Annotated in this window: 51 protein-coding genes (1 of these 51 running past the window's edge); 22 read left to right on the top strand and 29 right to left on the bottom strand. The window is 67.6% G+C overall.

Annotation, left to right across the window (positions count from 1 at the left end; translation table 11 throughout):
• The 3 genes from AVE30378_RS21320 to AVE30378_RS21310 form a co-directional block, all read right to left on the bottom strand.
• A protein-coding gene (locus AVE30378_RS21320) for a TonB-dependent siderophore receptor (protein ID WP_129243071.1) crosses the window boundary here: on the bottom strand, positions 1-1468 show its 5' portion. It extends 899 nt beyond the left edge of the window; the window shows 1468 of its 2367 coding nt (coding positions 1-1468); the start codon lies at positions 1466-1468; the stop codon falls past the left edge of the window.
• Between the two features lie 200 nt (positions 1469-1668).
• Positions 1669-2667, bottom strand: coding sequence for a FecR family protein (locus AVE30378_RS21315; protein ID WP_244235114.1), 999 nt, complete (start codon positions 2665-2667; stop codon positions 1669-1671).
• Positions 2654-3160, bottom strand: coding sequence for an RNA polymerase sigma factor (locus AVE30378_RS21310; RefSeq protein WP_129243066.1), 507 nt, complete (start codon positions 3158-3160; stop codon positions 2654-2656). Before AVE30378_RS21310 ends, AVE30378_RS21315 begins: the two co-directional genes overlap by 14 nt.
• A gap of 170 nt (positions 3161-3330) precedes the next feature.
• Here AVE30378_RS21310 and AVE30378_RS21305 point away from each other — a divergent pair, with 170 nt between their 5' ends.
• Both AVE30378_RS21305 and AVE30378_RS21300 read left to right on the top strand, forming a co-directional pair.
• Positions 3331-3915: a YdcF family protein gene (locus tag AVE30378_RS21305; protein WP_129243064.1), complete on the top strand. Its 585-nt coding sequence runs from the start codon at positions 3331-3333 to the stop codon at positions 3913-3915.
• 43 nt (positions 3916-3958) lie between these two features.
• The gene (locus AVE30378_RS21300) at positions 3959-5002 is read left to right on the top strand and encodes a histone deacetylase family protein (RefSeq protein WP_129243062.1); all 1044 of its coding nucleotides are present in this window, start codon (positions 3959-3961) and stop codon (positions 5000-5002) included.
• Here AVE30378_RS21300 and AVE30378_RS21295 read toward each other — a convergent pair.
• Positions 4990-5889, bottom strand: coding sequence for a LysR family transcriptional regulator (locus AVE30378_RS21295; RefSeq protein WP_129243060.1), 900 nt, complete (start codon positions 5887-5889; stop codon positions 4990-4992). The two genes, AVE30378_RS21300 and AVE30378_RS21295, sit on opposite strands and share 13 nt — an antisense overlap.
• 142 nt (positions 5890-6031) lie before the next feature.
• Here AVE30378_RS21295 and AVE30378_RS21290 point away from each other — a divergent pair, with 142 nt between their 5' ends.
• A complete protein-coding gene (locus AVE30378_RS21290; protein WP_129243058.1) occupies positions 6032-7360 on the top strand; it encodes an aspartate aminotransferase family protein in 1329 nt (442 codons plus the stop codon).
• Between the two features lie 53 nt (positions 7361-7413).
• Positions 7414-8430: an amino acid ABC transporter substrate-binding protein gene (locus tag AVE30378_RS21285; protein WP_129243056.1), complete on the top strand. Its 1017-nt coding sequence runs from the start codon at positions 7414-7416 to the stop codon at positions 8428-8430.
• 69 nt (positions 8431-8499) lie between these two features.
• Here the strand turns inward: AVE30378_RS21285 and AVE30378_RS21280 are convergent, their stop codons facing one another.
• Positions 8500-9834 carry an MFS transporter gene (locus AVE30378_RS21280; RefSeq protein ID WP_129243054.1) on the bottom strand — a complete coding sequence of 445 codons (1335 nt, stop codon included), beginning with the start codon at positions 9832-9834 and terminating at the stop codon, positions 8500-8502.
• 223 nt (positions 9835-10057) lie between these two features.
• Here AVE30378_RS21280 and cyoA point away from each other — a divergent pair, with 223 nt between their 5' ends.
• The 6 genes from cyoA to AVE30378_RS21250 all read left to right on the top strand — a co-directional run bounded on the left by cyoA (position 10058) and on the right by AVE30378_RS21250 (position 16210).
• Positions 10058-11101 (top strand): ubiquinol oxidase subunit II, encoded by a 1044-nt coding sequence (cyoA, locus tag AVE30378_RS21275; protein ID WP_129243052.1) that lies wholly within the window; start codon positions 10058-10060, stop codon positions 11099-11101.
• 71 nt (positions 11102-11172) lie between these two features.
• On the top strand, positions 11173-13179 hold the full coding sequence (gene cyoB, locus AVE30378_RS21270; protein WP_129243049.1) for a cytochrome o ubiquinol oxidase subunit I: 2007 nt from the start codon (positions 11173-11175) through the stop codon (positions 13177-13179).
• Positions 13172-13813 (top strand): cytochrome o ubiquinol oxidase subunit III, encoded by a 642-nt coding sequence (gene cyoC / locus AVE30378_RS21265; protein WP_129243047.1) that lies wholly within the window; start codon positions 13172-13174, stop codon positions 13811-13813. Before cyoB ends, cyoC begins: the two co-directional genes overlap by 8 nt.
• On the top strand, positions 13810-14211 hold the full coding sequence (gene cyoD / locus AVE30378_RS21260; RefSeq protein WP_129243045.1) for a cytochrome o ubiquinol oxidase subunit IV: 402 nt from the start codon (positions 13810-13812) through the stop codon (positions 14209-14211). Before cyoC ends, cyoD begins: the two co-directional genes overlap by 4 nt.
• The gene (locus AVE30378_RS21255) at positions 14211-14990 is read left to right on the top strand and encodes an SURF1 family protein (protein ID WP_129243043.1); all 780 of its coding nucleotides are present in this window, start codon (positions 14211-14213) and stop codon (positions 14988-14990) included. The genes cyoD and AVE30378_RS21255 overlap by 1 nt, the downstream gene beginning before the upstream one ends.
• A 113-nt stretch (positions 14991-15103) precedes the next feature.
• Positions 15104-16210: a porin gene (locus AVE30378_RS21250; protein WP_129243041.1), complete on the top strand. Its 1107-nt coding sequence runs from the start codon at positions 15104-15106 to the stop codon at positions 16208-16210.
• Here the strand turns inward: AVE30378_RS21250 and AVE30378_RS21245 are convergent.
• On the bottom strand, positions 16207-17022 hold the full coding sequence (locus AVE30378_RS21245) for an AraC family transcriptional regulator (RefSeq protein WP_129243039.1): 816 nt from the start codon (positions 17020-17022) through the stop codon (positions 16207-16209). The genes AVE30378_RS21250 and AVE30378_RS21245 overlap by 4 nt on opposite strands.
• 83 nt (positions 17023-17105) lie before the next feature.
• Between AVE30378_RS21245 and AVE30378_RS21240 the strand changes: the two genes are divergently transcribed.
• The 3 genes from AVE30378_RS21240 (at position 17106) to gvpU (ending at position 20247) form a co-directional block, all read left to right on the top strand.
• Positions 17106-18284, top strand: coding sequence for a multidrug effflux MFS transporter (locus tag AVE30378_RS21240; protein WP_129243037.1), 1179 nt, complete (start codon positions 17106-17108; stop codon positions 18282-18284).
• A gap of 83 nt (positions 18285-18367) precedes the next feature.
• Entirely contained in the window at positions 18368-19663 is a 1296-nt protein-coding gene (locus AVE30378_RS21235) for a ParB/Srx family N-terminal domain-containing protein (protein ID WP_129243035.1), read from the top strand.
• A 137-nt stretch (positions 19664-19800) separates the two neighbouring features.
• Complete coding sequence (gene gvpU, locus AVE30378_RS32770; RefSeq protein ID WP_208742418.1) at positions 19801-20247, top strand: gas vesicle accessory protein GvpU; 447 nt, start codon at positions 19801-19803, stop codon at positions 20245-20247.
• Between the two features lie 19 nt (positions 20248-20266).
• Here the strand turns inward: gvpU and AVE30378_RS21225 are convergent, their stop codons facing one another.
• The 3 genes from AVE30378_RS21225 to AVE30378_RS21215 all read right to left on the bottom strand — a co-directional run bounded on the left by AVE30378_RS21225 (position 20267) and on the right by AVE30378_RS21215 (position 22407).
• On the bottom strand, positions 20267-21256 hold the full coding sequence (locus tag AVE30378_RS21225) for a bifunctional helix-turn-helix transcriptional regulator/GNAT family N-acetyltransferase (RefSeq protein ID WP_129243033.1): 990 nt from the start codon (positions 21254-21256) through the stop codon (positions 20267-20269).
• A gap of 84 nt (positions 21257-21340) precedes the next feature.
• Positions 21341-21970, bottom strand: a complete 630-nt coding sequence (locus AVE30378_RS21220; RefSeq protein WP_129243031.1) for a DNA-3-methyladenine glycosylase I — start codon at positions 21968-21970, stop codon at positions 21341-21343.
• A gap of 23 nt (positions 21971-21993) precedes the next feature.
• Positions 21994-22407 carry a lysozyme inhibitor LprI family protein gene (locus AVE30378_RS21215; RefSeq protein ID WP_129243029.1) on the bottom strand — a complete coding sequence of 138 codons (414 nt, stop codon included), beginning with the start codon at positions 22405-22407 and terminating at the stop codon, positions 21994-21996.
• A 134-nt stretch (positions 22408-22541) separates the two neighbouring features.
• Between AVE30378_RS21215 and AVE30378_RS21210 the strand changes: the two genes are divergently transcribed.
• The gene (locus AVE30378_RS21210) at positions 22542-23360 is read left to right on the top strand and encodes a metallophosphoesterase (RefSeq protein ID WP_129243027.1); all 819 of its coding nucleotides are present in this window, start codon (positions 22542-22544) and stop codon (positions 23358-23360) included.
• A 49-nt stretch (positions 23361-23409) separates the two neighbouring features.
• Here AVE30378_RS21210 and AVE30378_RS21205 read toward each other — a convergent pair whose 3' ends face one another.
• The 5 genes from AVE30378_RS21205 to AVE30378_RS21185 all read right to left on the bottom strand — a co-directional run bounded on the left by AVE30378_RS21205 (position 23410) and on the right by AVE30378_RS21185 (position 29441).
• The gene (locus AVE30378_RS21205; protein WP_129243025.1) at positions 23410-23841 is read right to left on the bottom strand and encodes a YciI family protein; all 432 of its coding nucleotides are present in this window, start codon (positions 23839-23841) and stop codon (positions 23410-23412) included.
• A gap of 275 nt (positions 23842-24116) precedes the next feature.
• Positions 24117-25166 carry an NADP(H)-dependent aldo-keto reductase gene (locus tag AVE30378_RS21200; RefSeq protein ID WP_129243023.1) on the bottom strand — a complete coding sequence of 350 codons (1050 nt, stop codon included), beginning with the start codon at positions 25164-25166 and terminating at the stop codon, positions 24117-24119.
• A gap of 122 nt (positions 25167-25288) precedes the next feature.
• Positions 25289-27781, bottom strand: a complete 2493-nt coding sequence (locus tag AVE30378_RS21195) for a TonB-dependent siderophore receptor (protein WP_244235113.1) — start codon at positions 27779-27781, stop codon at positions 25289-25291.
• 177 nt (positions 27782-27958) lie between these two features.
• A complete protein-coding gene (locus tag AVE30378_RS21190; protein WP_129243021.1) occupies positions 27959-28945 on the bottom strand; it encodes a FecR family protein in 987 nt (328 codons plus the stop codon).
• Positions 28932-29441: an RNA polymerase sigma factor gene (locus AVE30378_RS21185; protein WP_129243019.1), complete on the bottom strand. Its 510-nt coding sequence runs from the start codon at positions 29439-29441 to the stop codon at positions 28932-28934. The genes AVE30378_RS21190 and AVE30378_RS21185 overlap by 14 nt, the downstream gene beginning before the upstream one ends.
• Positions 29442-29609: 168 nt before the next feature.
• Between AVE30378_RS21185 and AVE30378_RS21180 the strand changes: the two genes are divergently transcribed.
• The gene (locus AVE30378_RS21180) at positions 29610-30386 is read left to right on the top strand and encodes a bestrophin-like domain (RefSeq protein WP_129243018.1); all 777 of its coding nucleotides are present in this window, start codon (positions 29610-29612) and stop codon (positions 30384-30386) included.
• A 30-nt stretch (positions 30387-30416) separates the two neighbouring features.
• Here the strand turns inward: AVE30378_RS21180 and fhuE are convergent, their stop codons facing one another.
• The 3 genes from fhuE to AVE30378_RS21165 all read right to left on the bottom strand — a co-directional run bounded on the left by fhuE (position 30417) and on the right by AVE30378_RS21165 (position 34424).
• Positions 30417-32612 (bottom strand): ferric-rhodotorulic acid/ferric-coprogen receptor FhuE, encoded by a 2196-nt coding sequence (fhuE, locus tag AVE30378_RS21175; protein ID WP_129243016.1) that lies wholly within the window; start codon positions 32610-32612, stop codon positions 30417-30419.
• Between the two features lie 190 nt (positions 32613-32802).
• Positions 32803-33429, bottom strand: a complete 627-nt coding sequence (locus AVE30378_RS21170) for a response regulator (protein ID WP_129243014.1) — start codon at positions 33427-33429, stop codon at positions 32803-32805.
• Positions 33430-33446: 17 nt separating this feature from the next.
• Positions 33447-34424: a Bug family tripartite tricarboxylate transporter substrate binding protein gene (locus AVE30378_RS21165; RefSeq protein WP_129243012.1), complete on the bottom strand. Its 978-nt coding sequence runs from the start codon at positions 34422-34424 to the stop codon at positions 33447-33449.
• Positions 34425-34577: 153 nt separating this feature from the next.
• Here AVE30378_RS21165 and AVE30378_RS21160 point away from each other — a divergent pair, with 153 nt between their 5' ends.
• Positions 34578-35711: a PAS domain-containing sensor histidine kinase gene (locus AVE30378_RS21160; protein ID WP_129243010.1), complete on the top strand. Its 1134-nt coding sequence runs from the start codon at positions 34578-34580 to the stop codon at positions 35709-35711.
• Here AVE30378_RS21160 and AVE30378_RS21155 read toward each other — a convergent pair.
• From AVE30378_RS21155 to AVE30378_RS21115, 9 genes are all read right to left on the bottom strand, one after another.
• Positions 35708-36496, bottom strand: a complete 789-nt coding sequence (locus AVE30378_RS21155) for a crotonase/enoyl-CoA hydratase family protein (RefSeq protein WP_129243008.1) — start codon at positions 36494-36496, stop codon at positions 35708-35710. The two genes, AVE30378_RS21160 and AVE30378_RS21155, sit on opposite strands and share 4 nt — an antisense overlap.
• A 27-nt stretch (positions 36497-36523) precedes the next feature.
• Positions 36524-37321, bottom strand: coding sequence for an enoyl-CoA hydratase (locus tag AVE30378_RS21150; RefSeq protein ID WP_129243006.1), 798 nt, complete (start codon positions 37319-37321; stop codon positions 36524-36526).
• Between the two features lie 9 nt (positions 37322-37330).
• On the bottom strand, positions 37331-39208 hold the full coding sequence (locus AVE30378_RS21145; RefSeq protein ID WP_129243004.1) for an acyl-CoA synthetase: 1878 nt from the start codon (positions 39206-39208) through the stop codon (positions 37331-37333).
• 29 nt (positions 39209-39237) lie between these two features.
• Positions 39238-41025, bottom strand: coding sequence for an acyl-CoA dehydrogenase family protein (locus AVE30378_RS21140; protein WP_129243002.1), 1788 nt, complete (start codon positions 41023-41025; stop codon positions 39238-39240).
• A 118-nt stretch (positions 41026-41143) separates the two neighbouring features.
• The gene (locus tag AVE30378_RS21135) at positions 41144-42142 is read right to left on the bottom strand and encodes a Dyp-type peroxidase (RefSeq protein ID WP_129243000.1); all 999 of its coding nucleotides are present in this window, start codon (positions 42140-42142) and stop codon (positions 41144-41146) included.
• A gap of 111 nt (positions 42143-42253) precedes the next feature.
• A complete protein-coding gene (locus AVE30378_RS21130; RefSeq protein ID WP_129242999.1) occupies positions 42254-43042 on the bottom strand; it encodes an alpha/beta fold hydrolase in 789 nt (262 codons plus the stop codon).
• A gap of 98 nt (positions 43043-43140) precedes the next feature.
• Positions 43141-43455: a DUF1634 domain-containing protein gene (locus AVE30378_RS21125; protein ID WP_129242997.1), complete on the bottom strand. Its 315-nt coding sequence runs from the start codon at positions 43453-43455 to the stop codon at positions 43141-43143.
• A complete protein-coding gene (locus tag AVE30378_RS21120) occupies positions 43452-44309 on the bottom strand; it encodes a sulfite exporter TauE/SafE family protein (protein ID WP_129243152.1) in 858 nt (285 codons plus the stop codon). The genes AVE30378_RS21125 and AVE30378_RS21120 overlap by 4 nt, the downstream gene beginning before the upstream one ends.
• Positions 44309-45049 carry a GntR family transcriptional regulator gene (locus AVE30378_RS21115; RefSeq protein WP_129242995.1) on the bottom strand — a complete coding sequence of 247 codons (741 nt, stop codon included), beginning with the start codon at positions 45047-45049 and terminating at the stop codon, positions 44309-44311. The genes AVE30378_RS21120 and AVE30378_RS21115 overlap by 1 nt, the downstream gene beginning before the upstream one ends.
• A 119-nt stretch (positions 45050-45168) precedes the next feature.
• On the opposite strand from AVE30378_RS21115, the gene AVE30378_RS21110 reads away from it, so the two are divergent.
• Positions 45169-46599 (top strand): aminotransferase-like domain-containing protein, encoded by a 1431-nt coding sequence (locus AVE30378_RS21110; protein ID WP_129242993.1) that lies wholly within the window; start codon positions 45169-45171, stop codon positions 46597-46599.
• On the opposite strand, the gene AVE30378_RS21105 is transcribed toward AVE30378_RS21110, so the two are convergent.
• The 3 genes from AVE30378_RS21105 to AVE30378_RS21095 all read right to left on the bottom strand — a co-directional run bounded on the left by AVE30378_RS21105 (position 46596) and on the right by AVE30378_RS21095 (position 50719).
• Entirely contained in the window at positions 46596-47507 is a 912-nt protein-coding gene (locus AVE30378_RS21105) for a bestrophin family protein (protein WP_129242991.1), read from the bottom strand. The genes AVE30378_RS21110 and AVE30378_RS21105 overlap by 4 nt on opposite strands.
• The gene (locus tag AVE30378_RS21100) at positions 47504-49801 is read right to left on the bottom strand and encodes an FdhF/YdeP family oxidoreductase (protein WP_129242989.1); all 2298 of its coding nucleotides are present in this window, start codon (positions 49799-49801) and stop codon (positions 47504-47506) included. The genes AVE30378_RS21105 and AVE30378_RS21100 overlap by 4 nt, the downstream gene beginning before the upstream one ends.
• 153 nt (positions 49802-49954) lie before the next feature.
• Positions 49955-50719, bottom strand: a complete 765-nt coding sequence (locus AVE30378_RS21095; RefSeq protein ID WP_129242987.1) for a class II aldolase/adducin family protein — start codon at positions 50717-50719, stop codon at positions 49955-49957.
• A 255-nt stretch (positions 50720-50974) separates the two neighbouring features.
• Here AVE30378_RS21095 and AVE30378_RS21090 point away from each other — a divergent pair, with 255 nt between their 5' ends.
• The 5 genes from AVE30378_RS21090 to AVE30378_RS21070 form a co-directional block, all read left to right on the top strand.
• On the top strand, positions 50975-52498 hold the full coding sequence (locus AVE30378_RS21090; protein WP_129242986.1) for a class I adenylate-forming enzyme family protein: 1524 nt from the start codon (positions 50975-50977) through the stop codon (positions 52496-52498).
• A 42-nt stretch (positions 52499-52540) separates the two neighbouring features.
• Positions 52541-53527, top strand: a complete 987-nt coding sequence (locus tag AVE30378_RS21085; RefSeq protein WP_129242984.1) for a Bug family tripartite tricarboxylate transporter substrate binding protein — start codon at positions 52541-52543, stop codon at positions 53525-53527.
• Between the two features lie 13 nt (positions 53528-53540).
• Positions 53541-54404, top strand: coding sequence for an IclR family transcriptional regulator (locus AVE30378_RS21080; protein WP_129242982.1), 864 nt, complete (start codon positions 53541-53543; stop codon positions 54402-54404).
• Between the two features lie 25 nt (positions 54405-54429).
• The gene (locus AVE30378_RS21075; protein WP_129242980.1) at positions 54430-55614 is read left to right on the top strand and encodes an acyl-CoA dehydrogenase family protein; all 1185 of its coding nucleotides are present in this window, start codon (positions 54430-54432) and stop codon (positions 55612-55614) included.
• Positions 55615-55627: 13 nt separating this feature from the next.
• Positions 55628-55955: acyl-CoA dehydrogenase family protein (locus AVE30378_RS21070; protein ID WP_208742417.1), on the top strand; the 328-nt coding region annotated here is incomplete at its 3' end.

Genomic DNA, 55955 nt, shown 5'->3' with positions numbered 1-55955 from the left:
TGGGCACGTCCCAGCCAAACCCCAGCGCGTCGTTCTCCTGGTACCGCAAGAAATCCACGCCGACCGCGAACGTGTGCTGCAAGCCGCCCCACACGAAGTCCCTGGACGCGCGGCTATCCACCGCCAGCGTCTGGCCGTGCGTGCGCTGCGCCAGGCTGCCGCGCGTTACCGTGCGCTTGTCGGCCAGTAGGTCCATGGCGTAGATGTGGCGGTAATCGATGTCGATTTCCGAATAGCGCAGATTCTGGCGCAGGCGCCAGCCATTGTCCGTGTCGTGTTCAAAGGCATAACCGATGGACTTGGTATCGCGATCGAAACGATCGAAATCGGGATCGCCCGCCCCGCGGTGCAGCGGCAGGTCCGCGATCTCGGGATAGGTGTAGAGATTCGGCCACCAGCTCTTGGGCGTGCCGCGTTCCTTCGAATACGTGCCCAGCACGGTCAGGCGCGTCTGGTTCGTGAGGTTCCACAGCACGGTCGGCGCTACCGAAATCCGGTCGTCCCGGGATCCGTCGGTGCGTCCGTCGCTCTTGCGGCCCGTGACGTTCAAGCGATACAGGACCTTGTCGTCCTCGTCGAACGCGCCGCCCAGATCCGCCGTGACCTGGCGGCGGTTGTAGGTGCCGTAGCTCAAGCCCACGCTGTTGACGTGGTCCGGCGCGGGGCGCTTGGACACCATGTTGATCACGCCGCCGGGACGGCCCTGGCCGTACAGCACCGATGCCGGGCCCTTCAGCACCTCGATGCTGTCGAGATCATCCAGGCTGTCGTTCCACGACCCGTAGGTGCCGGCGGACAACTGCTTCAAGCCGTCCTTGTAATAGGCGCTGCCATCGCTGAATCCACGGATCACCGCCCCGACCATCCGTACGTCGCTCGACCCCGATACTTCCGTCTGCACGCCCGGCGTATAGGCCAGCGCGGCTTCCACGCTGCGGGGCGCCTGCATCTTGATCTGCTCCTGCGTCACGATCGATACTGACCGCGGCGTCTCGATCAGCGGCACGTCCAGCTTGCCGCTGGCGCTGCGCAGCGCGACGTAGCTGTCCGCCGTGCCCGCAGCAACGCCATGCACCGTCACCGGTTCCAGTTGCGTCGCGCCGGAAGACGGCAAACTCAACGAAACGTTGCGTCCCTCGCGTTTGAAGGCGATGCCTGTGCCCGCCAGCAGGTCGCGCAATGCGTCGTCCGGAGTCAGACGGCCCATCACCGCCGGCGCATTCCGGCCGCGCACGGTTTCAGGCAGATAGAAGATCACCAGCGAGGCCTGCTCGCCCAACTGGATCAGTGCATCGCCCAAAGGCTGGGCGGTAATGCTGATCTGCACCGGCGCCGTCTGCGCCAGCGCGGCCGCGGGAACCCCGCAAGCCAGCGCCACGGCAATGGCCAGGGCATGGCATCCGGCACGCGGGCCAGTCCATGCAGTCTTGCGCGCAGCCGTCGCGCGCCGAATCACTTGCTTGTCCATATTGAGAAAAAATTCCAGTAACTGCCCGCGCGATTTGCGCCCGGCACCCTTGGCCAAAGGTTGCTAGCAGGGCCAGGATCGACTTGCGTGGATCCGCCCCGTCTAGGGATAGACGCCACGCCGGGGAAAATTCCGGAATGATTCTCGCTATATTATTTGAAACAAAATGATTCATAGACGCGCGCCAGGAACCTGCCCGCCTAACGCGGCGCCAGCACCCTGCTCCCATCGGCCGGATACAAGACGATCACGGGCGCGATCCGGGGCAATACCGCCAGCACCGACTCGGGCTCGTCGATCGGCAGTGTGCCCGCCACGCGCAACTGCGCCAGCGTCCTGTCGTCGATCCGCAGCGGCTCGCGCAGATAGCGGTTCAGCTCGGCCACCACCTGCGACAAGGGGGTGTCGCGAAACACCAGCCGGCCGCGCTGCCAGGCGGTAATCGCCGCCACGTTTTCCTGATGGGGCGCGGCCAGCGGCTCGCCCTGCGCATGGCGCAGCACATAGCCCGCCGTCAGGGCACGGGTCGTACGGTTCCACCAGGAACCGGCCGAGAACGCCACGCTGCCCTCTTCCACCGCAAGGGCTACCGTGGCGCCCTCGCGCCGGACATTGAAGCGCGTGCCCGTTACCCGCACCTGCGACTCGCCCGCCTCGACGATGAAGGGCCGCGCGGCATCGGGGCTGACGGTGAACAGGATCTCGCCCGCCGTCAGCTCCACCTCGCGGCGGTCGGCATAGAGCGCGACCCGGGCGCGCGTGTCGGTATTCAATTCCAGCAGCGAGCCGTCGGGCAGGACGAAGCGATTGCGTTCGCCCTTGGCCGTGGCCAGCAATTGGCTGAACTCCGCTTCGGGGGCCCACAGTCTGGGGCCGAGCACGCCGACGGCCAGGGTCAAGGCACAGGCAGCCGCCAATCCCGCGGCGAACCGGCGGCGGCGCGTAGCGGGCGCCTCTTCGGTCCGTTCCAGAATGGCCCGCGACTCCTCGCGGGGCAGGCTGTCGGCCACCCGCCACAAAGCCTCTATCGAACGGTACTGGCGTTCGTGCTCCGGATCCGCCGCCAGCCAGGCGTCGCGCGCCTGGCGCTCCTGCTCATCGAGCACGCCCAGGCGCTCGCGCGAGAACCAGTGCACGGCCTGGTCGCGCACGGCCTGCGGCGTCCGGGCCGCGCCGGGGCTGGGGTCAGTGCGGCGCATGATCTTGCAACCGGTCATGGATGTGCGACAGCGCGCGTTTCATATGCTTTTCCACCGTGCTTTGCGTCAACCCGAGTTTCCGCGCGATCTCGGCCTGCGTATAGCCTTCCAGCTTGTTCCACAGGAAAACCTGCTGGACCTTCAACGGCAGCTCGGCAAGCGCCGCCTTCAAGGCATCGGCCAATTGCGCGGCGCGGATCGCGGATTCGGGATCGGCCTGCGCCGGATGCTCGGCGTCCGGCAGTTCGTCCAGGCTGACCTGTTCGCGCCGCGACTGCCGCCGGATCTCGCCGTTCAGGCGGTTCTGGCTCGCGCCGTACAAATAGGCCTTGGGGTCCAGGACCGCGGCGTCGCCGTTGCGCAGCATGTTCGCCACCACGTCATGCGCGGCGTCCTCGGCGTCATGCCGGCTGCCGCTGCGGCGCGTCCACGTCCCGATCAGCTCGCGATAATGGGCGAGCCAGCCTTTTTCGGACGAAGGGCGGCGGGACATGGAAAGGCGGCGGGCCGGACAAGAGGGGAAGGCCGGCATTATCAATCATGATTCTCATTACGGAAACCTCACGGCAACTGCGCCGGGATCGCGGCCCGCTGCGCTCCACGCCAGCAGGCGTCTTCCTTCTGCTGCACAATGCCGGTCCAGACCCATCTTCCCGCGCCCCCATGCCCCGCCCACGACGAATCCGACACCGCCTGGCGCGATGCGCCGCCGTCCTGGCCGCGGCGGTACTATTGGCGGCCGCCGCGCTGGCCACCGCCGGCCTGCTTGCCGGCGCGCGCAGCGCCGACGTGGCCGTCGTGCTGGGCAATACCGTGCAAGCCGACGGACGGCCCTCGCCCCGGCTCGCGGCCCGGCTGGACCGCGCCCATGCCTGCTATGCGGCCGGGCAATGCCGCGTCGTGTTCGTCAGCGGCGGCGTGGACCCGCAAGGCGCCGACGAAGCGGCCGCGATGCGCGACTATCTGCTGGCGCGCGGCGTGCCCGCCGAACGCATCGCGACCGACAGCGCGGGCGTGGACACCTGGGCCACTGCGCGGCACGCGGCCGCCTACATGCGGGCGCACGGCTACACCAGCGCCATGGCCGTCACGCAGTACTTCCACGTTCCGCGCACCGTGCTGGCGCTGAGGCGCCACGGCATCGTGGACGTCAGCGGGGGCTACCCGTCCTTTTTCGAAGGGCGCGACCTCTATTCGATCTTCCGCGAACTGCCCGCCATGGCCTGGTACGCATTCCGGCCGCTATAGTTGCGCTCTCGCCCCCAACCGCCATCCCCAAGGACCGTCCGCCGTGCTGATTTTCCACAACCCCGTCCACGAGAAACATGCCGGCCGGCAGGAAATGTTCCGCGGCAAGCTGGTGCCCTGCCACGAAACGCCGGCGCGCCTGGAATACGTGCTGGAGGCGCTGCGCCAGCGCGGCATCGGGGAACTCCGCGCCCCGGCCGCGGCCGACATGGCCTTGCTCAAGCGCGTGCACACACCGCGCTACGTCGACTTCCTCGCCGGCGCCTGGCAGGAATGGATCGCGCTGGATCCGGCCAACGCCGAGCTGGACGTGCTGCCTTCGATCTGGCCGGTGCGCGGCTTTCGCCACGACATCGAACCCACCAATTTCGCGGCGCGCGTCGGGCTGTTCTCGTTCGATAGCGGCTGCCCGCTGACCGCCGGCACCTGGGAAGCCGCGCTCGCCGGCGCCGCCTGCGCCATCGACGCCGCGCTTGCGGTCTCCGCCCCGGGCGGCCCACGAGCCGCCATGGCGCTGACGCGTCCGCCCGGCCACCACGCCGGCCCCGACTTTTTCGGCGGCTACTGTTTCCTGAACAATGCCGCGCTGGCCGCCCAGGCCCTGCGCGAGGCCGGCGCCGCCCGCGTCGCCGTGGTGGACGTCGACTATCACCACGGCAACGGCACGCAGAGCATCTTCTACGAACGCGGCGACGTGCTGACCGTATCGGTGCATGGCGATCCCACCACCGAGTATCCGTTCTACCTGGGCTACGCCGACGAGCGCGGCCAGGGCGCGGGGGAGGACCGCAACCTGAACCTGCCGCTGCCAGCAGGCACCGGCTTCGAGGACTGGACGCGGGCGCTGGAACAGGGCCTGGCCGCCGTCCGCGCCTTCAAGGCCGACGCGGTCGTGATCGCATTGGGCGTGGACACCTACGAAGGCGACCCCATCTCCCGGTTCAAGCTCAAGAGCGCCGATTACCTGCGCGTCGGCCGCCTGCTGGCCGGCCTGGGCCTGCCGGCCGTGTTCACCATGGAAGGCGGCTACGCCGTGGCCGACGTGGGCATCAACGTGGCGAACGTGCTGGAAGGCTACGCCGGCTGAGCGGCCGCCTTCATCCGCTCCCACAGCGCCTCCACCGAGGCGCGCGGGTCGGCCCGGTCCTTGAAGGCCAGGATCGACACCTCGATGTCCCAGCCGCGGTTGGGCAGGGGCGCCAGGTCCACCGCCGCCAGGCGCTGCAGCGCGCTGTCCGCCAGCCAGGCGACGCCCAGTTCCTGCGCGGCCATGTCGCCCAGCACGTCCGACATCTCGGCTTCGAACACCCGCACGCCGTGCAGCGGCTCCGCCGCCGCTTCTATCGCGGCCTCGATCAGGCGGGCGAAATACACATTGGCCGAATACATCAGCAGCGGCACGGGCCTGGCCGCCGTGCCGGGCAGGTCCAGCCCCGTCCGCTCGATCAGGGCGCGCGCCGCGTACGGCCGTATCAGCTCCGTCCCCAGCGTCAGGCAGTCGTAGCGGGCGAGGTCCAGCGGCAGGGGCTGGGCGACCTGGTGGAAGCAGATCAAGAAATCCGCCGCGCCCGAGGTGAAGGCCGATACGGTGTCGTGCACATTGCCCGTCTGCAGGCTGCAACTGAGCAGCTTGCCCTCGGTCCATGCGCGCCACCACTTCGGCAGGTGCGTGGTCGCCAGCGCATAGGAAGTCGCCAGCCGCAACTGGTTCTGGGCCGGCACGCCCGCGATGCCGGCGCGCGCCTCGGCAAGCTGGTTGACCAGCTCTATCGCCGCATCGCGGAAACGCTCGCCCGCCTCCGTGAGCTGGGTGGGGAACGCCGAGCGGTCGATCAGGCGCGCGCCCACCCAGTTCTCCAGGCTCTGGATGCGGCGGCTGAACGCAGCCTGCGACAAGTTGCGCGCCTCCGCGGCGCGCGTGAAATTGCGTACTTCCGAAAGCGTGATGAAGTCCTGCAGCCATCGGGTATCCATGAAGCTCCTTGCGTATTGCGCATCGGCCATGCGCGCGGCGCATCGCCGCGCATGCTTACTTCGCATTGGACGGCGCCGGCGCCCTGCCGGACACTGCCTGCGTCGGTTCCGCATTGGAGCCCACCTGCCACGGAGTGTAAACATGGAAAAAACCCTGCGCGACGCCGCCCGCGAATACCTGGTCCGTTACGGCGGCGACACTTTCCCCAACCTGTTCACGTCCGCCAAGGGCGCGATCGTGCGCGACGACACGGGGCGCGAGATCCTGGACTTCACCTCGGGGCAGATGTGCGCCACCATCGGCCACAACCACCCCGCCATCGTCGCGGCCGTGCACCGCGCGGGCGAAACCGCCTTCCACTTTTTCAGCGGCATGATCCCGGAAACGGTGGCCCAGTTGGCGGCCACGGTGGCGCGCGACTGGATGCCCGCCGGCCTCACCAAATCGATCTTCGTCAACACCGGGTCGGAGAGCAACGAGATCGCCCTGCGCATGGCCAAGATGCACAAGAGCGGATTCGAGATCCTGGCCATCGGCGGGTCCTGGCACGGCGTGACCAGCGGCGCCGGCTCGGTTTCCTACGCCAGCGACCGCAAGGGCTATGGCGTCCCGCCAGCCGGCGTGTTCGTGATGCCGGAGCCCAACGCCTACCGCCCCTACATCGCGGGCATGGACGCGGAGCAATCGGCGCTGGCCTGCCTGGACATCGGCCTGAAGATGTTCGACATGGCCTCGGCCGGCAGGCCGGCCGCCATCATCGTCGAGCCCGTCATCAGCGCGGGCGGCGTGCTGGTTCCGCCCAAGTCCTATATGCAGGCGCTGCGGCGGGCGGCGGACGCGCGCGGCATGCTGTTGATCTTCGACGAAGCGCAGACCGCGTTCGGCCGCATCGGCTACCGCAGCGGGTCGGAGTACTTTGGCGTCACGCCCGACATCATGAGCGTGTCCAAGACGCTGGGCGGCGGCCTGCCGCTGGCCGCCGCCATCACCACGCCCGCCATCGAACAGGACGTGCACGAAAAGGGCTTCACCTTCTACACCAGCCACGTGTCGGATCCGCTGCCGGCCACGGTGGGCCTGGCCGTGCTCGAAACCATCGAACGCGAACAACTGATCGAACGGGCCCGCACGCAGGGCGACTATCTGCGCCGCGGCCTGCTCGAATTGCAGCAGCGCCACGAAGCCATCGGCGACGTGCGCGGCCTGGGCCTCTTGCTGGGCGTGGAACTGGTGCAGGACCGCGAAACGCGCCAGCCCTTCCATGAGCTTGGCGCCCTCACCACCCAGCGCTGCTTCGAACTGGGCCTGTCGATGAACATCCGGCGCCGTCCGGAACGCGGCTCGGTCTGGCGGATCGCGCCCCCGCTGACGGTGAGCAACGCGGAAATCGACCGAGCCATCGCGATCCTGGACCAGGCCCTGACCGAGAGCCTGGAAAAAGTGGCGAAACCGGCGGCGCGCGCCGCCTGAAACCTTCCCTTCCGATCCATCCGGCGCCGGGCCCGCCCCGGCAGGAGAACGACATGCCGCAATACAAACTGGCCGCCTGCGCCCTGGCGCTGGCCGCCGTGTCCAGCCATGCCATCGCCGGCCCCACGCTCGACGCGGTCAAGAAACGGGGATACGTGCGATGCGGCGTATCGACCGGCATCCAGGGGTTTTCCGCGCCGGACGGCAAGGGCGCCTGGCACGGGCTGGACGTGGACATGTGCCGCGCGATCGCGGCCGCGGTGTTCAACGATGCGGCGAAGTACCGGCTGACGCCGCTGACGACGCAGGCGCGCTTCACCGCGCTGCAATCCGGCGAAGTCGACGTGCTGACGCGCAACGTCACGCCCACGATGGCCCGCGACACCACGCTGGGCCTGCTGAGCGTGGCGGTCAACTATTACGACAGCCAAGGGGTGATGGTGTCGCGCAAGCTGGGGATCAAGGCGCTGAAGGAACTGGACGGCGCCACGATCTGCGTGCAGCCGGGCACGGTGACCGAGCTCGACCTGGCCGACTGGTTCCGCTCCCGCTCGCTGCGCTTCAAGCCCGTCGTCATCGAAAAGTACGATGAAATCGTGCGGGCGTTCGCGGCCGGGCGCTGCGACGCCTTCACCTCCGACAAGTCGCAACTGGCCGCCACGCGCATGACGCTGGAAGACCCCGACAGCTACGAGATCCTTCAGGAGAACATTTCCAAAAGCCCGCTCGGCCCCATGGTGCGCCAGGGCGACGACAACTGGATCAACGTCGTGCGGTGGTCGTTCTACGCCATGCTGGAGGCCGAAGAATTCGGCATCTCTTCCTCGAACGTCGACGCGCAGTTGAAGACCAACAATCCGAACGTGCAGCGCATCCTGGGCGTCACGCCCGGCATGGGCCGCAACATGGGCGTGGACGATCGGTGGGCCTACAACATCGTCAAGCAGGTGGGCAACTACGGCGAAAGCTATGAGCGCAATCTGGGCATGGACAGCCCGATGAAACTGCCGCGCGCGTTGAACGCGCAATGGCGCGACGGCGGCCTGATGTACGGCTGGCCCGTGCGTTAGCCGCGCCTTGCCCGAAAAGGTCCGCGGAACGGGCCGCGCAGCCGCAAGGCCGCGCGGCCCGTCTTTTTTTCAGTCCCGCGTTTCCAGGGCCTTGTTGATCCGCAGCGCGATCAGCGTGCAGGCCGCGCCGGACAACAGGTAGACGCTGACCGCGACCAGCCCGAAACGGGCGGACAGGCCAAGGGCCACCAGCGGCGCGAACGCCGCGCCGATCAGCCATGCCATGTCGGAGGTCAGCGCCGCGCCGGTGTAGCGGAAGCGGCGGGTGAAATTGGCGGTGACGGTGCCCGAGGCCTGGCCGTAGGACAGCCCCAGCAGCACGAACCCCACCAGGATGAACGCGTCCTGCGCCTTCGGCCCGCCGCCCAGCAGCCAGGGCGCGAACAGCGCGAATATCGCGATCAGCGCCGCCAGCAGTCCCAGCGTGGTGCGCCGGCCGATGCGGTCGGCCAGCCATCCCGAAGCGATGGTGCCCAGGATGCCCAGCCCCGCGCCGATGATCTGCACCACCAGCACGTCGGGAATCTGCTGCGTGGCGCTGACGGCGATCCATGACAGCGGGAACACGGTGACCAGGTGGAACAAGGCATAGCTGGCCAGCGCCGCGAACGCGCCGATGAACAGGTTGTAGCCCTGCTCGCGCACCATCTGCGCGATGCCGATGGGTTCGAGTTCGCCTTCTTCAAGCAGTTGCGTGTATTCCTCGGTGACGACCAGGCGCAGCCGCGCGAACAGCGCCACCACGTTGATGGCGAACGCCACGAAGAACGGATAGCGCCAGCCCCATTCCAGGAAGTCGGCCTGGGTCAGCGTCACGTGCAGGAACAGGAACAGCGCGCTGGCCACCATGAAGCCCACGGGCGCGCCCAACTGGCCCAGCATGGAGTACCAGCCGCGGCGGTTGGGCGGCGCGTTCAGCGCCAGCAGCGACGGCAGGCCGTCCCAGGATCCGCCCAGCGCCAGCCCCTGCAGGCAGCGGAACGCCGCCAGCAGGACGATGGCGTGCGCGCCGATGGCGTTGTAGCTGGGCAGGAACGCCATGCCCACCGTGGCCGTGCCCAGCAGGAACAAGGCGATGGTCAGCTTGGTCGCGCGCCCCCAGCGCCGTTGCGCGGCCATCGACAGCGCGGTGCCGATGGGCCGCATGATGAAGGCGAAAGAGAAGATGACGAAGGACCAGAGCGTGCCTTCGAGCGGCGCTTCGAAAGGGAAGAAGACTTGCGGGAAAACCAGCACGCAGGCGATGCCGAAGACGAAGAAATCGAAGTATTCGGAGGCCCGTCCCACCACCACGCCCACCGCGATTTCGCCCGGCGCCACCTTGGCGTGGCTGCCTCCGCCGCCCGTCGGGAGCGGCTGCGGAATCGAAGGAGCGTGGCCCGGGTATTGCGTGGTGGTCGCCATGTGATTGCTCGCTGAAAGGAGGTTCGAAATACGCCTTGTCTACGATCCTGCAACGCACCTGCATGCGGGAAGCGCGTCTTGCGCAAAGCCGCCCCATTCCTGGGATGCAGCCCCGGCCCGCATGCCTTGCCCCGCACACTTTTGTTCTTTTTACCCTAGATTTTTCGCGGCTTCCAGCGTAGTGTTGCGTTTACTTCCCACGGTTACGTTTCGGGGTATGGTCATGCCGTCCTTCCCAAGGCTCCGCGGATTGGTCCTGGTTACCGCTCTGCCATTGCTCGCCGGATGCAATGCGGTCCTGCTCTCGCCCTCGGGCGACGTGGCCGTGCAGCAGCGAAACCTGATCCTCATCTCTACCGGCTTGATGCTGCTCATCATCGTCCCGGTCATCATCCTCACCCTGCTGTTCGCGTGGCGCTACCGCGCCAGCAACAAGGCCGCCCGCTACGACCCGGAATGGAACCACTCCACCGTGCTGGAGCTTCTGATCTGGGCCGCGCCGCTCCTGATCATCATCGCGCTCGGCGCCCTGACCTGGGTGAGCACGCACCAGCTCGATCCCTACCGCCCGCTGGCGCGCCTGTCCGAGGGCCGCGAAGTGCCGCCCGACGCCAAGCCGCTGGTGGTGGAGGTCGTGGCGCTGGACTGGAAATGGCTGTTCGTCTATCCCGAGCAGGGCATCGCGACCGTGAACGAAATGGCGGCCCCCGTCGACCGTCCGATCCAGTTCAAGATCACCTCGTCGACGGTGATGAATTCCTTCTTCATCCCCGCGCTGGCCGGGCAGATCTACGCCATGCCCGGCATGCAGACCACGCTGCACGCCGTCATCAACCATCCCGGCGAATACGAAGGCCTGTCCGCCAACTACAGCGGTTCGGGCTTCTCCGGCATGCGCTTCAAGTTCCATGGCGTCGACCAGCAGGGCTTCGACAAATGGGTGGCCGATGCGCGCGCGTCCGGCGCCGCGCTCAGCCGCGACACCTATCTGAAGCTGGAGCAGCCCAGCGAACGCAATCCCGTCCAGCGCTACGCCTCCGTCGCGCCAGGCCTGTTCGAGGCGATCGTGAACCGCTGCGTGGAGCCCAACCGGATGTGCATGCGCGATGCGATGGCCATCGACGCGCAAGGCGGCATGGGCATTCCCGGCGCGCTCAACGTCACGACCCTGGACCCGGAGACGCGGCAGCGCCTGGGGCTGACCGGCACGCCGCCGCGCAAGTACGTGGGCGCGATGTGCACGGCCACGCAGGGGCTGGTGCTGTAGCGGGCCGCGCGGGCGGCGCTCCGGATGCGGCGCGGACTTCATGAAATCCTGGTCTTTATGGTGGAACCGAGATGCCTGATCAACCAGACCTCACCAAGCTGATCTTCGGTCGACTGACGTGGGACGCCATCCCGTTCCACGAACCGATCCTTCTCATCACCTTCATCATGGTGGCGGTCGGCGGCATCGCGGTGCTGGGCGCGATCACGTACTACCGCAAGTGGGGCTACTTGTGGCACGAATGGTTCACCAGCATCGACCACAAGAAGATCGGCATCATGTACGTCGTCCTGGGCATCGTGATGCTGCTGCGCGGCTTCGCCGACGCCATCATGATGCGCCTGCAGCAGGCCGTGGCGTTCGGCGATTCGGCGGGCTACCTGCCGCCGCACCACTATGACCAGATCTTCACCGCGCACGGCGTGATCATGATCTTCTTCGTGGCCATGCCGCTGGTCACGGGCCTGATGAACTACATCGTGCCCTTGCAGATCGGCGCGCGCGACGTGGCCTTCCCGTTCCTGAACAACTTCAGCTTCTGGATGACCACCGGCGGCGTGATACTGGTCATGATGTCGCTCTTCGTGGGCGAATTCGCGCGCACCGGCTGGCTGGCGTATCCGCCTTTATCGGGGATCATGCAGAGCCCTGACGTGGGCGTCGATTACTACATATGGGCCTTGCAGATAGCGGGGGTGGGCACACTGCTGTCCGGCGTCAACCTGCTGGTCACCATCGTCAAGATGCGCGCGCCCGGCATGACCATGATGCGCATGCCCATCTTCACCTGGACCGCGCTGTGCACCAACGTGCTGATCGTGGCGGCCTTCCCCGTGCTGACCGCGGTGCTGGCCCTGCTGTCGATGGACCGCTACGTGGGCACCAACTTCTTCACCGCGGACTTCGGCGGCAACGCCATGATGTACGTGAACCTGATCTGGATCTGGGGCCACCCCGAGGTCTACATCCTGATCCTGCCGGCGTTCGGCATTTTCTCCGAGGTGGTATCCACTTTCTGCCGCAAGCGCCTGTTCGGCTACGCCTCCATGGTGTACGCCACCGTCGTGATCACGGTGCTGTCCTACCTGGTCTGGCTGCACCACTTCTTCACCATGGGGTCCGGGGCCAGCGTGAACTCGTTCTTCGGGATCACCACCATGATCATCTCGATCCCGACGGGCGCCAAGATCTTCAACTGGCTGTTCACCATGTACCGCGGCCGCATCCGCTTCGAAGTCCCCATGCTGTGGACGGTGGGCTTCATGGTGACTTTCGTGATCGGCGGCATGACGGGCGTGCTGCTAGCCGTGCCGCCCGCCGACTTCGCCCTGCACAACAGCCTGTTCCTGATCGCGCACTTCCACAACGTGATCATCGGCGGCGTGCTGTTCGGCCTGATGGCCGGCATAACGTACTGGTTCCCCAAGGCCTTCGGCTACAAGCTCGATCCGTTCTGGGGCAAGTGCTCGTTCTGGTTCTGGCTGGTGGGCTTCTACGTCGCCTTCATGCCGCTGTACGTGCTGGGGCTGATGGGCGTGACCCGCCGCGTCAATCACTTCGAGGACATGTCCTTGCAGATCTGGTTCCAGGTGGCGGCCTTCGGCGCGCTGCTGATCGCCTGCGGCATCGCCTGCTTCCTCATCCAGCTCGTGGTGAGCTACCGCCGCCGCGAATCGTTGCGCGACGAAACCGGCGACCCCTGGGACGGCCGCACGCTGGAGTGGTCCACGTCGTCGCCGCCGCCCAACTACAACTTCGCCTTCACGCCGCGCGTGCACGACCTGGACGCCTGGTGGCAGATGAAACAGCATGGCTACGACCGGCCGCGGCAGGGCTTCATCCCCATCCACATGCCCAGGAACACGTGGGCCGGCATCGTGCTGGCGGGCATCAGCGTGGTGATGGGCTTTGCGCTGATCTGGCATATGTGGCCGCTGACCGTGCTGTCGTTCGCGGCGCTGATCCTGGTATCCATCGTTCATACCTTCAACTACAAGCGCGACTACTACGTGCCGGCCGACGAGGTCGTGCGCACCGAGGATGCGCGCACTCAATTGTTGGCGAAAAGCAATGTCTGATACCCTCGCCCCCACCCTGCCCGGCGGCGCCACGCCGCCCCCGGAGCCCGTGTTCTACGTCCCGGGCGAACACCACCCCAAGAACGGCACGCTGCTGGGCTTCTGGGTCTACCTGATGAGCGACTGCCTCATCTTCGCCTGCCTGTTCGCCACCTACGGCGTGCTGGGCCGCAACTATGCGGCGGGCCCCTCGGGCGCCGACCTGTTCGACCTGCCGCTGGTGGCGGTGAACACCGCGCTGCTGCTGCTGTCGTCCATCACCTACGGCTTCGCCATGCTGGAGATGCGGCGCAACCGCATCGGCGCCACGCAGCTCTGGCTGGCCGTGACCGGCATCCTCGGCCTGGGCTTCCTGTCGCTGGAACTCTACGAATTCGCGCACCTGATCCACCAGGGCGCGGGCCCGCAGCGCAGCGCCTTCCTGTCGTCCTTCTTCACGCTGGTGGGCACGCACGGGCTGCACGTCACCTTCGGCATCGTCTGGCTGGTGACGATGATGATCCAGGTGCAGATGCATGGCCTGATCCCGGAAAACCGCCGCCGCCTGATGTGCCTGTCGATGTTCTGGCACTTCCTGGACCTGATCTGGGTGGGCGTGTTCACTTTTGTCTATCTCATGGGAGTCCTGCCATGACCGCGCATACGGATCACCTGGCCCATCCGGGCGGACACGACGGGCACCATGACGACGACGACGGCGCCGCCCACGGCACCTTCAAGAGCTACATGACCGGCTTCGTGCTGGCGGCCGTTCTCACCGCCATCCCGTTCTGGCTGGTCATGGACCGGGTCTTCGCGGATTCGCGCACCACGGCGCTGGTGATCCTGGCTTTCGCCGTGGTGCAGATCGTGGTCCACATCGTCTACTTCCTGCACATGGACACCAAGTCGGAAAGCGGCTGGAACATGTTGGCGTTAATATTCACGCTGGTGCTGGTCGTCATCACGCTCAGCGGATCCATCTGGATCATGTATCACTTGAACTCCAATATGATGCCCATGTCCACCCACGACATGCGCAAAATGCCCTGATGCCCGCAGTAAAAGAATCTTCTTCCGGCGACACCCCCCGTAAACCGCGCAGCGCAGCCACCCTGGTCATCCTGGGGGTGGTTGCCGCCGCCATTTTCGCGGGCCTGTGCGCCCTGGGCACCTGGCAGGTGCACCGCCTGGCCTGGAAGCGCGCCCTGATCGCGCAAGTCGACGCGCGCGCCCATGCGCCCGCCGCGCCGGCCCCGGGCCGCGGGGAATGGCCCGCGCTGACGTCCGGCAACGCCGAGTACCGCCGCGTCTCCGCCGCCGGGGTCTACCAGTACGACCGCCAGACGCTGGTGCAGGCGGCGACCGAACTGGGCAGCGGCTACTGGGTCATGACGCCCTTGCAGCTTGCCGACGGCGGCACGGTGCTGGTCAACCGCGGCTTCGTGCTGCCGGAATGGCGCAAGGGCCAGGCGGGGTCGGCGCAGCCGCCCGCGCCGGCCAGCGTCACCGGCCTGCTGCGCATGGGCGAACCGGGCAGCGGATTCCTGCGCAACAACGACCCCGCGGCCAACCTCTGGTATTCGCGCGACCTGCCCGCGATCGCCGCCGCGCGCGGCCTGACGGACGTGGCCCCGTACTTCATCGATGCCGATGCCGACCCCGGCGGCGAACGCGATGCCCGCAAGGCTCCCATCGGCGGCCTGACGGTGCTGGCCTTCCCCAACAACCACCTGGTGTACGCCATCACCTGGTATGCGCTGGCGGCCATGGTGCTGGTCGGCGCGTTCATCTTCGTGCGCGAGGAAAAGCGCGCGCGCCGCAAGGGCTGAGCCGGCCGGCCGCGGCCGGTATCCTACAATGAGGGCCGGGAACACCGTCGGGCGCTATGCGCTGCGTGGTGTTCCCTTTGTTTTTTCAAATCCTCAGACAGGAGTCCCTCCGGATGAAAAAGACGCTGCTCGCAGCCGCAATGTTCACTACTTTTGCAGGCGTCGCTCAGGCAGAATCGTCGGTAACTCTCTATGGTGTCATCGACACCGGCATCGGCTACAACAAGATCGAAGGCGATGGATACGACGGTAGCAAGCTCGGCATGATCAACGGCATCCAGGCCGGTTCGCGTTGGGGCGTGCGCGGCTCCGAAGACCTGGGCGACGGCCTGCGCGCCGTATTCAAGCTGGAAAGCGGCTTCGATTCCGCCAACGGGCAGCGCGGACAATCCGGCCGCCTGTTCGGACGCCAGGCCACCATCGGCCTGGCCAACGACGCCTGGGGCACGCTGGAATTCGGGCGCCAGGCCACCATCGGCTCGAACTACCTCGCCGACATCGACCCCTTCTACACCAGCTACACGCAGTCCAACCTGGGCCTGGGCTTCAGCGCGGCCAACACCATGCGCTGGGACAACATGGTCATGTACCGCACGCCCTCGGTGAACGGCTTCGAATTGGGCGTCGGCTACGCTTTCAACGCGGACGACACGACCGAGGACCAGACCGGCTTCCCCACCGCCGACAACACCCGCGGCATCACCGCCGGCCTGCGCTACGTGCAGGGCCCGCTGAACGTCGCGCTGACGTACGACCAGCTCAACGGCTCGAACAGCGCCGCCATCGACCACAACGCCACGCCGCGCCAGTACGCGCTGGGCGTGTCGTACGACCTGCAGGTCGTCAAGCTGGCGGCCGCCTACGGCCGCACGACCGACGGCTGGTTCGTCGGCCAGGACCTGCCCGCCGGCACGCCGTTCAGCGACGAGTTCGGCACCAATCGTTTCGTGGACGGCTTCAAGGCCAACGCCTACATGCTGGGCGCCACCCTGCCCGTCGGCGGCGCCGGCAGCCTGTTCACGTCGTGGCAGCATGTGTCGCCGAACAGCGACAAGCTCACCGGCGGCGACGCCAACATGAACGTCTGGAGCGTGGGCTACACCTACGACATCTCCAAGCGCACCAACCTGTACGCCTATGGTTCCTACGGCAAGGACTACGCCTTCATCGACGGCCTGAAGAGCACGGCCGCGGGCGTGGGCGTGCGCCACACGTTCTAAGCGTCCTCTTCGCGGCAGCAGGCGCCGGCATCAGGATCGTGCCGGCGCTTTTTTCGTCCCGGCGGTTCGCCATAGGCGCGCCGGTACATGGCGATGAACGCGCTGTCGCTGGCGTAGCCCACCGCATGCGCCACCGCCGTGACGGAGGCGCCTTCGGCGAGCCGGGCGCGCGCGGCCAGCAGCCGGCATTGTGTTCGCCAGCGGCTGAACGGCAGGCCGGTTTCGGCCAGGAACAGGCGCGCCAGCGTGCGGCCGCTGGCGCCCACCCGGCCGGCCCAGTCGTCGAGGGACAGCGGGCAGGCCGGATTGGCCAGCAGCTCCCGCGCAATCGGCGCCAGCCGGCGGTCGCGCGGCATGGGCAGGGGCAAGGGCGCCGCCGGCGCCGCGGCCAGCTCGTCCAGCAATGTGGCCACGATGCGCGCCTGGCCGGCGTCCAGCGCCGCATCCGCGGACCATTCCGTCACGCGCAGCACCAGCTCGCGCAGCAAGGGATTCACGTCCAGGATCATCGGTTCGGAGGGCAATTCCGGATAGGCGGCCACGTCGAAATACAGGCTGCGGTAGGCGAAGCGGCCGTGCATGGCGGTACGGTGCGGACAACCGGCGGGCAGCCATGCGGCCTGCAGCGGCGCCAACTGGCCGACGAGGTCGGGCAGGTACAGGGTAACGCCGCCTTCGGCCTGATAGAGCAACTGCGCGCGCCGGTGCGCATGCCAATCGGAGGCGTGCGCCCGGGTGTCGATGGCCAGGCCCACCACCGGGCAGGCGGCGGTGTCCGGATCGGCCACGGCGTCGGGTGAATAGTGCGGCATGTCTGATACGCGATGTTTTATGGCTCGATATCGCAATTCTGCTTTATGCCGGCTGGATACGCTAGGGCCCTTTGCTCCGAGCCATGACGTTCTCTTCCCTTTCCCCCCGCGGCGGCCTGCCGCCGCGCGGCTTGGTCATCGCGCTGCTGGCGCTGCCGCAGATCGCCGAAACCATCCTCGCGCCGGCCCTGCCGGACCTCGCCCGCCACTGGCGGCTGGACGCGGCCGCCGCCCAGCCGGTGATGGGGGTTTTCTTCCTGGGCTTCGCCGTGGGCGTGCTGCTGTGGGGCCACCTGGCGGATGCCTGGGGCAGGCGGCCCGCCCTGCTGAGCGGACTGGCGGTCGGCCTGGCGGGAACGGTGGGCGCCCTGCTCGCGCCCGATTTCGGACTGCTGCTGCTTGGACGGTTCGTCCAGGCGCTGGGGCTGGCCACCTGCTCCGTCACGACCCAGACGCTGCTGCGCGACAAGCTCGGCGGCGAATCGCTGACCCGCTATTTCGTGACGCTGGGCGCCGTGCTGGCGTGGTCGCCCGCGGCCGGGCCGCTGGCCGGACAGTTGGTCTCGGACTGGAAAGGCTATCGGGGCGTGATGGCGGCGATCGCGCTTGCCGTATCGCTGGCGCTGCTGGCCGGCATCGCGCTGCTGCGGGAAACCCGGGGCGAAGCCGCCAGGACCGTCGCGCTACCCGCGCTGGCCCGGCAGATGCTGGGCGACGCCAGGCTGCGCCGCGCGGCCGTGCTGGTCGCCGGCCTGAACCTGCTGGCGTTCTCGTTCTATTCGGCCGGCCCTTTCATGACGGGCCCGCTGCCCGGCCTGGGCTTCGGCTGGATCGGGCTGGCGGTCGCCGTGGCCGGGACCCTGGGCGCGCTGTTCAACCGCCGCCTGCCAGGCAGCGCCGGGCCGGCGCAGCGCGTGGCTTACGGGCTGGGCTGCGTCCTGGCCGGCGTGGCCGCCCAGGCGATCGCCATCATGGTCCACCCCGAACCCGGTCCGCTATGGGCCCTGGCCGCGCTGCCGCTGTTCGCGGGCTACGGGCTGGCCATCCCGAACCTGCTCGGTCCGGCGCTGAAGCACTACGGCCACTGCCTGGGCCGCGCCGGCGCCCTGTTCGGGGTGGCCTACTACAGCCTGCTGGGACTGGGGCTCGCGGCCACGTCGTGGCTGCCCTTCGATGCGCCCCAGCCCCTGTCGCTCGCGTGGCTGGCTGTCGTCGCCGTGCTGCTGGCGGCGCACCGCCGGCAGCGCGACGAGCAAGGCTGATGGAATCCGCCGCGCTGCAATCCGCGGGAAACACAGGTCGGTCATGATCGGCTACTTTTCGACCGGTAGACCAGAAACGGCCCATGACTCCCACCCTCCTGCCTTCTCGCTCCCCCCTCCCCGGCGCCCGTCCGCAAACCCTGCTGCGCCTGCTGGCCGCCGCCCTCCTGCCCCTGGCCCTGGCGGCCTGCAACGGCGGCGCAGACGACGACGAGCGCGACGACCCGCCCGCGGCCGTGGCGCCGCCACGCAACACCGCCTATCTGGAAACCAGGCCGGGCGACGTCATCCGGGTCCGCATCGAAGAACTGCGGCCCACCCAGGCTGCCATCGGCTACGACCAGATCTACTACAAACTGGGCCGCTGGCAAGGCGATTTCGACCGTCCCACCTGGGCGGCCGACCCGGCGCTGCAACTGGACTACCTGAACCGCACCGTCGGCAAGAAGTTCGACGACTACTGCGAAGACATGGGCGGGACCGAACGCGCCCAGCCGTTCCAGACCATCGCCGAAGCGCGCGCCGCGCGTCTGGACCAGCCCGGCACCTTCACGTGCAAGGACGCGCCCGGCACGCATGCCGCCAATCTCAAGACCGTGGCGGTGGGCTGGGACGGCAATCTCTACCTGACCGACGGGCACCACACCTTCTCGTCCTTGCGCGAAATATTCGATGGCGGCCCCACGCTGCCGGTCTGGGTCAAGGTGGACGCCAACTACAGCGATCTGCCCAGCGCGGCCGCGTTCTGGCAGCGCATGGTCGACGAACGGCGCACCTGGCTGCGAGACGGCCAGAACCAGCCCATCACCGTAGACCAGTTGCCCGCCCGGCTGGGCCGGGCCGACGGCCAGGAAGCGGGCGGCATGCAGGAAGACCGCTACCGCTCGCTGGTGTACTTCACCCGGGACATCGCCTACAACAACGGCAACCTGCCGGAGTTCGCGGAATTCCTGTGGGGCGACTGGCTGCGCCGCCAGGCCGCCGGCGGCCAACTGCCCAGCCTGGACCTGTACCTGACCGCGGCGCCCGCCAGCACGGCGCAGATCCTCGCCCCCGCCACGCTGGACAAGGACCTGCTCCCCCAGGGCGCGAACGACAGCTACGCGGCCGCCGTGCGCGACGCTTCGTTGAAAATGGCCGCGTTGGCCGACGCCGACATCGTGTACGGCGACCGCGACGCCGCCGGCCTGGGCCGGATTGCGCTCGAGCCCAACGCGGCCGGAGGCTCCCCCACCAAGAAGGCGCGCGACACGCTCGAGGAACTGCCGCGCCACGACGTCAAAGCCGACGACACGCCGCGCGGCGCCGGCAAGCTGTGGTTCGCGGTCAACTACCGCAACTGCGGCAAGCCCGCGGCGGGCACCTGCTGGGGCTGGTAGGCGCCCCGGACCCGCGCGCGGCCCCGGCGGCAGGATAAGGGTCCGATTCGGCTGTTTTTCGCCGGATCGGACCCTGGGTATTTCCACGCGATTCGAGTATCTTGATGCTCTTTTCCGACAACTTCCTGGACTCTTCCATGAGCATCGCCCTTACCCCCGGCCAGAACGCCGGCGCCGCGCCCGACGCCGACGCCTTCCTGCAATTCCTGGTCAACCTGGTCAACAACGGCAGCCAGATCGAAAGCATCGGCGTCACGCTGCAAATGGGCGGCATGCTCGTGTCGGGCTCGATCGTGTCCGGCGCCGAATACTTCGACAGCTTCGCCGCCAGTTTCACGGATTCGCTGAACGCGCTGGACGACTCCACCCGCTCGGCGGTGCACGCGTCCCTGGCCGAACTGGGCGACGTCTTCCGCGTGCCGCAACCGGCCGATCCGCTGCCGAACTACATCCATCTCGCCGACGCCTTGTTCTTCACGGCGGACGGCACGCCCATCGCCGGACAGCCCACGCTCTGGCGCGGCCGCACCAGCGCGGTCGACGGCTTCATCCTGGGCCGGCTGCAGGCCGAAGCGGAAGACTGAGGCCGCCGCCCTCCCGGCGTCAGCGCGGCCCGGCGCCCGGGTTGCGCCGGGCAAAGCGCTGCTCGGTCACCTTGCTGCCCCACTGCCTGCCTTCCGACTCGTCGGTCAGGACGAAGCCGGCGGATTCGTAAAGGTGCCTGGCCGCGTCCAGCCCCTTGAACGTCCAGAGATAGGTTTCGTCATAGTGCGCATCGGCGAACGCCAGCGCCCGTTCCAGCAAAGCGCGGCCCACGCCCATTCCGCGCAGCGACTCATCGACGATGAACCAGCGCAGGTGCGCCTGGCGGGCGGCGGGATCGCCGTCGATGACGATGGAGGCCAAGGCCCTGCCGCCGTCCAGGTACAGCCACACGTTCTTCCCGGCCTCGGGCAGGCTTTCGGCGAATTCGGACAGCTCGGTCGCCACCTTGCGTTCGAAGTACACACCGAAGCCCGAGGCCTGCGCGTAGTAGCGCGCATGCAGGCTCGCCACGTCGCCGATGCAGCCCGGCGCATAGCCTTCCTGGATCTGGCGTTCGATTCCGCCCGATCCTCCCGCCTGGACCGTGTTGGGATTTTCCTTCGACAAGGCATCCGCGTAGAGCGAAAGGAAGCGGATCAGCGATTCCTGGTCGGCCGGAGCCAGTTGCCGTAGCGCGCGCGACACCTGGTCGGTGGCGAACCGGTCGATGCGCGCGCGCAGTTCGCGCCCCGCGTCGCTCAGGTAGAGGCGCGACGAGCGCGCGTCGGCGCTGTCCGTTTCGCGGGCCAGCAGCCCGGCCGACTCCAGCCTGGCCACCTGCCGGCTGGTATTGGATTTGTCCAGCCGCAGGATCGCCGCCAGGTCGCGCGCCTGGATGCCCGGTTGCAGGCCGATCTCGATAATGGCGTGGACCGCGGACGGCGCCAGGTCGCTGCCGGCCAGCGACGTGCGCATGAAGCCCAGTTCGCGCACCAGCTTGCGGGAGAACTCCCGCAGGTCCTGGATGGTCTTGTCCCGGGACTGGGAAGGAATGTCGATGAGATCCATGGCGCGCCTCAAAAGTTGCGACTCGCAACCAATATACTTGCGAGACGCAACCAATTCAAGCCCCCGGGATTCCCCGGGGCTGCGCTAGGCTGGCCGCCTGAAACCGGTCCGGGCCCGCTCGACTTCCTCGCGGCAGGCGCAACCGCACAGATGGTCGTTGACCATGCCAACCGCCTGCATGAAGGCATACATCGTCGTCGGCCCCACGAAGGTCCAGCCGCGCTTCTTCAGGGCGCGGGACAAGGCCGCCGACGCGGCCGAGGTCGGGTTGTTGTTCCAGTAATCCAGGTCCACCTCCCGCGGGCGCTCCTGCGGCGTCGGTTCGTGCTTCCACAGCCAGCCCGCCAGGGAACCCGTTTCCTCCGCCAGGGCCAGCGCGCACTTCGCGTTATTGATGGCGGACAGGATCTTGCCGCGGTTGCGCACGATGCCCGCGTCGCCCATCAGGCGTTCCACGTCGCGGTCCGTATAGCGCGCCACCCGCTCGAAATCGAAATCGTCGAACGCCGCGCGGAACGCTTCCCGCTTGCGCAGGATGGTGATCCAGGCCATCCCGGCCTGGAAGCCTTCGAGACAGATCTTCTCGTACAGCCGGCGGTCGTCCGCCACCGGACGCCCCCATTCGTTGTCGTGATAGTCGGGCATGGACGGCTGCCAGAAGCAGCGCGCCACGCCTTCTCCATCCGTAACCAACCCGGAATTGTCGTCGCCCATGCCTTTGCCTTCCCGGATCGCCGCTACGGTTTGCCGGGCACCGGGCAGGTCAGGTCGCCCTCCCCGCACTTCAGGTAGGCGCGCAACTCCCGGGTGCGAGCCTGCGTCAGCTTATCCAGGCACGTGCTCAACGCCATCGGATAGGCGCTGCCGCCCGACGTGCCGCCCGCCGCGAAGGCGCATTCCGCGTCGCGGAAGAACAGCCAGGCCCGCTGCGCGGCGTGGAACTGGGTCGTGGCGGTCTTGTCGTCCTTCAGGCGGGCGTTCACTTCCTGGTAGGCGGCGTTCAGGCCGGCGTCGGACTTGCGGTACGCCTGGTCGGCGCACAGGCTCATGTCCGTCTGCGTGGCCGCCTTGCCGCAGTCCAGCGGCTGCGGTTGCGCCTGCGCGCCGGCCGCCAGCGCAAGAACGGCTGCCGCCGCGATCGCGATACGCATGGAATTTCCTCCTGTCTGTCTTCGCGGTCCGGGGGCCCGCGCCTGCCGTGTCCCGGTCGATCCGGGAAAGTGTCTCATGGAAAGGCCGGGCTCCGCTTCCGCGGCCCTGGCCGCGGTCGCCTAAGATTGAGGGTATGAAGATCCAACTGCTCTCCGACCTGCACCTCGAAACCGATCCCACCTTCCTGGCCCGGCCCGCGCCCGGCGCGGACCTGCTGGTGCTGGCCGGGGACATCGGCTCGTACCGCAGGGGGTCCCGGCTGAATGGAACGGACTTCGGGCTGGGCAGCTACGCGCCGCGCAACGGCTGGCCCACGCCGGTGGTCTACGTTCCGGGCAACCACGAATACGACAACCTGGACTTCGACGAAACGCACGAACGCCTGCGCGAACTGTGCCGCGCGCTGGACATCCACTGGCTGGAACGCGAAACGCTCGTCATCGGCGGCATGCGCCTGGTCGGCACCACGCTCTGGACCGATTTCGACGCGCTGGCCGCCGACGGCGACACGGTGGGCGACGCGCTGAACAAACGCGCCAAGGCGTTCCGGGCGGCGGACTTCTATCTGGAAAAGGCCGAGATGCGCCGCCATGGCGCCCCCTTCATGGCCGAGCAGATGCGCGAACAGGGGCTGGCCTGCCAGCAATGGCTGGAGGCCGCCCTGCGCGAGCCGTTCGACGGCCCCACGGTGGCGGTCACCCACTTCGCCCCCACGCTGGCCAGCGCCGACCCGCGCTATGGCGTGACGCCCGGCACCGCGGGATTCTGCAATGCCCTCGACCACCTGCTGCCCCTGGCCGACTACTGGCTGCACGGCCACCTGCATTGCCCGCAAGACTACGTAAAGGACGGCTGCCGGGTGCTGGCCAACCCGCTGGGCTACGCCAAGAAAGGCGAGCAACAGGACTTCACACCCGGCCGCGTATGGGACCTGGCCGCGCCTAGAACTTGAGGCTGGCGCTCAGGCTGTAGGTGCGCGGGTCGCCATTAACCCTTGCACCTCAATGCGCCGGCTTGTTCTCCAACTGCTCGCGCAGCCGTTCTTCCTGTTCGCGCAGCTCCGGCGTGAAGGCGTCGCCGAAGTCCTCGGCCTCGAAGATCCGGCGGATCTCGATATCGGATTCCCCGGGCATCGGGTTGGGGCAGCGCTTGACCCAGGAGATCGCCTCCTCCATGGACGCGCACTGCCAGATCCAGAAGCCGGCGACCAATTCTTTGGTCTCGGCGAAGGGGCCGTCGATCACCTGTCTTGCGCTGCCCGAAAAGCGCACCCGGGCGCCCTTCGAACTGGGATGCAGGCCCTCGCCCGCCAGCATCACGCCCGCTTTCGCCAGTTCCTCGTTGAACCGGCCCATGTCGGCCAGCAACTGTTCCGTGGGCATGACGCCCGCTTCGCTGTCCGCCGTCGCCTTGACTAGTACCATGAATCGCATGTCGGTCTCCTTGGGGGGTGTCGGAACATTCTCGCTCCAGGAAGACGACGAACGCCGCGGCGCCAGATCGACAGCGGCGATGAAAAAAAGTGTGACGGCGTCAGTGTCTGACACCCGTACGAGACGGTCCGCCCGGCTGAAGCAGGCCTTCCCGGGTGTCAGACACCAACGAAAGAGCACAGCGCTTCGGTGTCAGACACCCGGGCAGCACCGGCACAAACCCGGGACTGTCTCGTACGGGTGTCAGACACTGGCACTTGGTTTCTCGCCGCCCCTCAAGGCGCCGGATTGGGCTGCCGGGCGTGGATCCGGTCGACCGCCTCCATCACCTCGGCCGGCAGCGTCACGTCCACGCTGTCGATGTTCTCTTTCAGTTGTTCCAGCGTGGTGGCGCCGATCAGGTTGCTGGTCACGAAGGGACGCTGGTTCACCCAGGCCAGGGCCAGGTGGGTCGGCGAGATGCCGTGCGCGCGCGCCAGCTCGACGTATTCGCGCGTGGCGGCCTCGGCCTGCGCGTTGCTGTAGCGGGTAAAGCGCGTGTACAGCGTCAGGCGGGCGCCCGCGGGACGCGCGCCGTCCAGGTACTTGCCGCAAAGCATGCCCATCGCCAGCGGGGAATAGGCCAGCAGGCCCACGTCTTCATGATGGGTGAATTCCGACAGGCCGCTCTCGAAGACGCGGTTCAGCAGGCTGTACGCGTTCTGGATCGACGCGATGCGCGGCAGGCCCTTGTTCTCCGCATGCCGCAGGAACTGTCCGACGCCCCACGGGGTTTCGTTGGACACGCCGACGTGGCGCACCTTGCCGGCGCGCACGAAGTCCTGCAGCACTTCCAGCGTTTCCTCGATCGGCACGGTGTATTCGTCCTTCACCCAGGGGTAGGACAGCTTGCCGAAAGTGGCGGTGGTGCGATCGGGCCAGTGCAACTGGTACAGGTCCAGGTAGTCCGTCTGCAGGCGCTTCAGGCTGGCGTCCAGGGCGGCGGTCAGGTTCTTGCGGTCCAGGAAGGTCTTGCCGTCGCGGATGTGGCCGGGCCGCTTGGCGTCGCGCACCGGGCCGGCCACCTTGCTGGCCAGCACGATGTCGTGGCGGCGCTTGGTCCGAGCGAGCCAGGTGCCGATATAGGTTTCGGTCAGGCCCTGGGTTTCCGGCTTGGGAGGCACCGGGTACATCTCGGCGGCGTCGACCAGGTTGACGCCGCGCTCCAGCGCGTAATCGAGCTGCTGGTGGGCCTGCGCTTCGGTGTTCTGCTCGCCCCAGGTCATGGTGCCCAGGCCGATCAGGCTGACGTCCAGGTCGGTGCGGCCGAGTTTGCGGTATTTCAAGTTCTGCTCCGTGCGGGGTCTTAAAGGGGAATCGACACCTTACTCCAAGATGTTGGCGTTTCGCTGACAGGAGAAGAATGCGCGCGACTCTCGTCGCGCGCCGGTGCCGGTGTCCGGTATCCCTAGAAAGTGCCCCGCAGCGTCAGCATGGCATTGCGCGGCGTGCCATAGACGTTGTTGCCATTGAGCGTCCCGATCTGCTGGTAGTAGACGCGGTCGGTCAGGTTGTTGACGTTGAGCGTCATGTTCCAATGCGGCGTGATCTGATAGCGCACCATCGCGTTAAGGATGGCATAGCCGCCCTGGTTGAAATCGAACGGCACGAAATCGCCGCTGGCGTCCCTGGCCGTGCCGGACACATAGCTTGCGCTTTGCAGCAGCATGCTGCCGCCGACGGTCCATTTCGCCAGATCGCCGGGCAGCCGGTAGGCCGTGGCCAGCTTGAACAGATGCTTGGGCGTCACGCTGCTGTAGCGCGTGCCGGTGCTCTTGTCCTTCGTGGTGTTGAAGGTATAGCCGGCCGTGACTTGCCAGCCCGTGGCGATCTCGCCGCCCAGCTCCAGGTCGACGCCGCGGCTGACCACCTTGCCCTGCGCCAGGTAGCAGCAATTGCCGTCGTAGGCGCTGCTGCTGCTCTCGTAGGCGGGATCCAGCACCGCCGTGCCCGTGCGTTCCACATTGAACAGGCTGAACGTTGCATTGGCCGCGCCGTCGAACAGTTCGCCCTTGATGCCGGCCTCGAAGCTCTTGCCCTTGATGGGAGGCAGGGCGCTGCCCGGCTGCGGCCCCTGCATCACCAGCGGCTGCGGCTTGTAGATGGCCGAATAGCTGCCGTAGACGGACCACTGCTCGTTCAGGTCGTAGATCAGGCCGCCGTAAGGGGTGATCTCCGTGGCTTCGTTGAACTTGGCGTCCTGGAACACCTGCCAATCGGCCGCGCCGCGCTTGGTGTTGATGATTTGCGAGAATTCGTAGCGGCTGATGCGCGCGCCGGCCACCACGCTCAGGCTGTCCGTGGGATGCAGGCGCAGCAGGGCATAACCGCCCACTTGCTCCTGGCCCCAGGGGCCGTAATGCGCGCTGTAGTTGTAGTCCGCGTCCGTTCTGCCCGGATTCCACGCGCCGGGGTTGAAGGGGTCGACGGGGTCCCGATAGTTGACCGCGAGGTTGGAATTGACCCAGTCGCTGCGGACCCGCTGCCAGTCCGCCCCCACCACGAATTCGTGCGTGCGTCCCAGCACGGCGAAGGTTCCGCTGAGGTTGGCGTCCACCATGTCCTGCCGGTTCGAGCTTTTCGCGGTGCCCGCGCCCCAGGTCAGTCCGCCCAAGGTCACCGGATCCACCGAGCCCGACGTGTAGTTCCACATCCGGTCGGTCTTCTGGTCGGTATGGGTGGCGTTGAGCTTGGCGATCCAGCCGTTGCGGAAGCGATGCTCCAACTGGCCGAACACTTCCCAGCGGTCGGTATCGTCATAGGCCCACGGCTGCGACAGATTCGCGCTGCGCGACAGGCCCAGATCGGCGCCGTTGCTATAGCGCGGCAAGGTGGGCGGCGCGCCGTCATTGTTGATCTGGCTGTAGCTGCCGCCCACGGTCAGGAGCGTATCGGGGCCGAGGTCCGCCTCCAGCACGCCATACACGGCGGGGCGTTCGGTATGGCGATGGTCGATATACGAATCGCTGTTCTGGTAGCTGAACACCCCGCGGCCGCGCAGTTTGCCGTTGGCCGCCAGCTTGCCGCTGGCATCGATCTCGGTGCGCAGGTCATCCCAGCTTCCCGCGGCCAGCGACACCTTCAACTGGTCCTGCGCCAAAGGCTTCTTGCGCACCAGGTTGATGATGCCGCCGGGATCGCCGACCCCGCCCAGCAGGCCGGACGCGCCGCGCATGACCTCCACGCGGTCGTAGAACGCCATCTGCTGCTGCGGATCGTAGTTGTAGGAACCCAGCGCCAGCGGCGCGCCGCCGTCGATCTGCATGCTGGTGATGGCAAACCCGCGCGAATAGAAATCCACGCCGTTGTACGTGACGCCCGGCACGGCCAGCATGGCCTGGCGGATATCCGTAATGTTCTGGTCTTCCATCTGCTGGCGCGTGACGACCGACACCGACTGCGGAATCTCGCGGAAGCTCTGCTCGGTCTTGGACGCGATGCTGCTGATGCGCGTGGTGTAGGACCCGGTGCCTTCCGTCATGCTGTGCCGCTCGGCCATGCCGATGACGGTGACCGCGTTCAACATGTCCGGTTCGCCGGCCGTCAGCATGAAACGGTCGCCCTGGCGCTGGTACCGCAGGCCGGTGCCCTTGAGCAACGCGGCCAGCGCCTGGTCGGCGGTAAAGCTGCCGCGCAGGGCGGGCGCCGTCTTGCCGGCCACGATGTCCGGCGCGAACAGGATCTGGAGCCGGGTTTGCTCGGCCAGTTCAAGCAGGGCTTCCGACAAGGGCTGGCTGGCGATATCGACCTGTACGGCGCTGGCCTGCGCATGAACCGGCGCGGCGGCCAGGCCGCCCGTGAGCGCAAGCCCGACGGCGATGGCAAGACTGCCCAGGGTGGCGGCGGCGGGCCGGCGCCGCGCGCGCGGGGCGCGGGGCGTAATGCGGGAATGTGAATTCAAAGCTGGACTCGTTCGGTGATTGCTGCGGGCGCTTCGCGCCCTATCCCTTGGCCAAGGATCGTGACCGGCCGCCGGGTGCAAATCGGCGGCCTGTCATGCAATACGAATCACGGGGCAAAAGTCCTGAACGATTCCGGCAAATCAATTGTTTCAAATTGAAACTAAGCGCCCGGCCGTCTATGGCCGGTCGGTCCGGGCATCCAGCACTGCGCGGCCGTCCGGCAGGCGGCGGATGGTCACGGGCAGGACCGCCGGCAGGCCTTCGACAATGCCCGCCGGGTCATCGAGGCGGAACGAGGCGCTCAGCCGCAGGCTGCCCACCTGCTCGTTCGCCAGCGCCAGGGGCGCCGCCAGGTAGCGGTTCAACTCGCGTACCACGGCCGCCAGAGGCGCGTTCCGGAACACGACCCTGCCCTGCACCCAGGCCAGTTCCGCCGACAGGTTCACCGCGCGCGGCTCCGGCTGGCGGCCGTCGGCGTCCACCGAAGTCTCCAGGCCGGCAGTCAACACATTCAGGCGCCGAGACCACCATGGGCCGCTGCGGACCTCGACGGCCCCGGCCTGCACCGCCACGCTGACGTCGTCGTCGCCGCGCCGCACGTTGAACCGCGTGCCCGTCACCTGGACGCGGGCCAGGCCCGCCTCGACGATAAAGGGCCGCGCCGCATCGGCGCTCACGTCGAACAGCATTTCCCCCCGGTTCAGCGTGACCACGCGGCGATCCGGATACAGGGCCACGCTGGCCTGCGTGTCCGTGTTCAATTCAAGCACCGTCCCCTCGGGCAGGGACACGCTGCGCCGCTCGCCCTTGCGGGTCGACCACTGCGCCGCGTAGTCGGCCGGCTTCTCGCGGCGGGTGGCCGCCACGGCCGCGGCGCCCGAGGCGCCGATGGCGAACAGCCAGACGCCCGCGCGCAGCGCCCGGCGGCGCCCAAGCCGGGGCCGCTCGGGCAGATCGCCGCCGTACAGCCGCCGCACCAGCGCGTCCGGCATTGACGCGGCGGCCCGGTTCAGCGCCTCCTGCGCCAGGAACTCCTTTTCGTGATCGGGATGCGCGCGCCGCCAGGCCAGGAGCTCGGCCTGCTCGGCCGCGCTCATCGTGCCGGAGTGGACTCGCGTGGACCAGCGGGACGCCGCGTCGGCGACGGTTTCAGCGCCACTCATGGGGGTTCAACGCGGCCCGTACGTGCCGGCACGCCTGCATCACATAGCGCTCGATGCTGTTGACCGACACCGACAGCGTCACCGCGATCTCGCGATGCGTCCAGCCTTCGATGCGATTCAGCACGTAGGCGCGCCGGCAGTTCAAGGGCAGGGCTTCCAGCGCCGCGACCAGGGCATTCATCAACTGATGCGCGCGCACGGCCGCTTCGGGACTGGGGACGCACGGGTGGTCCTGTTCAGGCAGGTCCTGCAGCGCGATATGCGGATTGCGCGCATCCCGCCGCCAGGTGTCGATGCGGCGATGCGCCGCGGCCCGGAAAAGAAAACGGCGGGCATGCTCGATGGTGGTCACGTCGCTGCGCGTCAGCAGTTGTTCGATCGCGTCGTGCGCCGCATCCTCCGCATCGCTGCGGTTGCCGAAGCGGTGCGCGAATGCCTGCATGAACTCGCGGTAAAGCGCGAGCCAGCCTGCAAGCGGAGAATGGGTCGGAGACATATCGTGCACGGGCCGGATGGCAAAAAGCAATTATTGCAAATAGTTATCATTTCTTCAAATAATCGGGAGTCCGGCCGCCCGCTTGCGCCAGATCCAGGTAATTCGCACCTTGCCCGCGCCGTTCGAATCGGCATACGCTTGATTCCCGATCGACTCCGGGATACGAACGTGCTGCGGGAAATCGACGAGACCTATGTTTTCTTCATCTGCGTCATCGTCTTCCTGGCGATCATCGAACTCGGCTTCCGCCTGGGCCGCAAGCATCGCAAGCCCTCCGACGAAACGCACAAGACCCACATCGGCGCGCTGCAGACCGCCCTGCTGGGCCTGCTGGCGCTGCTGCTGGGCTTTACCTTCGCGATGTCGGTCACGCGCTTCGAAACGCGCAAGAACCTGGTGCTGGAAGAAGCCAACGCCATCGGCAACGCCTACTGGCGCTCCCAGTTGCTTCCTCCGGCGGCGCGCGCTCCGATCGCGGCCCTGCTGGTGGAATACACCACCACGGCGCTGGATTTCCACGACGCCGACAACGACAGCGCCCGCCAGGCCGCCGCCGGCGCCGCGTCGCGGCGCATCGAGCGCCAGATCCGCTCCACGGCCGCCAGCGTGCTGGAATCCCCGCCGTCGATCTCCACCATCATGTTCATCCAGGCCATCAACGAGATGGCCCAGGTCAACGAAAAGCGCCGGGTCGCGCTGGAAAACCACGTGCCCGAGCCGGTGTTCTACCTGCTCTTCATCGTCACCTCGGGCGCCATGGCGTTCATCGCCTACGGAACCGGCCTGCAAAAGCGCAGGCGGCTGATTTCGACGGGCCTGTTCGCCACGTTGATCTCGCTGGTCCTGACCTTCATCCTGGACATCGACCAGCCGTCCAGCGGCGTCATCACGGTCAGCCAGGAAAGCATGCTGCGGATGAAGGCGACGCTGGAACAGGAGCGGTAGGCGGCGGTCCGCCTCCGCTTCCGTCCCGCGTCAGTACTGATACCGCATGGTCAGCATCGCGCTGCGGCCGGCGGCCCAGGCGCCTTGGCTGTAGAACCCGATCTGGCTGTAATACTTGCGGTCGAACAGATTGTTGACGTTGAGCTGCGCGCTGAGGTTGCGGTTGAAGCGGTAGCGCGCCATCAGGTTGGTGATGGCGTAGCTGCCCTGGCCGACGCGCTCATCGCCGTTGGGGCCGCTGGCGATGGTGTACACGTGGCTTTGCCAGTTCACGCCGCCGCCGACGGTCAGGCGGTTCCAGTCGCCCGGCAACTGGTAAGTGGTGAACAGGCGCACCAGGCTGCGCGGCTGGTCGGTCTGGATGGCATTGCCGTCGCCGTCCCGCGCGGTCCAGTGCGACCAGCCGGCGGCAAGGTTCCAGCCCGGCATCACTTCGCCCGAGACCTCCAGGTCGAAGCCGCGGCTGCGGGTTCCCTGCGCGGCGGTATAGGCCTGGTTGACGGAGCCGGGCACCATGTAGCCGGGGTCGGCCTGGGCCACGTTGTCCTGCTCCACCTGGAACACGGCGGCGCTGGCGTTCAGCTTGCCGTCCAGGAATTCGCCCTTGATGCCGGCCTCGTAGGACTTGCCTTCCAGCGGGTCCAGCCAATTGCCGTTGCGGTCCTGGTAGCTCTGCGGGTTGAAGATCCCGGTGTAGCTGACGTAGGCGGTGTAGTTCTCGTTGAGGTCGTACAGCAGGCCGGCGTACGGAATGAACTCGCTCTTGTCGAAGGCCGTATGGTCGCCGCCGCCGAAGCCGACGGAATCAGTCTTCCACGTCGCGTAGCGCCCGCCCACGATGAGCTTCAACGGATCCGCGAGGTTCAGTCGCAGCGCGCCGTACCAGCCGGTCTGCTTGGTGGTGTAGCGGCTGGCGGTGACGGAGGTATCGCTCCAGTCCGGTTCCGGATACGAGCCGTCCCAATCCAGGAAGTTGCCCATGGGCGCCGCGTTCAGGGCCTCGCGATAGTCGAAATTGGCGTACTGGCGGTTGAAGCTTGCGCCCACCACGGCCTCGTGGCGGCGGCCGAACAGGGTGAACGGGCCCGAAGCCTTGAGGTCCACGCTGTTCTGCTTGCGGTCGCCCAGGTACCAGGCGGGCGACGTCCCCATGCCCAGTCCGGTATTGCGGTCGGGCCAGCCGTACAGATACAGCAGCTTCGCGTCCATCTCGTTCTTGGAGTGCGAGCCCACGGCCTGCACCGTCCAGCCGTTCTCGAAGCGGTGTTCCAGGCTGGCGAAGGCGCCCTGGGTCGTGCTGCCCCAGGAGGACCAGTCCGCGCCCGTGTTCAGCGAACGGACCCAGTCGGTGCGGCCGCCGTCCGCGTACCACAGCGGGAAGCCGCCCCAGTTGCTGCGCTTCGGATCGTTGTCCTGGTAATTGAAGCCTACGCTCAGCGTGGTGCGCGACGTGATGTCGGCATCCACCACGCCGTAGAAGATCTTCTTCTCGTTCTGGTAGCCGTCCAGGTACGAATGGTTGTCCTGGTAGGCCGACACGATCCGGCCGCGCACGTTGCCGCTGGCCGAAAGCGGCGTGGACAGGTCCACGGTCGCACGATAGGTGTCCCAGTTGCCCACGCTGACGCTCATGTCGGCGGCGAACTCGCGGCTGTTGGCGTGCTTGCGCACCAGATTGACGGAGGCCGACGGGTTGCCGGTGCCGGACATCAGGCCCGTGGCGCCGCGCACGACTTCGACGCGGTCGTAGATGATGGGGTCCAGCGAGGACTCGCCCGCGGCGTAGCCGACCTCGAAATTGGTGGGCACGCCGTCATACATGTAGTTGCTGATGCCGAAACCGCGCGCGTTGAAGGAATAGCGCTCGCTGTCGTAGTTCTGCACCGAAATGCCGGGCGTGCTGGACATCACGTCGACGAGCGACAGCATGTTCTCGTCTTCCATGCGCTGGCGCGTGACCACCGTGACGGACTGCGGCGTTTCACGCAGCGTCAGCGGCAGGCCGGTGCTGGCGGCGGTGGCGCGCGGCGTGTACGAGCCGGTTCCTTCCGTGGTGGTGTTGTCCCCTTCTCCCAGCACCTGCACCGTGGGCAGGGTGGCGACACCGCTGTCCTGCGCGGCGGCCGCGCCGCAGGCCAGCGCCATCAGCACCAGGCAGGGAGTGCGCCGAAGCGCGAAACGCCGGCGGACCAGAAATTGGCGGCCGGCAGGCCGAGAATCTTGCATGTTGGCTTCCTTTCCCATGTCGAAACTTCAAATCGACGGGAAGTGTAATGCAAACGATTCTCATGTGTTTTATTATTTTTCGGCCTCCTGCGGCAGAAATGTCCCTATTTATCAAGGGATAACGGCGGCACGGCTTTCGGCCGCCGGCGGAAAATCGGAAGGAGGGATCCGCGCGCGGCGGAAAGGACGGCTAGTCGATCAGGCCGTGCCGGATGACGTACTGCACCAGTTCGGCGTTGCTGCCGGCCTTCAGTTTCTGCAGGATGCGCTGGCGGTAGGTGCTGATGGTCTTGACGCTGACGATGAGCTGGGTGGCGATGTCGGTGAGCCGCATGCCCTGCACGATCAGCATCATGATCTGGTATTCGCGCGGCGACAGTTTTTCATGCGGCACTTCCCCGCGCGCGATGGCGGAGGCGGCCTTGCCGGAAAGCTCGGCCGGAAAATAGCGCCCGCCCGCCGCGGCCTGGCGGATGGACAGGACCAGCACCTTGGAGTCCATGTCCTTGGCCACATAGCCGCTGGCCCCCACCTCGAAGGCGCGCAGCGCGTACTGCTCGGCCGGATACATGCTGAGCACGATGATGGGCAACCGCGGCCATTCCGCGCGTATGGAAGGCAGCACGTCCAGGCCGCTGCGCCCCCGCAGGTTGACGTCCAGCAACACGACGTCGTAGCTGTTGGCGCGCAGCAGGCTCAGGGCCTCGGAGGCGTCGGCGGTCTCGCCCGTGACGCTGATATCGTCCTCCTCCGCGAGCAGCCTTTTGAGGCCGTCGCGGAAAATGGTGTGGTCATCGACAATCAGGACACGGATCATGGGCGCTGGCTGCGGCGTTATTGGCCGCCGCGGGGAACGTTGAGGGAAGCGAGGATGCGGTTTTCTTTCTCGATGGAGTCGCGCGCGAACTGGCGGTACGCCGCGCCATCCATGTACTGCTGTTCCATATCATAGTTCGCGAGCGCGTCCTGGAACGGCTTTTGCGCCATCGCCTGCCTGAATCCGTCGTGCAGGCGCCGGATGGCCTCGGGCGGCGTGCCCTTGGGCGCGGCAAGGCCCCACGGCGAGGTCTGCACCATGTCGATGCCCACTTCACGCAGCGTCGGAACGTCTGGAAAGCGCGGCACGCGCTTTTCGGTCCAGACCACCAGCAGCCGCATTTTTCCGGACGTCACGTACGGCACCCAGGAAGACGCGTCGGCCACCGACATGATGTGCCCGCCCATGAGCGCCGGCAAGGCTTCGGCCACGCCCTTGTAGGGCACGTTGGTGAGTTGCAGCCCCAGGCTGGCGGAGATCTGCTCCATCGTCAGGTGCTGCGTGGTCAGGCTGCCCACGGTGCCGTAGGTCATCCTGCCCGGGTTCTTGCGGGCATACGCGACGTAGTCCTCGAAGGTCTTGATGGGCGAGTCGGCCGCGACGACCAGGCCCCAGGTAAAACCGGTGAGGCGGATGATGTAGTCCAGGTCGGCGGCGGGGTCCCACTTGATGTTGGAGATGTAAGGCAGGCGGAAAACGCTGTGCGCGATCAGGCCCACGGTGTAGCCGTCCGGCGTCGCGTTCTGCAACTGGTAGGCGGGCATGACGCCGCCCGCGCCGAGCTTGTTCTCGACGATGATGGGCTGCCCGAACACGGTCGAGGCGCTCTCGGCCAGGGCGCGAACGACGATGTCCGTCACGCCCCCGGCGGAGAATCCGACCAGCACGCGGATGGGTTTTTCGGGAAAGGCGCCCGCCGCGCGCACGCCGAACGGCAGCCCCATCGCGGCCACCGACGCGGCGCCGCCCAGTTTCATGAAAGAACGTCTATGCACAATCTGTCTCCAAGTGCCCTGCTCCACGCCCCGCGGATTGACATGCAACGTTGGGGTCCTTTAGTGTGTGGACAGTGTAAATAGAGGCATGCTTATTAATCTGTCGGAATTAGCCGATTGTCCTGTCATCGTTTTCTTACGCCGCGCCTCTCCATGCAAGAATTCCACTGGCCCCTGAGCCAGGAAGACGCCAACTACCGCCTGCTGTTCGAAGGCCTGATCGAACAGTCCGTGGCGGGCATTTACCTGCTCCAGCACGAACACCTGGTCTACGTGAACGAGGCCTTCGCCAAGCTTTGCGGCGTGCCTCGCGAAAAACTGATCGGCCGGCCGCTGGCCAAGGTCGCGCCGCCGCAGCAGCGCGACTCGCTGATGCGGCAATACGAGCGGCGCCTCGCGGGCGGCGACAAGGAATCCACCTTCACGGTGCACCTGCGCCTGCCCGACGGGCAGCAGCGGGCCATCGAGATCCACGGCAGGCTGATCGACTTCCGCGGCCAGCCCGCCGTGATCGGCGTGGGCATCGACGCCACGCTGCGGCTGCAGCGGCAAGAGGAACTACAGCAATCGAAAGCGGCGCTGGCGGAGCTGGTCAGCCACATCGAATCCGTGCGCGAGGCCGAGCGCCAGCGCATCGCGATGGAACTGCACGACGCGGTCGGCGGCATGCTGTCCGCCTTGAAGTTCGACATTTCCCGCCTGGCTCGCAACATCGGCAAGACACTGGCGGGCGACGTCCATCGCGACCCGCGCGTCCAGTTGGAACGGCAGGTGGCCGAATGCCTGGGCCTGGTGCAGGACACCATCGCCACGGTCAGGCAGATTTCCGAGGACCTGCATCCCAGCGCCCTGCCGCACCTGGGCCTGCCGGCGGCCATCGCCAATCATCTGAAGCAGTTCGAAACGCGCTATGGCGTGGCCTGCCGCCATGAGCCCGAGGCGGGCGAACTGGGGCTGGACATGGACGCCACGGGGCATCTTTACCGCATCTTCCAGGAAAGCCTGACCAACGTGGCCAAGCACGCGCAGGCCAGCGAGGTCTGGGTGCGGCTGGGGCGCGACGGCGGCGAGATCGTGCTGTCGGTGCGCGACAACGGGCAGGGCATGGCCGGCGACGGCCAGCGCCCGGGCGCCTACGGATTGCTGGGCATGCGCGAGCGGGCCCGCCGCATGGGCGGCGCCCTGTCGGTGGAGCCCGCCCCAGGCGGCGGCACCCTGCTCACGGTCAGGATCCCCGCGCCCGGCCGCCAGGGCCCCGGCGCGGTTCCCGAAGAGAACCCGCTCTAGCGGCCCTGGAAGCGGGCTTCGCGGCGCTCGACGAAGGACTGGATGCCTTCCTTGAAGTCCTCGGACGCGAAGACCTTTTCCCGGATCTGCGGAATGCAGGCGATGGCGGCCTGTTCGCCGGATTCGATGTACTTCAGCGCGGCCTCCTTGGTCGCGCGGATGCCCAGCGGCGCATTGCGGCAGATGCGCCGCGCCAGGTCCAGCGCCCGCTCGATGTGCTGCCCGTAGGGCACGACTTCCTGCACGAAACCCAGCTCCAGCGCGCGCTGCGCGCCGAATTCCTCGCACAGGAAGAGGTGGTACATGGCGTTGCCCCAGCCCGTGCGCGACAGGTAGCGGAAATGCGCCCCGCCCAGCGGCGCGATGCCGCGGCGCGATTCCAGTTGGCCGAAGCGCGCGGTGTCCGCGGCCACGACGATGTCGCAGGCCAGCATGATCTCGATGCCGATGGTGTAGGTAATCCCCTGCACCACGGCGATCACCGGCTTGGTGGCGCGCCGCTTCAGGCCGAAGGGATCCACCCAGGCGTCCGGGCGCGGCCGGGCGGTCGCCGTGGGCCCGAAGAACTTCGGCATGTCCAGGCCGGCCGTGGTGTGTTCGCCCTCGGCGCACAGCACCGCCACCCACAGGCTGTCGTCTTCTTCGAACCGCGTCAGGTGCTGGGCCAGTTGCTCCATCATCTCGGGCGAGAAGGCGTTCTTCTTCGCGACGTTGTCCACCTTGATGATGCAGACCGCGCCGTCGCGCTCCATGCGCACTTCGCCGGTTTTCTTCGCGTCTTCCATTTCTGTCTCCTTGTGCTCGCGGCGGGTTCAGGCCAGGCCCTTGGCCCGCTTGATGGTCGAATCCAGCCCGCGCTTCAGGTGCTCCTGGAACTCTTCGGTAACGTGGGAGAGCTGGTGCAGGTCGAAGTGGGCGCTGATGGCCGCGCGGAACCCCTGCGCGTCCCAGGTCCGGTTCAGCGACCGCTTCGTGAAGCGCAGCCCGTAAGGCGGCGCGGCGGCGATGGTGTTGGCCAGTTCCAGGGTGGCCTGCTCCAGTTCGGCCACGGGCACCACGCGGTTGACCATGCCGATCTGAAGCGCCTCGGCCGCCGGCAGGCGCGCGCCCGTGAAGATCAGTTCCTTGGCCTTGCGCATGCCCATCACCCAGGGATGGATCAGCACCTCCAGGCTGGCCGTGCCCATCGAGTGCGCGACCGGATCCGAGAAGAAGGCATTGTCGGCGCAGACGATCAGGTCGCACATATTGGCGACCATGTATCCGCCGGCGATGCAGGCGCCCTGCACCTGGGCGATGGTCGGCTTCTTCAGGTCGTGCAGGCGCAGGCAGTATTCGAGGAAGTGTTCCTCTTCATAGTTCCAGCGTTGTTCCACGGTCGGATTGGGGCGCTCCACGCGCGCCGACTTCAGGTCGTGCCCGGCCGAGAAATGGTCGCCCACGGCGCCCAGGACGACCACGCGGACGTCGTCGTCGGCCTCGGCCTCGCGCAAGGCGCCGTCCAGTTCGCGCAGCAGGCTGCGGTCCTGGGCGTTGCGCACCTCGGGGCGGTTCAGGTAAATGCGGCAGACCGGGCCGATGCGCTCGACGCGGATGAGTTCATAAGACATGACGATCTCCTACACAGAGGCCGGGTCGGCCGTTACGATCAGATAGGCGGTGGTGAAGCTGGCCAGCGCGTCGCGCACTTGCTGCGGGTCAGGGCCCGCGCCGCCCAGGCGGATGCGCACCTCGTGGCCGGACTCCAGCGCCAGTTCATAGCCGGATTCGATGCCCGCGGCGCGCAGGGCCTTGTCGAAGCCTCGCAGCGTGGCGTCCTCGCGCAGGCGGTTCTTCAGGATCTTGCCGACCGGCGACTTGGGCAGGCCGGCCATGATGTAGCAGTCCTTGGGCACGGCCGCGCGCTCGGAAATGCCGGGCCGCACCTCCGCCAGCAACTGCGCCGCGTCGATGCGCGCGCCTTCGACCAGTTGGACGTAGGCCACCGGGACTTCCCCCGCATAGCTGTCCGGCCGCGCCACCACCGCCGCTTCCAGCACCTGGGGATGGCGGTAGAACGCTTCCTCGACCGCCTTGGGGTCGATGTTGTGCCCGCTGCGGATGATGAGATCCTTCGTGCGGCCGGTGATCCAGATGTAGCCGTCCTCGTCTATCCGCGCCAGGTCGCCCGTGTCCAGCCAGCCGGGCTCCAGGAACCCGGCCTGTCCGCCCGACGCGTAGCTGCTGAACACCGTGGGGCCCGACAGGGCCAGCACCCCGGCCTCGCCGGGCGCGCAATCGCGCAGGCCTTCGCGGCGGTCCAGCGCGACCACGCGGGCCCGGTGGTACGGAAAGAGCAGGCCGACCGAGCCGGTCTTCACTTCGCCGTCCTTCGGATTCATCATGCAGACCGAGGTCGTCTCGGTCAGGCCGTAGCCTTCGCGCACCGCCAGGCCAGTCATCGCCAGGAACCGGCGCGCCACGTTTTCCGATAGCGGCGCCGAGCCGGACAGCACGCCCTTGACGCACGAGATATCGTGCGCGCCGATGGGCATCTGCACCAGTTGGTTCATGATCGTGGGCACGATGGTCAGATAGTTCACCCGGCAGGCCTCGACGACCTGCCAGATCTGCGGCAGCAGCTTCGGGTGCTTCCAGCCCACCGAGGTCGCCAGCACCAGCGTGCCGCCCCGCGCCAGCGTCGCCAGCGAGCCGGCGAACGCGCCGACCACGTGATAGAGCGGCGTCGCCGACAGCCGGCTTTCCCCTTCGACGATTCCCGCCACCGCCGCGCTCAGCCAGGCGCTGACCACTTCGTTCCAATGGCTGTGCCGCACCAGCTTGGGCGCCCCCGTGGTGCCGCCGGTGGGAAACAGCGACGCCAGGTCGTCCGGAAGGATGGCGCGCTCGAAATCCAGCGCATCCCCCCGGTAGCCGTCGATGACGGCGTCATAGTCCAGGAAGCGCCGGCCGGCCGGCGCGGCGCCCGAGCGGTCGCCGCCCAGCCGCACGATGGTCCGCAGTTGCGGACAGAGTTCGGCCACGCGCAGGACCTTGTCCCAGATCTCGATCTCCGGGTCGCCGCCATAGGCCATGAGCATGCGGGCGCCCGCCGCGCGCACGATGGCGGCGATGGCCTCGGCCTCGAGCATCCAGTTGATGGGGTTGACGACGGCCGCCGCCTGCCCGCCCCACAGGGCGTATTGCGCCTGCGGCGTGTTGGGCAGCAGCAGACTGACCACGTCGCCCGCGCCCAGTCCTTCGCCGCGGACGAGGTTGGCGGTCTGGTGGATGCGTTCCAGCAAGCGGCCGAAGCTGATGTCTTCCGGCGCGCCGCAACTGGACGGTTCGCGCAGGTATCGGATGGCCGTCGCCCGCGGCGCCTGGCGGCAACTGCGCGCCAGGAACGCGTAGGTGCTGTCCGGCAGGCCGCGTTCCCGCAGCGGCGTCGCCTCGAATTCGCGGATGCGTTCGGCGGTGGACAGGTCGGCGCGGACCCAGTATTGAGGTGTCTCCATGTTTTCTTCTTGCGCGGTGCGCGCCAGCCTCAGGCGGCGAGCGCGCGGGGATTGGTGAAGCGCTCGGCGGGCACGAACAGCCGCCGCAGGCGCATTTCGGTTTCGGGAAACAGGTGTTCGAAGTAGAAGCGCGCCGTGGCCAGCTTTTCGGCGCGCAGGGGATCCGCCGCCGGCAGCCGGGTCAAGGCGGCCAGCGCGGCGCGGCTCCAGAAGTAGCCGTATACCAGATGTCCCACGATACGCAGGAAATCGCTGGCCGACGCCCCGACCTGCGCCGGATCGGCGGCGGCCAGGGTTGCCAGGCGCGGCACCGCTTCCTCGATGCGATCGGCCAATTCGCGCAGCGGCCGCCCGAACTCCGCCCCGCCCTCGACCGCTTCCGCGGAATCGGCCTGCCCGCGCGCCAGCGCCAGTAGCTGCGCCAGCCTGCCGCCCTGGTCCGCCAGCACCTTGCGGGCCAGCAGGTCGTGCGCCTGGACGCCATTGGTGCCTTCGTAGATGGGCAGAATGCGCACGTCGCGCAGCGTCTGTTCGATGCCCGACTCGACGATGTAGCCGCTGCCTCCATGGACCTGCACCGCCAGGTTCACCGATTCCACGGCGTTGTCGGACACGAAGGCCTTGGCCACCGGGGTCAGCAGGCTCAGCAGGCCGCCCGCCCGGTCGCGCTCGGCCGCAAGCCCGGCATGCTGTTCGGCGTCGATCTGCAGGGCCAGCCAGTACAGGAACATGCGCGCGCCCTGCGCCCATGCCTGCTGCGTCAGCAGCATGCGCCGCACGTCCGGTTGCAGGAGGATGGGATCGGCGCGCGTAACCGCTTTTTCCTGGCCGGGCGCGCGCGACTGCAGGCGTTCGGCGGCATAGGCCAGCGACTTCTGCAAGGCCGTCTCGGTCAGGCCCAGCGCCTGCGCGCCCGTGCCCAGCCGCGCGGAATTCATCATGACGAACATCGCGGCCAGGCCCTTGTTCGCCTCGCCCACCAGATAGCCCTTGGCGTTCTCGAAGCGCAGCACGCAGGTCGCGTTGGCGTGCAGCCCCAGCTTGTGCTCGATGGCGTCGCAGTAGACCCCGTTGCGCTCGCCGGGCCGGCCGCCCGCGTCGGGCAGGAACTTGGGCACCAGGAACAGCGAGATGCCGCGCGTGCCGGCCGGCGCGTCGGGCAGGCGCGCCAGCACCATGTGCACGATGTTCGGCGCCAGGTCGTGCTCGCCCGAGGAAATGAAAACCTTGCCGCCGCTGATCCGGTAGGCGCCGTCCCCGTCGGGGACGGCCTTGGTGCGCAGCAGGCCCAGGTCGGTGCCGGCCTGCGCTTCCGTCAGGCACATGGTGCCCGTCCACTCGCCGCTGGCCAGCTTGGGGCCGTATACGGCCTGCAGCTCGGCAGTGGCGTTGGCGCGTATGCAGCGATAGGCGCCTTCGGACAATCGCGGGTAGAGCGCGAACGAAATATTGGATCCGCCCAGCATCTCGCCCACGATGGCCGACGCCACGGTGGGCAGCGCCTGGCCGCCGTGCTCTTCGCTGGCGCACAGCCCCGGCCAGCCGCCCTCGGCATAGGCGCGGTAGGCCTGGCCGAATCCGGCGGGCGTGCGCACCTCGTGCCCTTCCAGGCGGCAGCCTTCGCGGTCGCCGCTGGCGTTCAGCGGCGCCAGCACGCCATGGCACAGGCGGTCCGCGCCTTCCAGGATCTGGTCCAGGGTCTCGCGGTCCATGGCGGCCCCGCCCGCGCGCCGGCCGAGTTCCCCTTCGACGTCGAGAACCTCGTAAAGCGCAAATTGCATGTCGCGCTGAGGCGCCGTGTATAGCCCGTCTTTCATGTCGTCCTGCCGCTCCTGACTAGATATGCGCCAGTGTGCAACGGACGTCCGGCCGGCGTAATGTCAGCGTTAGCCGATATGCCTGTCAGCGAATTCCGATAGACGCGCCCAAACGCCCCTAGGCCGCGGAACCCGCGGGCGCCGGCGCCACGGCGGCCTCACCGGCGGACGGAGCGCGCGAGGCTAGCGATTCGAGCAGGTCGGCCGACGGCACGAAGAACAGGCCGCCCGTGATGGCGCGGCTGTAGTCCAGCAGGCGGTCGTAGTTGCCGGGAGGCCGCCCGACGAACATGTTCTCCAGCATCTGCTCGATGGGCGCGGGCGAACGCGCATAGCCGATGAAGTAGGTGCCGAATTCGCCCGCGCCGGGCCGGCCGAAGGGCATGTTGTCGCGCAGGATCTTCACTTCCTGCCCGTTTTCCTCGAGGGTGGTCAAGGCGCTGTGGGACGAGGACGGCTTGATGTCGTCGTCGAGTTCGACGTTGGACAATTTGTGGCGCCCGATGATGCCTTCCTGGCTTTCCACGGTAAGCGAATTCCAGGCCGTCATGTCGTGCAGGTACTTCTGCACCAGCACGTAGCTTCCGCCGGCGAACTCGGCGTCTTCGTCGCCGATCACCGTGAAGTCGACGGCTTCGCGCCCTTCGGGATTCTCGGTTCCGTCGACGAAGCCGATGATGGCGCGCCGGTCGAAGTAGCGAAAGCCCTGGACCTCGTCGACGACCGTCACGGCGTCGCCCAGCCGGTTGCGCAGCAGCGTGGCAAGCTCGAAACAGAGATCCATCGAGTCCGCGCGGATGTGCAGCAGGAGGTCTCCCGGCGTGGCGACGGCGGTGCGTTCGCCCGACCCGAATTCACGGAAGGGATGCAGCGCCGCCGGGCGCGGCGAGCCGAAGAGCGTGTCCCAGGCGCGCGAGCCGAACGCACAGACACAGGAGAGATTTTCCTGGGGAGCGCGCGTGCCCACCGTCCGCACGAGGGCGGCGACGTCCTCGCACCAGCCTCGCACCGTCTCGGCGGCGCCCGCGCCCGCGTTCAGGGTCGCGACGATGAAGATGGCGTGGCGGGTGGTGGGGTTGTGCACGGCTTGGGAGAGGGGCGCTGGAGTATCGGACATCGGATCGTGGACCTTGGAAACGGGCGCGGAGCGCGAAGAAAAAAAGCCAGTCCGATTCTAAGCGCGGATGTCGGCGGTGTGAACTCCGGCCAGGCGCGGCAAGGCCGCGTTTCAGCGCACCGCCTTCAGCCATTGGCCGGCCAGGTCCAGGACGATGCGGGTCTGTTCGCGGTGCGGAACGTGGCCGCAGTTCTCCAGCAGCACGGGGCGTCCGCCGGTCAGCCGGGCGATGCGTTCGGGATGCAGGGACGAACCGTATTCGTCCGCTTCGCCGTGCAGGGCCAGCACCGGACAGCGCACCTGGCGCAGCGGCTCGTCGAGGTTCCAGTCGGCGAAGCCGGGCGACAGCCACGTGTCGACCCAGGCTCCCAGCACCCAGGCGGCCTTTTCGCCGTGGTACTTCTTCAGGCGATCGAGTTGGCCGGGCTCGTCGAAGTTCCGCTTCGCCACGCGGATGCCCTCCAGCGTGCGGTCTTCGACGAACGCCTGCGCCGATTCGGTGATCAGGGCCTGGCAATCGTCCCCGTAGGCCCCCGCGCAGCAGACGGCCATCCCGCCTCCCACGCTGTGGCCGAAGGCGACGAACGGCCCGATGCCGAGCGCTTCGCGCAACTGGCGGAACCCCGCAAGCGCCTCGTCCTCGACGAAGCCGGATCCGAAGGTGGCGCCGTTCGGATCGGAGCGGCCGAAGCCGAGCCGGTCGTAGGCGATCACGCCGCGACCGGTTTCGCGCGCCAGGAGTTCCGGAAAGTCGCGCCACAGTTCCACGCAGCCCAGGGAGTCGTGCAGCAGCACGATGGGCGCGCCGGCCGCCACCCCGCCCGCGGGGTCCCAACGCCGCGCATACAGGCGGCCCTGGCTGGTGGGTACGTAGACTTCCTGGCTGGTGATGGAATGCATGAAGGAATCCTGGAATATGAGGCCGCGCGCCATCGCGGCGCACCCGGATTATAGGAAACCCCCAACGCCGCGCCCCCGCGGGGCCGGCCGCCGCCGGCTCACCGCAGGCCGGACAGCACGCCCGCCGCGATGATGAGCAGGACGAGCGCGGAAATCGCGGTGTAGGCGTAATCGCGTTCGCGCAGGAAGATGGCCAGCATCAGCGCCACCCGCGCGACCGGAAGCAGGATGAAAAGGGCCACTCCCGCCTGCACCAGCCGATAGCCGGCCAGGCCCGCCTGCGGCAGCAGGAAATCCACGGCCATCCCGAGGGCGATGCAGGCCGAGGCGGCCCAGGTGCCATACCAGAGCAGCGCCGCGATGCCGCGGTCGCGCCGGGCCTGCCCGTCCGCCGGACGGCCCGGCGAGCTCATTTCAGGCCTCCCGGCAAGGACACGCCCAGGGCGCTCAAGAACATCTGCACGGCGAGCAGCGCCAGAACGATCACGAAGAAGACGCGCAGCTTGTCCGCGGGCAGCCCCAGCAGCAGGCGGGCGCCGAGCAGCGCGCCGGCGACGGAGCCCAGCGCGACCGGCCCCGCGATGCCGATGTCGATGTCGCCGCGCACGAAATAGGCGCCCGCGCTGGCCGCGGCGGTCACGCCTATCATGAAGTTCGACGTGGCCGAGGACACTTTGATGGGCAGCCGCAAGGCGGCGTCCATCGCGGGGATCTTGAGCACGCCCGAGCCGATGCCGAGCAGCGCCGAGATCAGGCCCGCGCCGTACATCAGGGACAGGCCCAGCGGCACGCGGCCGACCTGGTAGTGCACTTCCCGGCCCAGGGCGCGGTCGGGAAAGCTTGAATGCAGGCGCAGCGCCGTAGCCCATGCGGTGGCCGGCGCGCCGGCATCGGGCGCCTCGCGGCGGCGCGCCAGCATCTGCTGCGCGGACAGGGCCAGGATGGCGGCGAACAGGCCGTAGAGGAATTCAGTGGAGACGATGCCGATGAGAAACACGCCGGTCAGCGCGCCCAGCGTGGTGGCCGTTTCCAGAACGATGGCCAGCCGCACGTTGGTCAGGCGCCCCTTGAGGAACGGCGCCGCGCTGCCGCAGGAACAGGCGATCACCGAAATGATGCTGGCGCCGATCGCCACGTGGATATCCACGCCGAACAGCAGCGTCAGGATCGGCACGATGAAGATGCCGCTGGCCATCCCCAGCACGCCGCCCAGCGCGCTGGCCCCGAAGGCCGCCGCGAACAGCCAGAGGATCCCGGACGTGTCCATCATCCGATGCGCGGAAGCCGCGACAGGCGGGTGGAAAACCGGATCAGGTCGCCGCGGTAGTAGAGCTTTTCGTAGTCGACCGGCCGCTGCCCCGCGGTGTAGGACGTGCGCTCGATCAGGAAGATCGGGCTGCCGGGCTCGACGCCCAGGGCCCGGGCGACGCGCTCGTCCGCCGTGACGGCTTCGAGCTGGTACTGCGCCTCGACCAGCGGCAGGTCGTAGCGCAGTTCCAGCAGGTCGAAAATGGGCTCCGCTTCCAGGTCGTTGCTGGCGACCTTTTCGCCGATGTCGAGCGGCAGGTAGGTTTCGTCGAACGACATGGCCACGCCGTCCGCCAGCCGCACGCGCTCGATGCGGTACACCTGCGTGCCCTGCGGCACGCCGAGTTGGCGCGCGACGGTTTCCCCGGCCGGCACGGGCCGCTTGTCCAGCAGCCGGGCCGTGGGATGGCGGCCCAGCGCCACCATGTCTTCCACGAAGCCGCTCAGCCCGGTCAGCGCCTGGGTCAGCTTCGGCTCGGTGACGAACGTGCCCTTGCCCCGCCGGATCTCGACCAGGCCGCGGGCCACCAGGTGTTCGACCGCCTTGCGCACCGTCGTGCGGCTGACGGCGAAGCGCTCCACCAGGCGGTCTTCGGGCGGAAGCTGGCTGCCGGGCGGCAGGCTGCCGGCCGCGATCTCGGCGGCCAGCGCGGTCTCGACCCGGGCGTACAGGGGGGCATATTCGGATTCGTTCAGCATACGCGGCAGCATAACATCACGACATCATGATGTCATGATGTTTATAGCTCCCCCCAAAACGAGGGACGCGCTGATAAGCTAGGCGCCTGTTTCCGGCAAGCCGAAGCAGGAGACAAACGATGACGCTCTATGAAAAGCTGGCCGACGAAATCGAAGGCCTGATCCGCAAGAATGTGTACCGGGAGGGCGACAAGCTCCAATCGGTGCGGCAGGCCAGCCAGCAGCGCGGCATCAGCATCACGACCGTCACCCGCGCCTACCTGCTGCTCGAAAGCCGCGGCCTGGTGGCCAGCAAGCCGCAATCGGGCTATTTCGTCAGCGCGCGGGCCGGCGGCGCCGCGCCGCGGGCCTCGGAACTCGGACTGTCCCATCCGGCCGCCACGTCCTCGCCGGTCGACGTCAGCCGCCTGGTGCTGTCCACGCTGCGCTCGATCTGCGCCAACGACGCCGTTCCCCTGGGCTCGCCCTATCCGGATCCCGGCCTCTTCCCCTTCCAGAAGCTCAACCGCTACGCCTATGCCGCCGGGCGCGACGAAACGCTGCTGGGCCTGAAAGACGCCCTGCCTCCCGGCCATCCGAAGCTGCTGCGCCAGATCGCGCGGCGCTACCTGGAAAAAGGCATGCGGGTGGATCCGGACGAGATCATCATTACCGTGGGCGCGACGGAAGCCATGAACATCTGCCTCCAGGCCGTCGCCCGGCCGGGGGACGTGATCGCGGTCGAATCGCCCACGTTCTACGCCATGCTCCACGCCATCGAGCGCATGGGCATGAAGGCGATCGAGGTGCCGACCCATCCCGAACACGGCATCGACATCGCCGCGCTGGCGGCCATCATCGCGTCGCAGCCCGTCGCCGCCTGCATGGTCATGCCCAACTTCCAGAATCCGCTGGGCTTCCTGATGCCCGACGAGCGCAAGCGGGCGCTGGTCGAGCTGGCCGCGAAGCACGGCATCCCCATCATCGAGAACGGCGTCTACAACGAACTGCACTTCGGCAACTCGCATCCGAGCACGCTGAAGTCCTTCGACCGCAAGGGACTGGTCCTGCACTGCTCGTCGTTCTCCAAGAGCCTGACCTCGGCCTACCGGATCGGCTGGGCGCTGCCCGGCCGCTATCGCGACGAAGTCGAGAAGCTCAAGTTCCTGAACACCTTGACCACGCCTTCGCTGCCGCAGTTGGCCATCGCCGAATTCCTCGAACGCGACGGCTACGACTACCATCTGCGCAAGATCCGCAAGACGTACGCCCAGCAGGCCAGGCTGATGAAGGCCATGGTCGAGCGCTTCTTCCCGCCAGGGACGAAGACTTCCACCCCGGCGGGCGGCTACCTGCTGTGGGTGGAGCTTCCGCCCCGCGTCGACGCGATGCGCCTGTACCGGCTGGCGCTGGAACGCGGCATCACCGTCGGCCCGGGGCAGATGTTCTCCGTGTCGGACGGCTACCGCAATTTCATCCGGCTCAACTACAGCACGCCGTGGTCCGGCGAGATCGAGCGGGCCGTGATCGCCGTGGGCAAGATCGCCGCGGCCTGCGCCCGGCGGCCCTAGGTCAACTGGTAGGGATAGCGCGGCGCCACCTCCTCCGGGAGGTCGCGGCCGCACAGTTCCAGGATCGACCGTTCGATGCCGCGCGTCATGGAGTCCAGCGCCAGCGCATTGGGCGCGAGCCCGAAGGGTTCGGCGACCTCGTTGGCGATCGCCTCCAGCGCGATGAGCGTGTACGAGATGAACACGCAAAGCAGCGGCGTGAAGATATCCGCGGAATCGACCAGCCCGAACGGCAGCATGATGCAGTAGGTGTAGATCGTGCGATGCAGCAGCACGCCGTACGCGAAGGGGATGGGCGTGGAGGCGATGCGCTCGCATCCCCCCACCACCTTGCCCAGTTCATTGAGCTGCGCATCCAGCATCCAGAGCGCCGTATCCGATATCTGGCCGCGTTCGCGCATTCCGGCGAAGCCGTTGCGGAGGTCGTCCAGCAGCGCCACCGGCCTGTAGCATTTGTCGCGCAAGGCCTGCGCCGGCCCCTCGCCCAAAATGCGCCGGAAGTCCGGACAGGGGTCGCTGCCGCGCAACTGGTGCTTCAAGGCATAGACGCACGCGATCAGCGCATGGATGAAGCGCGTGCGGTCCGTCCCGCTGGGCAGGTAGCGCAAGGTCTGCGACATCAGCGCGCGGGACGCGATCAGCAGGTTGCCCCACAGATGCCGCGCTTCGTTGAAGCGTTCATAGCTGGCGTTGTTGCGGAACGCCAGGAAGATCGCGAGCGTCAGCCCGAACAGCGTCAGCAGCGTGGTGTTCAACGGTATCTTCTCGCCGAGTATCCGGCCGTGCGTCACCACCGCCAGGCTGCTGACGGCGGCCATGAAAAGCAGTTGGGGAATGATGGATTGCAGTACCGATCCGTTCCAGATGAACAGCAGCCTGAACCAGCTTTGCCCGGGCCTGACGATCATGCCGCCTCCCGCTCCGGCCGGTCCGCGCGGGACCGCAGGACCCGCACGGGTATCGACTTGTACGACGGCGTGCCGCTGTCTTCGTCGATGTAATCCAGGGGAACCAGCACATTGGCTTCGGGGTAATAGGCGGCCGCCGAGCCGCGCGCGATGTCGTATTCGACGACGGTGATGCCCGGCAGGCGCAGCGCCCGGTCCGCCGAAATCGTCTCGATGTCGACCAGGTCGCCGTGTTCCAGGCCGCGCGCGGCAAGGTCCGCCGCGTTCATGAACAGGATGTCGCGCCGGCCGAACACGCCCCGGTAGCGGTCGTCCATCGCGTAGATCGTGGTGTTGTACTGGTCGTGGCTGCGGATGGTGACCAGGCGCAGGACATCGTCGTCCCAGGCGTCGTAGCTTTCCCGCAACCCGCGGAACACGGAAAAGACGGCCTTGCCCGAGGGCGTTTCCCACTTGCGTTCGGTGGGCGGCAGCGGCAGGCGGAAGCCGCCCGGCACCCGGATGCGCGCGTTGTAGCCGTCGAATCCGGGCACCGTGCGTTCGATCAGGCCGCGGATCCTGTCGTAGTCGGCCACCAGGTCCAGCCACGCCACCTTGCTGTCCGGCAGCGTCGCGCTCGCCATGCCCGCCACGATGGCGGGTTCCGAGCGCAAGTGCTCGGAGGCCGGCTTGAGCTTGCCGGCCGAGGCGTGCACCATGGACATCGAATCTTCCACCGTGACGGACTGCGCGCCGCTCTCCTGCATATCGAGTTCCGTCCGCCCCAGGCACGGAAGCAGGAACGTCTCCTTGGCCACCAGCAGGTGCGAGCGATTGAGCTTGGTGCCCACGTGCACGCTCAGGTCCAGCATGCCCATGGCCGGAAAGCTGAGTTCAGGGTCGGGCAGCGCCACGGCGAAGTTTCCACCCAGGCAGATCAGGGCCTTCGCCGAGCCGTCTATCATGGCCTGCATCGCCTTCACGGCGTCGTGGCCGTGCGCATGCGGCGGCGGAAAGCCGAATACGTCCTCGATGCGGGCCAGGAATTCCCCGGACGGCTTCTCGGTAATGCCCACCGTGCGGTTTCCCTGCACGTTGGAATGGCCGCGCAACGGACAGATGCCCGCGCCGGGCTTGCCGAAGTTTCCCCGCATCAGCAACAGGTCCGCGATCAGGCGCACGTTCGCCGTGCCGGTATTGTGCTGCGTGATGCCCATGCCGTAGGTAACGATGGTGGCCTTCGACCTGGCGTAGGCGTGCGCGACGCCTTCCAGGTCCGCGCGGGCCAGCCCGCTTTCCTTTTCGATGTCCGTCCATTGCGTCGCCAGCAGATCCGCCGCCAGCGCGTCGAACCCTTCGGTGTGCGCCGCGATGAAATCGCGGTCCAGCACGCCGCCCGTCTCCGCCTCCATGTCCAGCAGCGCCTTCATGATGCCCTTGAGCGCGGCCGCGTCGCCGCCCGCCCTGACCTGTAGGTAGGACGATGCGATCGGCGTGGAGCCGTAGGTGGCCATTTCGATGAGGCTCTGCGGATCGGCGAACCGCTCCAGCGCGCGCTCGCGCAGCGGGTTGAACACGATGATGGGGACTTTGCGCCGCGCGGCCTCGTGCAGCGTGCCCATCATCCGGGGATGATTCGTCCCGGGGTTGTGGCCGATGGAAATGATGAGCTCGGTCTCCTCGAAATCCGCCAGCGACACGGTGCCCTTGCCGATCCCGATGGAGCGCGGCAGGCCCACGCTGGTCGGCTCGTGGCACATGTTCGAGCAATCGGGGAAATTGTTCGTCCCGAATTCCCGGGCGTATAGCTGGAACAGGTAGGCGGCCTCGTTCGACGCGCGGCCCGAGGTATAAAACTCGACCTGGTCCGGCGAAGACAGCCCGCGCAGCACCGCGCCGATGCGTTCGAAGGCCTGGTCCCAGGAAACCGCGCGGAACGTGTCGGTGGCGCGGTCGTAGGCCATGGGATGGGTCAGCCGCCCCATGCCTTCCAGTTCGAAATCGGAAAGCCGCAACAGCGACGACACGGTGTTCTTTTCGAAGAACTCCGGCGTCACGCGCTTGGTCGTCGCCTCCCAGGTGACGGCCTTGGCGCCGTTCTCGCAGAACTGGAAGGTGGAGCGATGTTCCTTGTCCGGCCAGGCGCAGCCGGGACAGTCGAAGCCGGTGGGCTGATTGGTCCGCAGCAGGACGATGGGCGCCTCGATGCGGTCCATCTGCTGCCGGACGGCCTGCGCGGTCGCCTTGAGCGCTCCCCAGCCGCCAGCCGGCCCGCCGTAAGGCCTGATGCCCGGCACGTCGCGTCGCTTGCTCATGTGAATCTCCTTGGTCGATCCCGGAGGGCGGGAAAAAAGCGCCGGCCCTGGGGCCGGCGCGAGCCAGGAGTCCAATATAGAGAAGCCGCCGCCCTCGCGAAGAGTGCAGTTCGGACGGCGGCGAAAGAGTACAGTCGCGCGCCGCCGCGCTCGCTAGTCCGCGTAGCCGGGGTTGCGGCGGTCCAGCCGGCGCAGCAGTCCGGGCCAGGCCAGCATGGCCTTGTGCGCGCGGTCGGCGGGCGATTCCACCGCCGCGCGCGCCAATACCTCGGGCGGGATGAAGGTCAGTTCCCCGCCCGCCTGGGCTCGCACCTGCACCATGCAGGCGGCCTCCAGCCGGTGCATGGCCTGGAACGCCTCGGCCATGCTCTGCCCCACGGTCAGCAGGCCGTGGTTGCGCAGGATGAGGTAGTTGTTGGCGCCCAGGTCGCGCACCAGGCGCGGCTGCTCCTCGGGATTGAGCGCCAGGCCTTCGTAATCGTGATAGCTGAGCGAACGCAGCACGATGAACGCGAACTGCGACAGGGGCAGCAGCCCTTCCTTCTGCGCCGATACCGCCACGCCATTGATCGAATGCGTATGCAGCACGCACATCGCGTCCTTGCGGGCCGCGTGGATACAGCTATGGATCGTGAAACCGGCCGGGTTGATGTCGTACTCGGACTCCATCACCTTGCGGCCGTCGAGGTCGATCTTGACCAGGCTGGACGCCGTGATTTCGTCGAACATCATTCCGTAGGGATTGATCAGGAAGTGTTCCGTGCCCGGCACCTTGGCCGTGATGTGCGTGAAGATCAGGTCATCCCAGCCGAACAGCGCCACCAGCCGGTACAGCGCCGCCAGGTCCTTGCGCACCTGCCATTCCGTCTCGCCCACGCGTTCGCGCACGCCGCCGCCCGTTTTGCCTGCCGTATCCATGCCGTCTCCTCGTATGTGGAATCCGCCCCGGGGCGACCGCGCCCCGGGCCTTGCCCAGCACTTTATTCGCTTTGGCCCGGAACCGGCGCGCCCGGCGTCCGCCGGCCGGCCACCCTGGCGGCCCGCCCTCCCCCGCCCGGACACGCCGCGGCCTGGCGGGGCGCGCGGATAATTCACATATGTGATGGAAATGGCCCATCATCATTCCTATGATTCGGCTCATCCGCAGTCCCGCACAGACACCTTGCCGCTCCTATGTCCGCCGATCTTCCCGATACCGATTTCCGTATCCACCAACTGGTCGCCCGGCACCTGCCGCACCAGGCCGACCATGTGGCCCTGGTTTCCGATGAAGGCGCCTGGACCTACGCGCAGCTCGATGCCGCCGTCCTCGCGCTGGCGGACGCGCTGACGGCCCGCGGGCTGCGCGCCGGCGACCGCCTGCTGGTGGTCGGCGAAAGCGGCTGCGCCCAACTGGCCGCCGTGCTGGCCTGCAGCCGGCTGGACGCCTGGGCGGTCGTCGTCAACGCCCGCATGACCGGCATCGAGGTCGATGCCATCAAGGCGCACTGCGAACCCCGGCTGCTGCTGGCCGCCAGCGGCCTGTCCGCCGACGCCCGCGCCCACGGCCTGCGCCACGGCGCAAGCGAGTTCGAGGTGGCGGGGCTTGCCTACTCCTGCACCGCGGCCGATCCCGCCGCGCGCGCCGAACCCGTGCAGGCCGACGCGCGCGAACAGGTCGCCGTCATGATCTACACCAGCGGCACCACCGGCACCCCCAAGGGCGTGATGCTCACGCACGCGAACCTGGGCCATTCCTCGGCGGTCGCGCGCCACGCCCGCGGGACCGGCCCGGACGACCGCGTGTATTCGGCGCTGCCCATCTCCCACGTTTACGGCCTGAGCACCGTGGCGCTCGCCGCGCTGGGCGCCGGGGCCACGCTGCAACTGGCCGGCCGCTTCGACATCGCGCACGCGGTTGCCGCCCTGGCCGAGGGCGTGACGATGCTGCACGGCGTGCCCGCCATGTACGTGCGCCTGTTGCAAGCCCACGAACAGGGGACCGCCATCGCCGCGCCGAAGATCCGCCTGCTGCATTGCGGCGGGGCGCCGCTGGACCCGTCCCTGAAGGCCCGGATCGAAGCCATCTTCGGCGAACCGATAAACAATGGCTACGGACTGACCGAAGCTTCGCCGACGATCAGCATGGTCCCCTACCGCCAGCGGCGCACGGACCTGAGCGTGGGTTACCTGATTCCCGGCATGCGGGCGCGCATCGTGGATGAGCAAGCGCGGGAGGTCGCGCCGGGCGAAGTCGGCGAACTGCAGGTGCGCGGGCCCAACGTCATGAAGGGTTATTACAAGGCGCCCGAACAGACGGCCCAGGCCCTCGGCCAGGACGGTTGGCTGCGCACCGGCGACCTGCTGCGCGAGGACCCGGACGGCGCGCTTTTCGTCATGGGCCGCATCAAGGATCTCATCATCCGTTCCGGCTTCAACGTCTACCCCAGCGAAGTCGAGGCGGCGCTGAACGCGTATGCCGGCGTGCGCCAGTCCTGTGTGGTCGGCGTCCCCAAGGATGGCGACGAGCAGATCGTCGCGTTCGTCGAAGCCGAGGAAGGCCGCTGCGTCCAGGCGGACGCCCTCCAGACATTCGCTCGCGAGCGGCTGGCGCCCTACAAACGGCCCCAGAAGATCGTCCTGCTGGCCCGCCTGCCAGCGGCGGACAACGGAAAAATCCTCCGCAAGGCCATGGTCGACATGGCGCGCGGAATCTGATTCGGCACACCCATAGAAAATACCCAACAACAGGAGACAAGCATGAAACTGGCAGCCAGAAGGCATTTCCTCGCGGCGGCGGCCGCGATCGTCGCGGCGTGCAGCCTGCCCGCCCACGCGGCGGACGGCTGGCCCGCGCGGCCGATCCGCTTCATCGTGCCCAGCGCCGCCGGCGGCGGGGCCGACACCGTCGCCCGCCTGCTGGCCCAGCATATCGGCGGCGCCCTCAAGCAGCCCATCGTGGTCGAGAACCGCGCCGGCGGCTCCGGCGTCATCGCGGGCAACGCGGTGCTGGGCGCGCCGACCGACGGCTACACCTTCATGCTGGGATTCACCACCATGTCGCAACTGCCGGCCACCTCCACGATCAAGCTGCCGTACCAGGTCGACCGCGATTTCATCCCGGTATCGCTGGTCGCCAGGTCGTCCAACGTGCTCGTGGTCAACCGCGGCGGCGTCGACGCGGACTCGGTCAAGGCCCTCGTGGAAGCGCTGCGCGCCTCGCCCCAGAAATACAGCTACGGTTCGTACGGCAACGGTTCGACCGGCCATTTCCTGGGCGCGCAATTCCTGCAGGAAACGAAAACCAACGCCCAGCACGTGCCGTACAAGGGCGCCGCGCCCATGATGTCCGATCTGTTGGCCGGCGTGGTCTCGTTCGCCTTTCCCGACATCGGCTCGGCGTTGCCGCACCTGAATTCGGACCGGGTCCGAGTGCTGGCCGTGACCGGCGACAAGCGCATGGCCACGCTGCCGCAGATCCCCACCATGGCGGAACTCGGCTATCAGGGCTTCAACCTGGGCGCCTGGTTCGGGCTGTTCGCGGCCAAGGGCACGCCCGACGCCATCGTCCAGGACATGGCGGCGCAGATCGCCGACGCCGTCAAGGCGCCGGAAGTCCAGTCCAAGCTCGTCGGCATGAACCTGGATCCGGTCGGCAGCGACCCCAAGTCCTTCGCCGCCTTCTTCCAGACCGACCTGCAGCGCTGGGCCGACCTGGCGAACAAGGCCAACATCCGCACCGACTGACCGGCCACCCGCCATGTCCCGATCCTCCCGCCGGCTCGAACTCCCCGACGCTTCCGTCAAGGACAGCACTCGCGACCTGGGCCAGCGCTCGGTCAAATCGGCCCAGCGCGTGCTCGAACTGATCGAATTGCTCGAACAACTGGGGCGTCCGGTCAGCCTGGCGGAGATCGTGCGCGCCAGCGGCTATCCGCAGTCCAGCACCTGGATGCTGGTCCAGACGCTGATGCGCATGGGCTACCTGTGCCACAACCCTGACGACGGCACCTACATGCCCAGCCTGCGGCTCAACCTGCTGGGCGGCTGGGTGCACGACCTGGCCCTGCCCCGCAGCAATCTTCGCCTGGCCATGCGCGCGCTGGGCGAACGGCTGGGCCTGAGCATCATCCTCGGCCAGCGCAGCGGCCGCTACGTCCAGTACGCCCACGTGCTCTACGGCGCCAAGGACCGCAAGACTCAGGTTCCGATCGGCGTCGTGCGCCCGCTGATCGACACCGGCATGGGCTACGCGCTGCTGGCGCAACTGCCCGACGACGAGGTGTGCGCCATCGCCAGCGTCTGCCTGGCGCGCGCCGAACACAAATCGCCGGTCTCGTCCTTGCGGCAGGTGCTGGCCATCGTCGACAAGGCCCGCCAGGCCGGTTTCGTGTATTCGCACCGCCTGCAAAGCGCCAACCGCGCGTCCTTTTCCTTCGCGCTGGTCAGCGACCCCGGCGCCGGCGACCGCGCCGGCCTGCTGGCCCTGGCCATCGCCGGCACCCGGCAGGACGTCGCGGCGCGCCTGCGCGACATCCCGGGCACGGTCAATGACGTCGCCGCCGAGTTCCTGCCGGATGTGCCCATCCACATCAAGGCGCCCTCTTCCATCCCGCCGATCTGAAGGCACCCACAAAGCGATCACCACCATGGATATTGAAGTCACGCCCGAAGAGCGGGAATTCCGGCTGGAAGTCCGCCGCTTCGCGCAGGCCCACCTGCCCGAGAACGTCCGCCGCAAAGTCCTGTACGGCGAGAAACTGGAAAAGCAGGAATACGTGGACTGGCAGAAGCACTTGCACCGCCAGGGCTGGATCGCGCCGGCCTGGCCCGCGCAATACGGCGGCACGGGCTGGAGCCTGAGCAAGCAGCGCGTGTTCCTCCACGAGCTGGCGCTGCAATGCGCGCCCGAGACCATCCCGTTCGGGATCTCCATGGTGGGGCCGGTGATCTACACCTTCGGTTCGGAAGAACAGAAGGCCCGATACCTGCCCGCCATCCTGAACTCCGACACGTGGTGGTGCCAGGGCTTCTCCGAGCCGAACGCCGGTTCCGACCTGGCCTCGCTGCGCACCCGCGCCGTCGACCGCGGCGACCACTACCTGCTCAACGGCCAGAAAGCCTGGACGACGCACGGGCGCTTCGCGGACATGATGTTCTGCCTGGCGCGCACGGCCGACACGGGCAAGCCGCAGCAGGGCATTTCCTTCCTACTGCTCGACATGAAGACGCCCGGCGTCGAAGTCCGGCCGGTGCGCACCATCGACGAAGGCGCCAGTATCTGCGAAGTGTTCTTCAACGACGTCCGCGTCCCCAAGTCGGGGCTGGTGGGCAAGGAAGGCGAAGGCTGGACTTACGCCAAGTTCCTGCTCGGCCATGAACGCGCCATGATCGCCCGCGTGGGCCGCTCGCGCATGCAGTTGGCGCGCGCGCAGCGCCTGGCCTCGCATCCGCTGGCCGACGGCAGCCGCCCGATCGACAACCCGCTCTACCGCCAGCGCCTGTGCGAGATCGAGGCCCGCCTGCGCGCGCTCGAACTGACCGAGCTGCGCGCCCTCTCGGCCTACCGCCCGGGAGCGGGCTTCGACGTCGCGGATTCCTCCATGCTGAAGATCGAAGGCTCGGAAATCTGCCAGGCCCTGACCGAACTGCTGCTGGACCTCGCCGGCCGCTACGGCATGGTCTACACCGGCCGCTATACGCAGTCGCCGATCGGCGACGCCACGGCCCATGGCCTGCTGGGCGACCACCTCTTCAACCGCGTGGCCACCATCTATGGCGGCAGCTCCGAAATCCAGAAGACCGTGATCGCCAAGAGCCGGTTCCAGAAATAAGCAAGGACACGCCATGAACCTGAACCTCTCCGAAGAACAAGAGATGATCCGCGCAAGCGTGTTCGATTACTTTTCGACCGCCTACGGATTCGATCGCCATCTCGAACGGCTGGGCCAGCCCGCGGGCGCCCCCTCCGAGGCCTGGCAAGCCATGGGCGAACTGGGCTGGCTGGGACTGACAGTGCCGCAGGACGACGGCGGCCTGGGCCTGGGGCCGGAAGAAACCATGCTGCTGATGGAGGGCGCCGGCGCCGCGCTCTGCACCGAACCGCTGCTGGCCAGCGCCATCCTGGCCGCGCCGCTGCTGGCCGGCGCCGCCGCCGGCTCGGCGGCGGCGCGCG

Source organism: Achromobacter veterisilvae (assembly GCF_900496975.1).
Taxonomy (GTDB): domain Bacteria; phylum Pseudomonadota; class Gammaproteobacteria; order Burkholderiales; family Burkholderiaceae_B; genus Achromobacter; species Achromobacter veterisilvae.
The sequence above is the reverse complement of the archived record's forward strand: the minus strand, read 5'-3'. Positions and strand labels throughout refer to the sequence as shown.

Bases quoted from the DNA above. Each gene is read 5' to 3' on its own strand.
- AVE30378_RS21110 (WP_129242993.1), top strand. From the start codon at position 45,169: ATGACGCTCTATGAAAAGCTGGCCGACGAAATCGAAGGCCTGATCCGC.
- AVE30378_RS21295 (WP_129243060.1), bottom strand. From the start codon at position 5,889: ATGGATACCCGATGGCTGCAGGACTTCATCACGCTTTCGGAAGTACGC.
- AVE30378_RS21220 (WP_129243031.1), bottom strand. From the start codon at position 21,970: ATGGGCGACGACAATTCCGGGTTGGTTACGGATGGAGAAGGCGTGGCG.
- AVE30378_RS21075 (WP_129242980.1), top strand. From the start codon at position 54,430: ATGGATATTGAAGTCACGCCCGAAGAGCGGGAATTCCGGCTGGAAGTC.
- AVE30378_RS21205 (WP_129243025.1), bottom strand. From the start codon at position 23,841: ATGCGATTCATGGTACTAGTCAAGGCGACGGCGGACAGCGAAGCGGGC.
- AVE30378_RS21160 (WP_129243010.1), top strand. From the start codon at position 34,578: ATGCAAGAATTCCACTGGCCCCTGAGCCAGGAAGACGCCAACTACCGC.
- AVE30378_RS21255 (WP_129243043.1), top strand. From the start codon at position 14,211: ATGCCCGCAGTAAAAGAATCTTCTTCCGGCGACACCCCCCGTAAACCG.
- AVE30378_RS21120 (WP_129243152.1), bottom strand. From the start codon at position 44,309: ATGGACACGTCCGGGATCCTCTGGCTGTTCGCGGCGGCCTTCGGGGCC.
- AVE30378_RS21095 (WP_129242987.1), bottom strand. From the start codon at position 50,719: ATGGATACGGCAGGCAAAACGGGCGGCGGCGTGCGCGAACGCGTGGGC.
- AVE30378_RS21315 (WP_244235114.1), bottom strand. From the start codon at position 2,667: ATGCGCCGCACTGACCCCAGCCCCGGCGCGGCCCGGACGCCGCAGGCC.
- AVE30378_RS21135 (WP_129243000.1), bottom strand. From the start codon at position 42,142: ATGTCCGATACTCCAGCGCCCCTCTCCCAAGCCGTGCACAACCCCACC.
- AVE30378_RS21170 (WP_129243014.1), bottom strand. From the start codon at position 33,429: ATGATCCGTGTCCTGATTGTCGATGACCACACCATTTTCCGCGACGGC.
- AVE30378_RS21245 (WP_129243039.1), bottom strand. From the start codon at position 17,022: ATGCCGCACTATTCACCCGACGCCGTGGCCGATCCGGACACCGCCGCC.
- cyoC (WP_129243047.1), top strand. From the start codon at position 13,172: ATGTCTGATACCCTCGCCCCCACCCTGCCCGGCGGCGCCACGCCGCCC.
- AVE30378_RS21250 (WP_129243041.1), top strand. From the start codon at position 15,104: ATGAAAAAGACGCTGCTCGCAGCCGCAATGTTCACTACTTTTGCAGGC.
- AVE30378_RS21085 (WP_129242984.1), top strand. From the start codon at position 52,541: ATGAAACTGGCAGCCAGAAGGCATTTCCTCGCGGCGGCGGCCGCGATC.
- AVE30378_RS21105 (WP_129242991.1), bottom strand. From the start codon at position 47,507: ATGATCGTCAGGCCCGGGCAAAGCTGGTTCAGGCTGCTGTTCATCTGG.
- AVE30378_RS21155 (WP_129243008.1), bottom strand. From the start codon at position 36,496: ATGGAAGACGCGAAGAAAACCGGCGAAGTGCGCATGGAGCGCGACGGC.
- cyoA (WP_129243052.1), top strand. From the start codon at position 10,058: ATGCCGTCCTTCCCAAGGCTCCGCGGATTGGTCCTGGTTACCGCTCTG.
- AVE30378_RS21285 (WP_129243056.1), top strand. From the start codon at position 7,414: ATGCCGCAATACAAACTGGCCGCCTGCGCCCTGGCGCTGGCCGCCGTG.
- AVE30378_RS21125 (WP_129242997.1), bottom strand. From the start codon at position 43,455: ATGAGCTCGCCGGGCCGTCCGGCGGACGGGCAGGCCCGGCGCGACCGC.
- cyoD (WP_129243045.1), top strand. From the start codon at position 13,810: ATGACCGCGCATACGGATCACCTGGCCCATCCGGGCGGACACGACGGG.
- cyoB (WP_129243049.1), top strand. From the start codon at position 11,173: ATGCCTGATCAACCAGACCTCACCAAGCTGATCTTCGGTCGACTGACG.
- AVE30378_RS21130 (WP_129242999.1), bottom strand. From the start codon at position 43,042: ATGCATTCCATCACCAGCCAGGAAGTCTACGTACCCACCAGCCAGGGC.
- AVE30378_RS21210 (WP_129243027.1), top strand. From the start codon at position 22,542: ATGAAGATCCAACTGCTCTCCGACCTGCACCTCGAAACCGATCCCACC.
- AVE30378_RS21150 (WP_129243006.1), bottom strand. From the start codon at position 37,321: ATGTCTTATGAACTCATCCGCGTCGAGCGCATCGGCCCGGTCTGCCGC.
- AVE30378_RS21115 (WP_129242995.1), bottom strand. From the start codon at position 45,049: ATGCTGAACGAATCCGAATATGCCCCCCTGTACGCCCGGGTCGAGACC.
- fhuE (WP_129243016.1), bottom strand. From the start codon at position 32,612: ATGCAAGATTCTCGGCCTGCCGGCCGCCAATTTCTGGTCCGCCGGCGT.
- AVE30378_RS21190 (WP_129243021.1), bottom strand. From the start codon at position 28,945: ATGAGTGGCGCTGAAACCGTCGCCGACGCGGCGTCCCGCTGGTCCACG.
- AVE30378_RS21140 (WP_129243002.1), bottom strand. From the start codon at position 41,025: ATGAAAGACGGGCTATACACGGCGCCTCAGCGCGACATGCAATTTGCG.
- AVE30378_RS21290 (WP_129243058.1), top strand. From the start codon at position 6,032: ATGGAAAAAACCCTGCGCGACGCCGCCCGCGAATACCTGGTCCGTTAC.
- AVE30378_RS21145 (WP_129243004.1), bottom strand. From the start codon at position 39,208: ATGGAGACACCTCAATACTGGGTCCGCGCCGACCTGTCCACCGCCGAA.
- AVE30378_RS21090 (WP_129242986.1), top strand. From the start codon at position 50,975: ATGTCCGCCGATCTTCCCGATACCGATTTCCGTATCCACCAACTGGTC.
- gvpU (WP_208742418.1), top strand. From the start codon at position 19,801: ATGAGCATCGCCCTTACCCCCGGCCAGAACGCCGGCGCCGCGCCCGAC.
- AVE30378_RS21305 (WP_129243064.1), top strand. From the start codon at position 3,331: ATGCCCCGCCCACGACGAATCCGACACCGCCTGGCGCGATGCGCCGCC.
- AVE30378_RS21310 (WP_129243066.1), bottom strand. From the start codon at position 3,160: ATGTCCCGCCGCCCTTCGTCCGAAAAAGGCTGGCTCGCCCATTATCGC.
- AVE30378_RS21080 (WP_129242982.1), top strand. From the start codon at position 53,541: ATGTCCCGATCCTCCCGCCGGCTCGAACTCCCCGACGCTTCCGTCAAG.
- AVE30378_RS21215 (WP_129243029.1), bottom strand. From the start codon at position 22,407: ATGCGTATCGCGATCGCGGCGGCAGCCGTTCTTGCGCTGGCGGCCGGC.
- AVE30378_RS21225 (WP_129243033.1), bottom strand. From the start codon at position 21,256: ATGGATCTCATCGACATTCCTTCCCAGTCCCGGGACAAGACCATCCAG.
- AVE30378_RS21235 (WP_129243035.1), top strand. From the start codon at position 18,368: ATGACTCCCACCCTCCTGCCTTCTCGCTCCCCCCTCCCCGGCGCCCGT.
- AVE30378_RS21280 (WP_129243054.1), bottom strand. From the start codon at position 9,834: ATGGCGACCACCACGCAATACCCGGGCCACGCTCCTTCGATTCCGCAG.
- AVE30378_RS21100 (WP_129242989.1), bottom strand. From the start codon at position 49,801: ATGAGCAAGCGACGCGACGTGCCGGGCATCAGGCCTTACGGCGGGCCG.
- AVE30378_RS21185 (WP_129243019.1), bottom strand. From the start codon at position 29,441: ATGTCTCCGACCCATTCTCCGCTTGCAGGCTGGCTCGCGCTTTACCGC.
- AVE30378_RS21240 (WP_129243037.1), top strand. From the start codon at position 17,106: ATGACGTTCTCTTCCCTTTCCCCCCGCGGCGGCCTGCCGCCGCGCGGC.